This is a genomic window from Streptomyces sp. NPDC005761 (assembly GCF_040630635.1).
GTDB lineage: Bacteria > Actinomycetota > Actinomycetes > Streptomycetales > Streptomycetaceae > Streptomyces.
In genome coordinates this window covers 1-56,095 of the sequence record NZ_JBEXXX010000001.1, presented here as the reverse complement: position 1 = coordinate 56,095, position 56,095 = coordinate 1, and the positions used below count along the sequence as shown (strand labels likewise).

At 71.1% G+C, this 56,095-nt stretch carries 54 protein-coding genes, 2 rRNA genes and 1 pseudogene (1 of these 57 cut by a window edge); 18 read left to right on the top strand and 39 right to left on the bottom strand.

From position 1 onward, the window contains the following. From ABZ434_RS00285 to ABZ434_RS00225, 13 genes are all read right to left on the bottom strand, one after another. A protein-coding gene (locus tag ABZ434_RS00285; protein ID WP_359130944.1) for an anthranilate synthase component I family protein crosses the window boundary here: on the bottom strand, positions 1 to 633 show its 5' portion. It extends 861 nt beyond the left edge of the window; 633 of the gene's 1,494 nt are visible here — the first part of the coding sequence; the start codon lies at positions 631 to 633; its stop codon lies beyond the left edge, outside the window. A gap of 141 nt (positions 634 to 774) precedes the next feature. After that, positions 775 to 1,452 (bottom strand): phenylalanine--tRNA ligase beta subunit-related protein, encoded by a 678-nt coding sequence (locus tag ABZ434_RS00280; RefSeq protein ID WP_359130943.1) that lies wholly within the window; start codon positions 1,450 to 1,452, stop codon positions 775 to 777. After that, positions 1,449 to 2,762: a Gfo/Idh/MocA family oxidoreductase gene (locus tag ABZ434_RS00275; protein WP_359130942.1), complete on the bottom strand. Its 1,314-nt coding sequence runs from the start codon at positions 2,760 to 2,762 to the stop codon at positions 1,449 to 1,451. The genes ABZ434_RS00280 and ABZ434_RS00275 overlap by 4 nt, the downstream gene beginning before the upstream one ends. Before the next feature lie 66 nt (positions 2,763 to 2,828). After that, the gene (locus ABZ434_RS00270; protein ID WP_359130941.1) at positions 2,829 to 3,944 is read right to left on the bottom strand and encodes an Ldh family oxidoreductase; all 1,116 of its coding nucleotides are present in this window, start codon (positions 3,942 to 3,944) and stop codon (positions 2,829 to 2,831) included. A gap of 34 nt (positions 3,945 to 3,978) precedes the next feature. Continuing rightward, positions 3,979 to 5,295: a M20/M25/M40 family metallo-hydrolase gene (locus tag ABZ434_RS00265; RefSeq protein ID WP_359130939.1), complete on the bottom strand. Its 1,317-nt coding sequence runs from the start codon at positions 5,293 to 5,295 to the stop codon at positions 3,979 to 3,981. Then, entirely contained in the window at positions 5,288 to 6,190 is a 903-nt protein-coding gene (locus ABZ434_RS00260; protein ID WP_359130937.1) for a sugar phosphate isomerase/epimerase family protein, read from the bottom strand. The genes ABZ434_RS00265 and ABZ434_RS00260 overlap by 8 nt, the downstream gene beginning before the upstream one ends. 5 nt (positions 6,191 to 6,195) lie before the next feature. After that, complete coding sequence (locus tag ABZ434_RS00255) at positions 6,196 to 7,320, bottom strand: DegT/DnrJ/EryC1/StrS family aminotransferase (RefSeq protein WP_359130936.1); 1,125 nt, start codon at positions 7,318 to 7,320, stop codon at positions 6,196 to 6,198. Next, on the bottom strand, positions 7,317 to 8,477 hold the full coding sequence (locus tag ABZ434_RS00250; protein WP_359130934.1) for a DegT/DnrJ/EryC1/StrS family aminotransferase: 1,161 nt from the start codon (positions 8,475 to 8,477) through the stop codon (positions 7,317 to 7,319). Before ABZ434_RS00250 ends, ABZ434_RS00255 begins: the two co-directional genes overlap by 4 nt. Then, on the bottom strand, positions 8,474 to 9,271 hold the full coding sequence (trpA, locus tag ABZ434_RS00245) for a tryptophan synthase subunit alpha (RefSeq protein WP_359130933.1): 798 nt from the start codon (positions 9,269 to 9,271) through the stop codon (positions 8,474 to 8,476). Before trpA ends, ABZ434_RS00250 begins: the two co-directional genes overlap by 4 nt. Then, entirely contained in the window at positions 9,271 to 10,455 is a 1,185-nt protein-coding gene (gene trpB, locus ABZ434_RS00240) for a tryptophan synthase subunit beta (RefSeq protein ID WP_359130932.1), read from the bottom strand. The genes trpA and trpB overlap by 1 nt, the downstream gene beginning before the upstream one ends. Continuing rightward, a complete protein-coding gene (locus ABZ434_RS00235) occupies positions 10,452 to 11,249 on the bottom strand; it encodes an indole-3-glycerol phosphate synthase TrpC (RefSeq protein ID WP_359130931.1) in 798 nt (265 codons plus the stop codon). Before ABZ434_RS00235 ends, trpB begins: the two co-directional genes overlap by 4 nt. Continuing rightward, positions 11,249 to 12,295: an anthranilate phosphoribosyltransferase gene (trpD, locus tag ABZ434_RS00230; RefSeq protein WP_359130929.1), complete on the bottom strand. Its 1,047-nt coding sequence runs from the start codon at positions 12,293 to 12,295 to the stop codon at positions 11,249 to 11,251. The genes ABZ434_RS00235 and trpD overlap by 1 nt, the downstream gene beginning before the upstream one ends. Then, a complete protein-coding gene (locus ABZ434_RS00225; RefSeq protein WP_359130928.1) occupies positions 12,295 to 13,635 on the bottom strand; it encodes a nucleotide sugar dehydrogenase in 1,341 nt (446 codons plus the stop codon). The genes trpD and ABZ434_RS00225 overlap by 1 nt, the downstream gene beginning before the upstream one ends. A 107-nt stretch (positions 13,636 to 13,742) precedes the next feature. Here ABZ434_RS00225 and ABZ434_RS00220 point away from each other — a divergent pair, with 107 nt between their 5' ends. Beyond that, positions 13,743 to 15,143: a PLP-dependent aminotransferase family protein gene (locus tag ABZ434_RS00220; RefSeq protein WP_359130927.1), complete on the top strand. Its 1,401-nt coding sequence runs from the start codon at positions 13,743 to 13,745 to the stop codon at positions 15,141 to 15,143. 7 nt (positions 15,144 to 15,150) lie between these two features. Here ABZ434_RS00220 and ABZ434_RS00215 read toward each other — a convergent pair whose 3' ends face one another. The 3 genes from ABZ434_RS00215 to ABZ434_RS00205 form a co-directional block, all read right to left on the bottom strand. Next, positions 15,151 to 15,825 carry a response regulator transcription factor gene (locus ABZ434_RS00215; protein ID WP_359130926.1) on the bottom strand — a complete coding sequence of 225 codons (675 nt, stop codon included), beginning with the start codon at positions 15,823 to 15,825 and terminating at the stop codon, positions 15,151 to 15,153. Continuing rightward, a complete protein-coding gene (locus tag ABZ434_RS00210; RefSeq protein ID WP_359130925.1) occupies positions 15,809 to 16,915 on the bottom strand; it encodes a histidine kinase in 1,107 nt (368 codons plus the stop codon). Before ABZ434_RS00210 ends, ABZ434_RS00215 begins: the two co-directional genes overlap by 17 nt. Positions 16,916 to 16,977: 62 nt before the next feature. Then, positions 16,978 to 17,520, bottom strand: a complete 543-nt coding sequence (locus tag ABZ434_RS00205; RefSeq protein ID WP_359130924.1) for a hypothetical protein — start codon at positions 17,518 to 17,520, stop codon at positions 16,978 to 16,980. A gap of 586 nt (positions 17,521 to 18,106) precedes the next feature. On the opposite strand from ABZ434_RS00205, the gene ABZ434_RS00200 reads away from it, so the two are divergent. Together ABZ434_RS00200 and ABZ434_RS00195 are read left to right on the top strand one after the other, a co-directional pair. Continuing rightward, entirely contained in the window at positions 18,107 to 19,018 is a 912-nt protein-coding gene (locus tag ABZ434_RS00200) for a UbiA family prenyltransferase (protein ID WP_359130923.1), read from the top strand. 310 nt (positions 19,019 to 19,328) lie between these two features. Then, complete coding sequence (locus tag ABZ434_RS00195; protein WP_359130921.1) at positions 19,329 to 20,267, top strand: ACP S-malonyltransferase; 939 nt, start codon at positions 19,329 to 19,331, stop codon at positions 20,265 to 20,267. 247 nt (positions 20,268 to 20,514) lie between these two features. Here the strand turns inward: ABZ434_RS00195 and lysS are convergent, their stop codons facing one another. Next, positions 20,515 to 22,275 carry a lysine--tRNA ligase gene (gene lysS / locus ABZ434_RS00190; protein ID WP_359131401.1) on the bottom strand — a complete coding sequence of 587 codons (1,761 nt, stop codon included), beginning with the start codon at positions 22,273 to 22,275 and terminating at the stop codon, positions 20,515 to 20,517. A gap of 181 nt (positions 22,276 to 22,456) precedes the next feature. Between lysS and argS the strand changes: the two genes are divergently transcribed. After that, a complete protein-coding gene (gene argS / locus ABZ434_RS00185) occupies positions 22,457 to 24,232 on the top strand; it encodes an arginine--tRNA ligase (protein ID WP_359130919.1) in 1,776 nt (591 codons plus the stop codon). Between the two features lie 86 nt (positions 24,233 to 24,318). On the opposite strand, the gene ABZ434_RS00180 is transcribed toward argS, so the two are convergent. After that, complete coding sequence (locus tag ABZ434_RS00180) at positions 24,319 to 24,747, bottom strand: hypothetical protein (RefSeq protein ID WP_359130918.1); 429 nt, start codon at positions 24,745 to 24,747, stop codon at positions 24,319 to 24,321. A 218-nt stretch (positions 24,748 to 24,965) separates the two neighbouring features. Here ABZ434_RS00180 and ABZ434_RS00175 point away from each other — a divergent pair, with 218 nt between their 5' ends. From ABZ434_RS00175 to ABZ434_RS00160, 4 genes are all read left to right on the top strand, one after another. Further along, positions 24,966 to 25,382 carry an ATP-binding protein gene (locus ABZ434_RS00175; protein WP_359130917.1) on the top strand — a complete coding sequence of 139 codons (417 nt, stop codon included), beginning with the start codon at positions 24,966 to 24,968 and terminating at the stop codon, positions 25,380 to 25,382. Positions 25,383 to 25,556: 174 nt separating this feature from the next. Then, a complete protein-coding gene (locus ABZ434_RS00170) occupies positions 25,557 to 25,772 on the top strand; it encodes a DUF4190 domain-containing protein (protein ID WP_359130916.1) in 216 nt (71 codons plus the stop codon). 128 nt (positions 25,773 to 25,900) lie between these two features. Beyond that, complete coding sequence (locus ABZ434_RS00165) at positions 25,901 to 27,460, top strand: hypothetical protein (RefSeq protein WP_359130915.1); 1,560 nt, start codon at positions 25,901 to 25,903, stop codon at positions 27,458 to 27,460. 9 nt (positions 27,461 to 27,469) lie between these two features. Further along, on the top strand, positions 27,470 to 28,267 hold the full coding sequence (locus ABZ434_RS00160; RefSeq protein ID WP_359130914.1) for a DUF4253 domain-containing protein: 798 nt from the start codon (positions 27,470 to 27,472) through the stop codon (positions 28,265 to 28,267). A 15-nt stretch (positions 28,268 to 28,282) separates the two neighbouring features. Here ABZ434_RS00160 and ABZ434_RS00155 read toward each other — a convergent pair whose 3' ends face one another. Then, positions 28,283 to 29,230, bottom strand: a complete 948-nt coding sequence (locus tag ABZ434_RS00155) for a MarR family transcriptional regulator (RefSeq protein WP_359130913.1) — start codon at positions 29,228 to 29,230, stop codon at positions 28,283 to 28,285. A 373-nt stretch (positions 29,231 to 29,603) separates the two neighbouring features. Between ABZ434_RS00155 and ABZ434_RS00150 the strand changes: the two genes are divergently transcribed. After that, positions 29,604 to 29,747, top strand: a complete 144-nt coding sequence (locus ABZ434_RS00150) for an LAETG motif-containing sortase-dependent surface protein (RefSeq protein WP_359131399.1) — start codon at positions 29,604 to 29,606, stop codon at positions 29,745 to 29,747. 307 nt (positions 29,748 to 30,054) lie between these two features. Here the strand turns inward: ABZ434_RS00150 and ABZ434_RS00145 are convergent. Further along, a pseudogene (locus tag ABZ434_RS00145) lies at positions 30,055 to 30,372 on the bottom strand (TipAS antibiotic-recognition domain-containing protein); the annotation flags it as partial. A gap of 261 nt (positions 30,373 to 30,633) precedes the next feature. Next, the gene (locus tag ABZ434_RS00140; protein WP_359130912.1) at positions 30,634 to 32,058 is read right to left on the bottom strand and encodes a helix-turn-helix transcriptional regulator; all 1,425 of its coding nucleotides are present in this window, start codon (positions 32,056 to 32,058) and stop codon (positions 30,634 to 30,636) included. A 415-nt stretch (positions 32,059 to 32,473) separates the two neighbouring features. Here ABZ434_RS00140 and ABZ434_RS00135 point away from each other — a divergent pair, with 415 nt between their 5' ends. Further along, a complete protein-coding gene (locus tag ABZ434_RS00135) occupies positions 32,474 to 33,214 on the top strand; it encodes a DUF4232 domain-containing protein (protein ID WP_359130911.1) in 741 nt (246 codons plus the stop codon). A 52-nt stretch (positions 33,215 to 33,266) separates the two neighbouring features. After that, positions 33,267 to 34,001 (top strand): DUF4232 domain-containing protein, encoded by a 735-nt coding sequence (locus tag ABZ434_RS00130; protein ID WP_359130910.1) that lies wholly within the window; start codon positions 33,267 to 33,269, stop codon positions 33,999 to 34,001. Here ABZ434_RS00130 and ABZ434_RS00125 read toward each other — a convergent pair. Further along, positions 33,995 to 34,426, bottom strand: a complete 432-nt coding sequence (locus ABZ434_RS00125; RefSeq protein WP_328949187.1) for a DUF3224 domain-containing protein — start codon at positions 34,424 to 34,426, stop codon at positions 33,995 to 33,997. The genes ABZ434_RS00130 and ABZ434_RS00125 overlap by 7 nt on opposite strands. A 108-nt stretch (positions 34,427 to 34,534) precedes the next feature. Here ABZ434_RS00125 and ABZ434_RS00120 point away from each other — a divergent pair, with 108 nt between their 5' ends. After that, positions 34,535 to 35,329, top strand: coding sequence for a HEAT repeat domain-containing protein (locus ABZ434_RS00120; protein ID WP_359130908.1), 795 nt, complete (start codon positions 34,535 to 34,537; stop codon positions 35,327 to 35,329). Between the two features lie 12 nt (positions 35,330 to 35,341). On the opposite strand, the gene ABZ434_RS00115 is transcribed toward ABZ434_RS00120, so the two are convergent. Beyond that, positions 35,342 to 35,737, bottom strand: a complete 396-nt coding sequence (locus ABZ434_RS00115) for an ATP-binding protein (protein ID WP_359130907.1) — start codon at positions 35,735 to 35,737, stop codon at positions 35,342 to 35,344. Between the two features lie 152 nt (positions 35,738 to 35,889). On the opposite strand from ABZ434_RS00115, the gene ABZ434_RS00110 reads away from it, so the two are divergent. The 3 genes from ABZ434_RS00110 (at position 35,890) to ABZ434_RS00100 (ending at position 38,126) form a co-directional block, all read left to right on the top strand. Then, positions 35,890 to 36,675, top strand: a complete 786-nt coding sequence (locus tag ABZ434_RS00110) for a helix-turn-helix transcriptional regulator (RefSeq protein WP_359130906.1) — start codon at positions 35,890 to 35,892, stop codon at positions 36,673 to 36,675. Continuing rightward, positions 36,672 to 36,911, top strand: a complete 240-nt coding sequence (locus ABZ434_RS00105) for a DUF397 domain-containing protein (protein WP_359130905.1) — start codon at positions 36,672 to 36,674, stop codon at positions 36,909 to 36,911. Before ABZ434_RS00110 ends, ABZ434_RS00105 begins: the two co-directional genes overlap by 4 nt. 171 nt (positions 36,912 to 37,082) lie before the next feature. Further along, the gene (locus tag ABZ434_RS00100; protein WP_359130904.1) at positions 37,083 to 38,126 is read left to right on the top strand and encodes an SGNH/GDSL hydrolase family protein; all 1,044 of its coding nucleotides are present in this window, start codon (positions 37,083 to 37,085) and stop codon (positions 38,124 to 38,126) included. A 196-nt stretch (positions 38,127 to 38,322) separates the two neighbouring features. Here ABZ434_RS00100 and hemB read toward each other — a convergent pair whose 3' ends face one another. The 6 genes from hemB to ABZ434_RS00070 all read right to left on the bottom strand — a co-directional run bounded on the left by hemB (position 38,323) and on the right by ABZ434_RS00070 (position 44,910). After that, on the bottom strand, positions 38,323 to 39,321 hold the full coding sequence (gene hemB / locus ABZ434_RS00095; protein ID WP_359130903.1) for a porphobilinogen synthase: 999 nt from the start codon (positions 39,319 to 39,321) through the stop codon (positions 38,323 to 38,325). A 133-nt stretch (positions 39,322 to 39,454) separates the two neighbouring features. Next, positions 39,455 to 41,122 carry a bifunctional uroporphyrinogen-III C-methyltransferase/uroporphyrinogen-III synthase gene (locus tag ABZ434_RS00090; protein ID WP_359130902.1) on the bottom strand — a complete coding sequence of 556 codons (1,668 nt, stop codon included), beginning with the start codon at positions 41,120 to 41,122 and terminating at the stop codon, positions 39,455 to 39,457. Continuing rightward, entirely contained in the window at positions 41,119 to 42,105 is a 987-nt protein-coding gene (hemC, locus tag ABZ434_RS00085; protein WP_359130901.1) for a hydroxymethylbilane synthase, read from the bottom strand. Before hemC ends, ABZ434_RS00090 begins: the two co-directional genes overlap by 4 nt. Then, positions 42,102 to 43,598 carry a glutamyl-tRNA reductase gene (locus ABZ434_RS00080; RefSeq protein ID WP_359130898.1) on the bottom strand — a complete coding sequence of 499 codons (1,497 nt, stop codon included), beginning with the start codon at positions 43,596 to 43,598 and terminating at the stop codon, positions 42,102 to 42,104. Before ABZ434_RS00080 ends, hemC begins: the two co-directional genes overlap by 4 nt. Further along, complete coding sequence (locus ABZ434_RS00075) at positions 43,595 to 44,362, bottom strand: redox-sensing transcriptional repressor Rex (RefSeq protein WP_359130897.1); 768 nt, start codon at positions 44,360 to 44,362, stop codon at positions 43,595 to 43,597. Before ABZ434_RS00075 ends, ABZ434_RS00080 begins: the two co-directional genes overlap by 4 nt. A 272-nt stretch (positions 44,363 to 44,634) precedes the next feature. Continuing rightward, complete coding sequence (locus ABZ434_RS00070; protein WP_359130895.1) at positions 44,635 to 44,910, bottom strand: glutaredoxin family protein; 276 nt, start codon at positions 44,908 to 44,910, stop codon at positions 44,635 to 44,637. A gap of 314 nt (positions 44,911 to 45,224) precedes the next feature. Here ABZ434_RS00070 and ABZ434_RS00065 point away from each other — a divergent pair, with 314 nt between their 5' ends. The 3 genes from ABZ434_RS00065 to ABZ434_RS00055 all read left to right on the top strand — a co-directional run bounded on the left by ABZ434_RS00065 (position 45,225) and on the right by ABZ434_RS00055 (position 48,730). Beyond that, a complete protein-coding gene (locus ABZ434_RS00065) occupies positions 45,225 to 46,178 on the top strand; it encodes an HAD-IB family hydrolase (protein WP_359130893.1) in 954 nt (317 codons plus the stop codon). A 350-nt stretch (positions 46,179 to 46,528) separates the two neighbouring features. Further along, positions 46,529 to 47,305 (top strand): ECF subfamily RNA polymerase sigma factor, BldN family, encoded by a 777-nt coding sequence (locus ABZ434_RS00060; protein WP_359130891.1) that lies wholly within the window; start codon positions 46,529 to 46,531, stop codon positions 47,303 to 47,305. 228 nt (positions 47,306 to 47,533) lie between these two features. Next, positions 47,534 to 48,730 carry a DUF5667 domain-containing protein gene (locus ABZ434_RS00055; RefSeq protein WP_359130890.1) on the top strand — a complete coding sequence of 399 codons (1,197 nt, stop codon included), beginning with the start codon at positions 47,534 to 47,536 and terminating at the stop codon, positions 48,728 to 48,730. Between the two features lie 178 nt (positions 48,731 to 48,908). On the opposite strand, the gene ABZ434_RS00050 is transcribed toward ABZ434_RS00055, so the two are convergent. From ABZ434_RS00050 to ABZ434_RS00005, 10 genes are all read right to left on the bottom strand, one after another. After that, positions 48,909 to 49,934 carry a lysophospholipid acyltransferase family protein gene (locus ABZ434_RS00050; protein WP_359130888.1) on the bottom strand — a complete coding sequence of 342 codons (1,026 nt, stop codon included), beginning with the start codon at positions 49,932 to 49,934 and terminating at the stop codon, positions 48,909 to 48,911. Positions 49,935 to 49,949: 15 nt separating this feature from the next. Further along, positions 49,950 to 51,017, bottom strand: a complete 1,068-nt coding sequence (locus ABZ434_RS00045; protein ID WP_359130887.1) for an NAD-dependent epimerase/dehydratase family protein — start codon at positions 51,015 to 51,017, stop codon at positions 49,950 to 49,952. Positions 51,018 to 51,262: 245 nt separating this feature from the next. Beyond that, on the bottom strand, positions 51,263 to 51,361 hold the full coding sequence (locus tag ABZ434_RS00040) for an AURKAIP1/COX24 domain-containing protein (RefSeq protein WP_003948845.1): 99 nt from the start codon (positions 51,359 to 51,361) through the stop codon (positions 51,263 to 51,265). 110 nt (positions 51,362 to 51,471) lie between these two features. Then, positions 51,472 to 51,684 (bottom strand): helix-turn-helix domain-containing protein, encoded by a 213-nt coding sequence (locus ABZ434_RS00035; RefSeq protein ID WP_123460011.1) that lies wholly within the window; start codon positions 51,682 to 51,684, stop codon positions 51,472 to 51,474. Positions 51,685 to 51,812: 128 nt separating this feature from the next. Further along, positions 51,813 to 52,628, bottom strand: a complete 816-nt coding sequence (locus ABZ434_RS00030; protein ID WP_359130885.1) for a phosphatase — start codon at positions 52,626 to 52,628, stop codon at positions 51,813 to 51,815. Positions 52,629 to 52,722: 94 nt separating this feature from the next. After that, a complete protein-coding gene (locus ABZ434_RS00025; RefSeq protein ID WP_359130884.1) occupies positions 52,723 to 53,892 on the bottom strand; it encodes an acetoin utilization protein AcuC in 1,170 nt (389 codons plus the stop codon). Beyond that, positions 53,861 to 55,066: an MFS transporter gene (locus tag ABZ434_RS00020; protein WP_359130883.1), complete on the bottom strand. Its 1,206-nt coding sequence runs from the start codon at positions 55,064 to 55,066 to the stop codon at positions 53,861 to 53,863. Before ABZ434_RS00020 ends, ABZ434_RS00025 begins: the two co-directional genes overlap by 32 nt. 42 nt (positions 55,067 to 55,108) lie before the next feature. Further along, positions 55,109 to 55,753, bottom strand: coding sequence for an HAD family hydrolase (locus ABZ434_RS00015; RefSeq protein ID WP_359130882.1), 645 nt, complete (start codon positions 55,751 to 55,753; stop codon positions 55,109 to 55,111). Between the two features lie 73 nt (positions 55,754 to 55,826). Continuing rightward, positions 55,827 to 55,943 (bottom strand): 5S ribosomal RNA (gene rrf, locus ABZ434_RS00010). A 79-nt stretch (positions 55,944 to 56,022) separates the two neighbouring features. Beyond that, positions 56,023 to 56,095, bottom strand: a 23S ribosomal RNA gene (locus ABZ434_RS00005); the annotation flags it as partial.

The window sequence follows — 56,095 nt, the reverse complement described above, 5'->3', positions numbered from 1 at the left end:
CACGGGGGTCCCCGCCTCGTCCGGCAGGGCGCCTGCCAGCAGGGAGAGATCTGCGCCCAGCACGCCGTGCTCACCGAACTCGGGAGCGTGTGCGTGAAGTTGGTGGCTCTCGCCGGTCGCCAGGTTGTAGGTGACGACGTGCCGGAAGAGCGTGAGGGTGATCTCCGGGTCGTGGCCGGGGGTGCGCGGCGGCAGCTGTTCCAGGTGCCAGGCCGCCTCGTAGCCGAACACGGCCAGGAACCCGAAGGCGTAGCTGTCGAGCGGTACGTCGGTCTCCACGGCGAAGGCCCCGTTCACCGCGTCCAGCAGCTGCCGGACACCGCCGTGGGCGCGGTCGGTGAGCGGGCGCAGCCGGTCCACGAGCCCGGGCATCCCGTCCAGACCGATTCGCCCGTCGCGCACGGTGATCCGGGCCAGGGCCTCGGCGCCGACCGCGGCGACGCGGCAGTCCTCGTCGGGGCCGGCCAGGCTCTCGAAGAGGAACACCTGGTCGTCGCCGAGCAGCCGGCGCAGCTCGGCGCCCAGGGCGAGCGGGGCGTGCGGCGGCAGGGGGGTGCGCGTCACGGTCACCCGCAGGGGTGCGGCGACCGCCGGGGCTGGTGCTGCGGCGGGCTCGACGGCGGTCATGGTCATCGTGGGCGGTCTCTTTTCGGTACGGGGGTCGGTCAGCGACGTAGCTCCAGCCAACCAACAGCGCGTACCTGCCCGGCAGTCCACTGTCCCGGGCCGGCGGCGGACCACTTGACCGCCCTGCCCGGGGAACCCCGGTACCTCTTACCGCGACGTTCCGCCCAGGAGCCGGGCAGCCGCCAGCAGGGCGTCCCGGCAGGTGTCCTCGTCGACACCGGGGACCGAACAGGCCAGCAGCAGCACCCGGCGGGTCTGTGCGGTCACCGCCTGGTGCACGCCGTCCCGGTGGGCGAACTGCGACAGCACGCGCTTCTCGTCGGCGAGCACCAGCCCGCCCGCCTCCAGGATCACCGGTCCGTCCGCGCCGAGGGCGGTGAACTCCTCGGTGCCGTCGGTGAGTCGCAGCGCCACCTCCCCCTCCAGCATGTCCCGGTCGAACAGGCCGAGCGCGACGAGGTCGCGTACCGCCACCGCGTTGACCGCGTCGACAGCCAGGTTGATCTTCGGCCAGGACCCCAGCGGCTTGGCCCGCAGCCCCCGGTCGATCAGGGCCTGCACGGAGGGCGGTCGCTTGTCGGGGTGGCTGCCGATCAGACGGCTCAGCTCCCGGTAGGCGGCGACGTTCGGAGCGGCGCGCACCTCGGCGCGGCTGGCCCCGGTCCACTCGGCGTGCGCCGCGGCCCAGACCTCGTCGGCCGGCGCGGGGCCGTCGGCGGGGATCTGCGCCTCCAGGGTCAGCACCTGGACGCCGGGCACCAGTGCGCGGGCCTCGGGTGTCACGGCGACCTTGCGGAAGGTGGGGGTGCCCTGGGCGGTGGTCATCGGCTTCCTCCGGAGAAGGTGAAGGTGTCCAGCGTATGCAGGTCGAGGTCCTCGGCGGTGAGGACGCGTTCGGTGTCGATGAGGATGTTGTAGTGGTTCGGCGCGTGGCACTCGTCGAATCCGGCCACCCGTCCGATCGGTCCGCGCGGGCCCGAGACCACGTCGCCCCGGTCGATCACCGTGCCCGTGGGGAACTCGGCGAAGCCCAGGAACCCCACGTGGTCGACGCGGTCCCCGGTGGCGGAGGGCAGGTCGGTGGTGGTGACCAGCTCGTGCACGTCGCCGGCCCGCACACAACGCGACTGCCAGGGCGACAGCCGCATGCCGCGGTCCGTACGCCGGTGGAAGAGCAGCTTCACCAGATGGGCCGAAACCGGCTCCTTGGCGGACATCCGCAGCCGCTGCTCCTTGGTCCGGCCGATGCCGTAGGCCTCCTCGACCAGGTCGACGATGTGCGGGCCCCGGTCGGGCCCGGTCCGGCCGTCACGCACCACCCGGTGGAAGTCCGCCATGATGCCCGCGTACTCGTGGTCGAGGGAGGACTTGAAGGCCTCGAAGCCGTCCAGCATGTCGGCGTGCAGCTCGCGGCCGTCCTTGAGGTGCACGGTGATGTCCTTGCGCTCACCGGTCTCCAGGGCCCAGTCCAGGTCCACATGGACCGGGATGCCCTCGGCGGTGGCCAGGCTCAGTTCGGCGCAGAACTCGACACCGGCCCTGACCTCCCCGATGGTGGCGTCGGTCAGCGTGAGGGGGCCGAGGACCGTCTCCAGGGCGTCCAGGGCGTTGGGGCCGTTGTCGATGATGCAGCCGCCGCCGCAGCGGTCGAGGTCCTGGTACCAGCGGTCGGCGCCCGTGTGTTCCTCGATCTTCTCCTGGTAGCGGCTGGTGACGTGCGAGATGAGCGCGGGCTCCGGCAGCCGGTCCGCCAGGTCCTGCACATGGGTGTTGTAGCGGCGGTGGAAGGCGGTGAACAGGGTCGTGTCGTGCTCGTCGGCCAGCCGTATCAGGCGATGCGCGTCCGCGGCGTGGACGGTCAGCGGCTTCTCGCAGCAGACGTGGACGCCGGCCCGCAGGGCGTCGGCCACGACCGGGGCGTGGGCGTGGTTGGGCAGGGTGACGACGACACCGTCCACCAGCCCGGAGGCGAGGAGGTCACGGTGGTCGGTGAACATGACGGTCCCCGGGGGGAAGCCGGTCAGCTTCCCCCGGTCGAGGTCGCAGACGGCGGTCAGCCGCAGCTCCGGGTCGTCCTCGATGGCCTGCAGGAAGAAGGGCGCGATGACGCCCACTCCGATCACTCCGATACGCATGATGGTTCGGTCCTCTCCGTGTCCGTGGTGGTGTGGGGTGGCGGGGCGACGAGGCCCCTCGGCGCTTCAGGCGGCCGGCTGGAGACTGCGCCCGGTCAGCGCGGCGGGCGCCGGGACCGTCAGCTGCTCGGCGAGTGCGGCCAGGCCCGCGGCCACCGGTCCCGGCAGCTCGACGCCCTCGCGCTGCGACTGCGCGTACCGCTGTGCCTCGGGGGCCCCCGGATAGGTGACGCCACGGGTGGCGTACGCGGCAGCCGGGGAGTTCGCGACCGTGTCGAGCAGGATGCGGTTCTCGGCGGCGATCGCCCGGGCGGAGCCGAAGGCGGACGGGTCGATCACGATCGCGGTGTGGCCGACGTTGTCGTCGCCCGCCGGCTCGCCCTTCAGCACGCCGGGCCGGGGGCCGTACGCGGCGCCGGAGAGCGGGCCGCACAGCAGGTCCACCAGCAGGGCGAGGCCGAAGCCCTTGGCGCCACCGGTCGCGGCGGGCCCCCCGAGCCAGGCGACGTCCGCCTCCTCGGCCATGAAGTCGGCCGGGTCCGAGGTCGGGGTGCCGTCGTGGCGGACCAGCCACTCCTGCGGGACCTCCTGGCCCTCCCGGTGGGCGGCCTTGATCTTTCCGGTGGCGACCACCGTGGTGCTCATGTCGAGGACGAACGGCGCCCCCTCGGTCACCGGCACGGCCGCGCTGAGCGGGTTGGTGCCGAGCATCCGCACGGTGCCGCCGAGCGGCGGGGCGACGCCCTGGGCACCGCAGTTCGTCATGGCCAGGCCGATCATGCCGGCGGCGGCCGCCTTCTGCGTGTAGTAGCCGGCGCTGCCGAAGTGGGTGCTGTTGCGTACGGCGACCATGCCGATGCCGGTCTGCCTGGCCTTGGCCATGGCGATGTCCATGGCCAGGTCCATGGTGACCAGGCCGAGCCCGCGGTCCCCGTCGAGCAGGGCGGCACCGGCGGTCTCCTGCACGACGCGCGGTGCCGCACCGGCGTCGATCCGGCCGTCGAGCAGGCGGGGGGCGTAGATGTTCACCAGCCCGTTCGTTCCGTGGGTGGTAAAGCCGTTCGCGTCGGCGTACGTGATGACGTCGGCGGCGGTACGGGCCGATTCGGTGTCGAGGCCGCACTCCGTGAGGACGTTGCGGACGAAGGAGGTGAGCTCGGCGAGGGGAACACGGACGGTCATGGCGAATCCTCTGTCTGGTAAGTGAATTGGCTGTTCAGGCGGTGCGCGCGGCGAAGGCGTGCACCAGGTCCTTGATGCGCAGGGCGTACGTGTCCAGGTCGTCCAGGTTCACGAACTCGTCCGCGGTGTGGGCCCCGTTGGCATCGAGCCGGCCCGGTCCGCAGGCGACGACATAACGGCCCGGTCCGGGCGCCCAGATGGCGTCACAGGTGAACGCGGAGCCGTCGGCGAGGCCGTCATGACGCTCGAACCCGGCCTCGTTCAGCAGGAGTTCCGCTTCGGCGTCGCGGTTGTTCAGGGTGGGCAGCCCCTGCTTCAGCCAGTCGAGGCGCACGATCCGGCGCCAGTCCTTCACCGTGCGGCGGCTGAACGGGTCGTGTGCGTGCAGGTGGGCGAACTCGGTGCGGGCCTCCTCGATCAGCACCTCGAGGGAGGCGGCCAGCAGCTCGGCCTGCTCGGTCGCCGGATAGGCGATGTTGAGCAGCAACTGCCCGGATCCGTAAACCCGGTTGTGCGCGCTTCCGGTGTGCAGTCCCGAGACGCAGAGCTTGGCTCCCATGCCGTGAGCCAGCGGGCCGAGCCTGCGGGCGAGGAAGTCCGCGAGGAATCCCAGCAGCACGGTGGCGTTGTGACCGTCCGCGGGGTGGTCGTCGGTCGAGTCCTGGCCCGCCACCGTGATCCGCGGAGTCATCGCGGCGGTGCAGCCGTCCATGAAGGTGTTGCCCGTCGGCTCGGCGAACACCATCAGCCGCCCGGTGTATCCCGCGTCGATCAGCGCACGCGTGCCGTACGTGCCCATCGCGCCGCCCTCCTCGCCGGGCACGGAGGCGATCTGTACCTCGATCCGACCGTCCAGCCCCGGATCCTCGGCGAACGCGGCCGCGACCCCGGCCGCGGCGGCGACCCCCGGCCCCTTGTCGTCGACGGCGCCCCGGCCGTGCAGGATCCGCCCCTCCAGGCGCGGCGGGACGTGCGGGCCGACCGTGTCCACGTGGAAGTTGACGACCAGCCGGCGCTCCTGCGGCTGCGGGGCCCCGTAGGCCACCACCACGGAGGGCTGTCCGGCCAGGAACGCGGCAAGGTCCCGGCCGGCGGCCTCCCGTACCGTGGCCGGCACCTCGGGGCGCTCCAGCAGTTCGGGGGCGGGCGCGCGGTGCAGTACGGTGCGGAAGCCGCGCTCGACGGCGCCGTCCAGGAAGACCCGCTGCGCGCGGGCCGCCCCGTCCAGGGGACCGCCTTCCAGGGGTGAGACCGAATCGACGGCCATCAGCTCGGTCAGCCACTCCAGGTCCGCGGCCGCGAGGCCTCCCTCGGTCCGGGTCGTGCGGGTCGTGCGGGCCGTCTCAGCCATGGTGGCTCTCCTCCCAGTACGTACGGCTGTCCCTGATGTCGATGCCGAGCAGCCCGGCGCACCGCCGGGTGTACTCGCGGTAGCCGTCGGCGAGCGCGGCCGGATCGCCCGACAGCCCGAGGTGCGGGATGTGGGCCAGATGGGGTTCCAGGCTGTAGAAGCCGCCGTAGCCGTGCTCCTCCAGCAGCCGCACGCACTGGGCGACGCGAGCCGTTCCCTCGCCGGGCATCGTGAACTCGGCCCTGCCGCCGGAGCGGATCCCGTCCTTGATGTGTACGTGTTCCACCCACGGCAGCACCCGCCGCAGGAAGTCGAGGGACTCGTAGCCGTAGGCGAGCCCGTTGCCCGTGTCGAACAGCAGCCGCAGGCGGGAGCTCGCGACCTCCTCCAGCATGCGCACGGTGTGCGCGGCACTCTGCCCGGCCCAGCCCTGGCAGTTCTCGTGCAGCAGGGTCACGCCCAGGTTCTCGGCCTCACGGGCCAGCGTCCGCATCCGGCGCAGCGACTCGGTGCGCCACTCGCGCTCCGGGCGGCCGTCGTTGGGGTACGACATGACCCGCAGCCGGTCGCAGCCGAGCAGCGCCGCCGCCTTGGCGGAGCGCTCCAGGGCGGCGAGCTCGCTGTCCATGCTCGTGGCCACGGTGGTGGACCAGGAGCCCACCGGGGTGTCCACCACCGGCACCCGCAGGCCGGCGACGATGGTCCGCCGGGCCAGGTCGGCGACGTCACCGACGGGCAGCTCGTGCAGGCCGAGGCCGTCGACGGTCCGCAACTCGATGGCGTCCATGCCCAGTTCGTGGTGGATGGCCAGCTGGCCGGCCAGATCGGGGGCGGCCTCGTCCCCGATCCCGCACAGCCGGTCCGCGGTGACGCCCAGGATGTTCGGCACAGACACCACGCTCACCTCCCCGCTGCGTAGAAACGGTTGACGGCGGCCACGACGCGTTCGGCCGCCCCCGGCGCCATGTCCGGGTGCAGGGGCAGTGCGAGGGCCTCCCGGGAGAGCTGCTCGGAGACGGGGAAGTCACCGGGCCGGTGGCCGAGGTGGGCGAAGGCGGGCTGCAGGTGGAGGGGGCGCGGATAGTAGACGGCCGTCTCGATGCCCTGGCCGGCCAGATAGCCGCGGAGCTCCTCGCGCTGCTGGGCGCGCACCACGTACGTGTAGACGGAGCGCCCTTCGAACCCGGCCGGCGGCGGCAGCAGCGCCGGGGCCAGCGGGCGCAGCCCCTCCTCGTAGACGGCGGCGATCTCGCGGCGCCGCTCCAGGAGCGTGTCCAGGTGGGGCAGCTTGCGCAGCAGGAAGCCCGCGGTCAGCTCGTCCATCCGGCAGTTGAATCCGAGCAGCTCGTGGTAGAAGCGCTTGCCGACGGGCTGGCCGTGGTTGCGCAGCATCCGGGCGATGCGGGCGAGCTCGGGGTCGTCCGTGACGATCATCCCGGCGTCACCGATGCCGCCCGCGGGCTTCGCCGGGAAGAAGGAGTAGACCCCGGCGTGCCCGTGCCGGCCGGCGGGCTTGCCGTCCACCTCGGCGCCCAGGGCGATCGCGCTGTCCTCGACCAGGTGCAGGGAGTGCCGGGCGGCGATCTCCGCGAAGGCGCCCATCTTCGGGGAGCCGCTGAAGAGGTAGGCCGGCAGCAGCGCCCGGGTGCGTTCGGTGACGGCGGCCTCGGCGGCGGCCGGGTCGAGCAGGCCCGTCTCGTACTCGACGTCCGCGAAGACGGGGCGGGCCCCGCGCAGGGCGACGGTGGAGGCGGTGGAGACGAAGGAGAAGGCGGGGGTGACGACCTCGTCCCCGTCACCGAGGCCGAGCGCGGCCAGGACCACGGTCAGCGCTCCGGTGCCGCTCGCCACGGCGACGGCGTGCGCCGCGCCGGTGCGGCCGGCGATCTCCGCCTCCAGGCGCTCCACCCGGGACTTGAGGATGAACTCGTCGCTCTCGGCGACCTCCTGGAAGACCTCCACGAGGTCGTCGGCCCAGTCGGCCGAGCGGGCGGGCCAGTCGAAGTACGGGATGACGGTGGTCACGATGCGGCTCCGTAGAAGGCGTGGACCAGAGCGGCGACGCGGTCGGCCTGCTGGTCGGTGAGATCCGGGTAGAGGGGCAGCGCCAGGGCCCGCTGCGCGGCGGCGTCGGACACCGGGACGGGGTGGCGGGAGCCGGGCAGCGGAGCGAGCAGCGGCTGGTCGGTCAGCGGGCGCGGGTAGTACGCCTCGGTGCCGACCCCGTGGGCCTCCAGATACGCGGCCAGCTCGTCCCGGCGGTCGCACTCGATCAGGTAGACGTAGTAGACCTGGTTGCTCGGCGACTTGGCGGGCGCCATCCAGGGCGTGGCCACGGTCCCGGCGAGCGGGGCGAGCAGCCGGTCGTAGCGGGCGGCCAGCTCGGCGCGCCGCCCGATCTCCTCACTGAGCCGCTCCAGGCGGTGCAGCAGGAAGGCCGAGTGCAGTTCGTCGCAGCGGCTGTTGTAGCCGAGCTCCTGGTAGACGTACGCACCGTCGGTGTCGTACGCGCCGTCCGTGCCCTGGCCGTGCAGGCGCAGCCGCCTCGCGCGGGCGGCGATCTCGTCGTCGTCCGTGAGCAGCATGCCGGCGTCGCCGAGCGAGCCGAGGGTCTTGGTGGGGAAGAAGGAGAGCACCCCGCCGCTGCCCCAGAGGCCGGCGTGCACCCCGCCCGCCCGCATGTCGATGCCCTCGGCGCTGTCCTCCAGCAGGATGAGCCCGTGCCGGTCGGCCAGGTCCTTCAGCACCTCCATGTCGGCCATCTGCGAGAACAGGTGCACCGGCATGATCGCCTTGGTGCGCTCGGTGATCGCGGCCTCGGCGCGCTTCGGGTCCATCGCGTAGCTGCCGGGAAGCACGTCCACCAGCACCGGCTCGGCGCCCACGTGCAGGACGGACGACGCGGTGGCGAAGAAGGTGTACGCCGGCACGATCACCTCGTCGCCGGGGCCGATGCCGGCCGCCCGGAGGAGGATCACGAGGGCGTCGGTCCCGTTGGCGACGGCCACCGCGTGCCGGGCGCCGGTGCGTTCGGCGATCGCGGCCTCCAGTTCGGCGGTGACCGGGCCCGAGGTGAACCGCCCGGAGGCGGCCACCTGGCGGACCATGGCCTCCAGCCGGGTACGGTCCCGGCGGGCGGAGGCGGCCCCGCTGAAGAACGGGATGGCGGTGGCGTCACTCATCGCGTGGCCGCCTTGAGGGAGGAGACCAGCCCGGCGACGGCCCGGCGGCGGTCCGCCGCGTCCCGGGCGGCGCCGATGGCCTGCAGGAGGGCGCTGCCCACGATCACGCCGTCCGTCTTGCCGTGCAGCGACGCCACGTGCTCCGGGCGGGAGATCCCGAAGCCGACGGCCATCGGGGTGTCGCCGGCCGCGCGCACCCGCTCCAGATAGGAGTCGAGGCCCGGGTCGAGATCCTTGCGGACTCCGGTGACACCGTTCGCCGCGAGGACGTACAGGAAGCCCCGGGAGGCGGCGGCGGAGGCCGCGATGCGCTCGGCCGAGCTGCCGGGCGCGGTGAAGAACGTCTGGCCCAGCTCGTTGGCCTCGGCGTGCGCCAGCCACTCGGCGCCCTCGCTGACCGGCAGGTCGGGGACGACGAACCCGTCGACCCCGGCCGACCTGGCGTCGTCGTACAGCTGGGTGAGGCCGTAGCGCAGGAACGGGTTGCAGTACCCCATCAGCACGATCGGCGCCTCGACCCCCGCGGCGCGCGCCTCGGCGACGACGTCGAGGGTGGCGGCGGCGGTGGTGCCGGTGTCCAGGGCGGCCTGGCCGGTCGCCTGGATGACCGGGCCGTCGCCCAGCGGGTCGGAGAACGGGACGCCGAGCTCGATCACATCGGCGCCGGCCTCCACCGCGGCGGAGATCAGGCCGACGGTCTCGCCGAGCAGCGGGTAGCCGGAGGTGATGTAGGCGACCAGGGTGGTCTCGTCCTTGGTCCGGTTGTCGGTGAAGGTCTGTTCGATGCGCTTCATCAGGAGGTCTCCTCACGCTGCTTCAGGGCGGCCATGGCGGAGGTGAGGTCCTTGTCGCCGCGGCCGGAGAGATTGACGAGGACGGTGCTGCCGGGCGCGCACTGGCGGGCGACCTTCAGGGCGCCGGCCACCGCGTGCGCGGACTCCAGGGCGGGGAGGATGCCCTCCTGGGAGCTGAGTGCGACGAACGCGTCCAGGGCCTCGTTGTCGGAGGCGGAGATGTACTCGACCTTTCCGGTGTCCTTGTAGTGCGAGTGCTCGGGGCCGACGCCCGCGTAGTCCAGGCCCGGGGCGATGGAGTGGGTGAGCTGGATCTGGCCGTCGTCGTCCTGCAGCAGATAGGTGCGGGTGCCCTGGAGCACGCCCGGGTCCCCGTAGAGCAGCGGGGCCGCGTGCCCGCCCTGGCCGCCCTTGCCCTCACCGGCGGCCTGTACGCCCACGAGCCGGACCGGGTCGTCGAGGAAGGCGCTGAACATCCCGGCCGCGTTGGAACCGCCGCCGACACAGGCGACGACCGCGTCGGGCAGCCGGTCGTTCGCCTCCAGGAACTGGGCGCGGGCCTCGCGGCCGATGACCGACTGGAAGTTGCGCACGATGGTCGGGAAGGGGTGCGGGCCGACGACCGAACCGAGCAGGTAGTGCGTGGTGTCGGGGCGCGCGATCCACTCGCGGATCGCGGCGTTGATGGCGTCCTTCAGCGTCGCCGTGCCCAGGTCGACCAGCTCGACGCGGGCGCCGAGCAGCTCCATCCGCTGCACGTTGGGGGCCTGCCGCTCGGCGTCGACCCGCCCCATGTAGACGGTGGCCTCCAGGCCGAGGTAGGCACAGGCCGCGGCCACGGCCACGCCGTGCTGGCCGGCGCCGGTCTCGGCGATGATCTGCTTCTTGCCGAGGCGGCGGGCGAGCAGCGCCTGCCCGATCGAGTTGTTGATCTTGTGGGCGCCGGTGTGGGTGAGGTCCTCGCGCTTGAGCCAGAGCTTGACGCCGTTCTCCGTGGCGCCGAGCCGGTGCAGTTCGGTGATCGGCGTGGGCCGGCCGACGAACATCTTGAGCAGCTTGTCGAGCTCCGCGTTGAACTCCGGGTCGAGGAGCGCCTTCTGGTACTCCTCCTCCAGTTCCAGCAGCGGGCCCACCAGGGTCTCCGCGACGAACTGTCCGCCGTACTCGCCGAATCGGCCGTTCACGAGGCCACCTCCAGAATGGGGACCCCGGTGTAGGACCGCAGCTGGGCGGCGGGGTCGGGGCTGCTGAGCAGGGACTCACCGATCAGCGCGGCGTCGAAGCCGTGCGCGGCGATGCGTTCGATGTCGGGGCGGCCGGACAGGCCGCTCTCGCTGACGGTCAGGACGCCGCGCGGGATGTCGCGGCGCAGCCTGGCCGAGTTGTCCAGATCCACCGAGAAGGTCTGGAGATCACGGTTGTTGATGCCGACGATGCGGGCTCCGGCGGTCAGCGCCCGGTCCACCTCGTCCTGGGTGAAGGTCTCCACCAGCGCGTCGAGGCCGAGGCCGTGCGCGGTCCGCACCAGGTCGGTCAGCATCGCGTCGTCGACGGCGCGGGCGATGATCAGGACGCCGTCGGCGCCGCTGTCGTGGGCGAGCGTCACCTGGCGGATGTCGACCATGAAGTCCTTGAACAGGACGGGGACGGTGACGTCGGGGTGCTCCGCCACGGTGCGGACCAGCTCGGGTGAGCCGCCGAAGTAGGGCGTGTCGCCGAGGACGGAGATGGCCGAGGCGCCGCCCGCGATGTAGCTCCTGGCGGTGGGCACGGCCTGTGCGGGGTCGAGCAGCTGTCCCTTGGACGGGGACTTGGGCTTGATCTCGGCGATGATCGAGACCTCGTCCCCGCCGAGAGCGGCGGCCAGCCGGCCGGGGACGGCGGCCGTCCTGCGGCCGCGGGCCGCGGCGTCGGCGGCTGCCGGGCCGCTCCAGGCGGCACGTTTGGCGGCGACGATGTCGTCGAGGTGCGTGGCCATCAGGTGTTCTCCGGGGTGATCGGGGCCGGGGCGAGCCGGGCGGCGAGGGCGGCCGGGGCTCCCTGCCGTACGGCATTCCGGGCGAGGGTGATCGCGGACTCCATGTCTGCTGCGAGACCGGCCAGTTGGAGTACGGCCGCCGCGTTGAGCAGCACCGTGTCGAGCAGCGGGGCAGCGGCGGTCCCGTCGAGGACCTGGCGGGCGAGCACCGCGTTGCGTGCCGCGTCACCGCCCGCCAGCTCGGCGCGGCCCGCCGGGTGCAAGGGCAGCCCGGCCGGGTCGACGGTGAACTCGGTGAGTTCGCCGCCGTCCACCTGGAGGACCCGCGCGGGGCCCCCGGTGGTCAGTTCGTCCATCCCGTCGAAGCCCTGGATCACCCAGGTCCGCCGGTGGCCGAGCCGGAGCGCGGCCTGCGCCAGGACGTCCTGGTCCTGCCGGGTCGCGGTGCCGATGAGCCGGCCGGTCAGCGGGACCGGGTTGGCGAGCGGGCCCGACAGGTTGAACAGGGTGCGGAAGCCGAGCCTGCGGCGTACCGGGGCCAGCCTGCGCAGCGCCGGATGGAGCGCGGGGGCGAACAGGAACGCGAACCGGTGCTCGGCCAGCAGGTCCGTGATGCGCTCCCCGGGGTCGATGTCGATCCCCAGTGCCTCCAGCAGGTCGGCGCTCCCGCACTGCGAGGTCGCCGCCCGGTTGCCGGCCTTGGCCACGGTCGCGCCGGCCGAGGCCGCGACCAGACCCGCGAGCGTGGAGATGTTGACCGAGCCGCTGCCGTCACCGCCGGTGCCGACCACATCGACCGCCGGACCCGTCCAGCCGACCGGCCTGGCCACCGCCAGCACCGCCTCCACCGCGGCCGCCACCAGGACCGGTGTCGCCCCGCCCACCGCGACGGCGGTCAGGAAGGCAGCGGCGTCCACCTCGTCCGTGGCCTCGTCCAGCAGCTCCGCCACCGCCGCCCTGGCCGCCTCGGACGACACCGTACGACCCGCTACCGCGTCCCGGGTGACGGTGGGGAGCGCACGGCCTGCGAGCAGGGTGGCCGCCATCACAGCACCGCCACATTGCTGGCCGCCGTGAGCTTGTTGTGGGTGTCGAGGACGACCGGCGGGATGCCCCACAGCAGGTCCTGCTCCAGGCCGGGCACGGGGGTGACCATCACCGCCGCGTCCAGCTGCGCCAGCTCCACCACCGCCCAGTCGGCCGCGGTGACCGGCTCCCCGTCCACGACGAGGCCCGGGACCAGCGGATCGTGGTACGAGACGACGGCCCCGGCGGCGCGCAGGCCGCGGATGACGTCCAGGGCGGGTGCGTTGCGCAGGTCGGCGACGCCGGACTTGTAACTGACCCCGACGACCAGCACCTTGGCGCCGCGCAGTGAGGAGCCGCGTGCCTCGACGAGCTGGGCGAGCCGCTCCACGACCTGCCAGGGCCGCCGCTCCACCCGCTCGAACGCCGCGCCCACAAGCTTCATCTCGGTGCCGGCCCGGTCCGCGGCCTCCCGCAGGAACAGCGGATCGACCGGGATGCACTCGCCGCCCACTCCGGGCCCCGGGTAGTGCGGGAGGAAGCCGTAGGGCTTGGTGGAGGCGGCGTCGATCACCTCGCGGACCGGTATGTCCAACTCCCGGCACAGGTCGGACAGTTCCAGCGTGAGGCTGATGTTGACCAGGCGGAAGGTGTTCTCGAAGACCTTGGAGAGCTCGGCGACCTCCGTCCGCGAGACCGGGACCACCGTCTCGCAGACCAGCCCGAACAGGGCCGCCGCGCGGCGGGTGCACTCCGCGGTGAGGCCGCCCACCACCTTCGGGGTGTTCGCCAGGTTCCAGCCGTTGGTGTTGGCGGGGTCGACCCGCTCGGGGGCCATCGCCACGTGGAAGTCGGTGCCGGGCTCCAGGCCCGTGGCGCGGGCCAGGGCGGCCGCCGCGGCGGCCGTGGTGCCCGGCGGGACGGTGGACTGCAGGATCAGCAGCGTCCCGCGGCGCAGCAGCGGCGCCACCGAGTCCATCGCCGCCTGCACGTAGTCCAGGTTGGCCTGCTGGTCACCGGTGACCGGGGTCGGTACGCAGACGATCAGGACGTCCGAGCCGGCCAGCTCGCCGGACTCGGTGGTCGCCTTCAACCGTGCTGCCACTGCACCGAGTTCGGCGTCGCTCACATCCGGCAGATAGGAACTTCCGCGTGCCACCCGGTCGACCCGCTCGGCGTCGGTGTCCATCCCGAGCACCGGAAGACCGGCCGTGGCGAAACCGAGACCGAGGGGCAGACCGGTGTATCCGAGGCCGACGATTCCCACCCGCAGGGTGCGGCGTTCGATCTTCTCGTCGAAGACGCTCGCGCCGTCCCGCCCATGGATCACGGGAGCGAGTACGCCAGTCATTTCAGCCATGGGGTTCTCCCTCTGAGTGCTATAAATAAAGGCCGTTGGCGTGATCAAGTAGGCCAGTGGGCGAGGGGGACCACCCAGACCACTGCGGGGGATACGGAGCAGACCAGATGGCCTGGCATCTGTCGGTCCAAGTGGACCGGGACTCGGCGGTACCACTCACCGCGCAGCTCCAGAACGCCATCAAGACCAGGGTCGAGGACCGGGTTCTGCACCCTGGGTCACGACTGCCGTCGAGCCGCCAACTCGCCCTGGACCTGGGACTTTCCCGCAGTGTGGTGGTCGAGGCGTACGAGCAGCTGATCGCCGAGGGCTATCTGGACGCGGTCCGCGGATCAGGCACCCACGTCGCCCGGAAGATGCCCGAGAGCGTCGGTGACACGTCCCTGCTGGACTCCCGCCCGGCGACGAGTGCCCGCTGGGATCTGCGGGTCGGCATAGCGAACCTGTCGAACTTCCCCCGCCAGGAGTGGCTCAACTCCTATACGAAGGTGCTGCAGAACGTCGGCCGCGAGGGCATGGACTACCCCCCGGTCGCCGGCATCGCCGAGCTGCGCAACGAACTCTCCGGCTATCTGGGCCGGGTGCGCTCGGTGCACACCGAACCCGGGCAGGTGATGGTCACGGCGGGATTCGCGCAGGGGCTGGCACTGCTCTCCGACTCCCTCCAGCGCCTCGGCATCCATGAACTGGCCATCGAGGAGCCGGGGCACAGCGGCCAGCGCCGCTTCATCCTGGACACCGGGCTGACCCCCCTGCCGGTGCCCGTCGACGAGGAGGGCCTGGTCGTCGAGGCCCTGGAACGCTCGGGGGCCCGCGCGGTCCTGGTCACCCCCGCGCACCAGTTCCCGACCGGGGTCATGATGTCGCCGGAGCGCCGGAAGCAGCTCCTGGCCTGGGCGCGGGCCCGGGACGGCTGGATCATCGAGGACGACTACGACGGCGAGTTCTGGTTCGACCGCGGCATCAGGCCCACCGCCCTGCAGGAGGGCGACCCGGAGCGGGTGGTGTACGCGGGCACCACGAGCAAGGTCCTGGTCCCCGGCCTCCGGCTCGGCTGGCTGGCGATACCCCCGAAGCTGTACCCCCTGATGGAACGGGTCCGCTCCCGCCAGGACCAGGGCTCCGACACCCTGACCCAGCTGGCCTTCGCCGAGCTGATGCGCAGCGGCCTGCTGGACCGGCATCTGCGCCGGGTCCGCTCCCGCTACCGCTCCCGCCGCGAGGCCCTGGCCGCGGCCGTCCACGAGTCCCTGCCGGAGGCCCGGATCATCGGCTGCGCGGCGGGCCTGCACAGCTACGCCGTGCTGCCCCCCGGCACCGACGAGGCAGCCGTGGTGCACGGCGCCCTGCGCCGCTCCGTCCTGGTCCGCAGCGGCGGGGCTTTCCGGTTCGGCGGGCCGCCCGGCGAGCCGGGCCTGCTCCTGGGGTACGGCTCGCTGCCCCTCACGGGCATCGCGGACGCCGTTGCGGCGATCGGGGCGGCGTACGAGGAAGCACGCCGGGGCTGAGAGCGCCTCAGCGCATCGAGCGGCCCCTGGGAGCGGCGATCAGCTTCTGGGCCAGCGCCTTGTTCACCGCGTCGATGCGCGACACCGCGTCCAACTTGTCGAAGATGTTGCGCAGATGGCGCTTGACGGTGCCTTCGGTGATGCCGAGCCTGGCCGCGATCTGCCGATTGCTCATGGCCTCCGCGACACACGTCAGCACCTCGCGCTCGCGCGGCGAGACCGGCCCGGCCTCCTGGTCGTGCGCCTGGTCGCCGCCCGACGTGTAGCCGGAGCGCGGCACCAGGATGGTGATCTGGTCGTCCTCCCGCGCGGCGTTGCGCACAGCGCTCAGCAGCGCCGCCCGGGAGACGCTCTTGTGCAGATAGCCCCGGGCGCCCAGCTGCAGCAGCTCGTGGACGAGCGGCTGGTCGTCGTACATGGTGAGGATGATGATCCGCAGGGCGGGGAATCGTTCCAGCAGCCCGCGTACCGCCGCCCGGGGGTGGTGGTCCGGCATCTCCACGTCGAGCAGCAGCACGTGCGGCTGGTGCCGCTCCACGAGCTCTGCGAGCGCCCGCCCGCTGCTCGCCTGGGCCACGACCTGCAGGTCGTCCTCGGCGTTGAGCAGTTCGGCCAGTGCGGTGCGCAGCAGCGTGTGGTCGTCGGCCGCCACGATGCGGATGAGTTCAGGTCGCGCGTTCAACGGAATCACCTGGAAGGTCCATCAGGGGGATCGTGATCGTGACCCGGGTGCCGCCGGCCTCGGTGGAGCTGCTGAACAGGATGGTGCCACCGAGCAGTTCGACCCGCTCGGTCGCCGACGCGATCCCGTTGGCCCGGCCCGCCGTGGCGACCGCCGAGACGTCGAAACCGCGTCCGTCGTCCTCGATCAGCGCCTGCAGTTTGTACGGGGCGATGTCCACGGCCGCGAGCACGTGCTCGGCCTCGGCATGGGCCAGGGAGTTGCGCAGGCACTCCCGCACCACGAGGAACACCTCGTCGAGCACGTCCTGAGGGGCCCATTCCTCACTGCCGTTGACCTGGATCCGCACCTTGGAGGGGGTGATCTCCATCGATTCCAGGAAGGCGGTGAACGCCGACTCCAACGTGCCTTCGCGATCGGCCCGGCGCAGTTGGGTGACCAGGTCGCGGATGATGCCGAGGGCCTCGGTGAGGGTGTCCTTGACGGCACCGATCCGCGCGGCGACCTCGTGAGGGCTGGATTCCCAGGTCAGTTCGTGCAGCTCGATGCGCCGGAGGGCGAGGCTGACGTGATTGCCGAGGTGGTCGTGTATCTCGCGGGCGAGCTGCCGCTGACTGGCGGCGTTGACCTCCCGCACCGTGTTCAGCAGGTAGGTGTCGTGCCCGATCGCGCCGGCCTCCAGCCGCATGCCGATCCCCCGCTGCAGCGTACGCACCCCGGCCTGGAAGCCGTCGAAGGCGGCGGGCGAGTCCACCATCGCCTTCCCGAGCGCGTCGAAGACGATGTCGAAGAGAATCATCCCGGCACGGATGGAATGCACGGCGTCGATGCCTTGGGTCGCCCGCTCCACGCCCAGGCCCTCGACCTGCTGAATCAGCCGGTCCCGCACGTCGGCACGGCCGTTCCGCAGGCTGTCGGCGCAGTCCCGGACGATCCGCTCCGCCTGTAGGGCACAGGTATGCCAGGTCTCTTCGCTGGAGACCAAGGGACTTTTGATCATTTCGAGCCGACTCCGGTAGTCGGACAGTAATTCGTCAGTCCGGGCCAGGAGTTGTTCAGCTGTGTCGGATTCAATAAAACCTGATTGCATCGAAGAGCCCCCACCCTCAACAGAAACCGACTCTCGGATCATCATCGTACGGTTACAGAATGTCAACACGACTCCACCCGTCCCACGTTCTGAGACAAGCCGTTCGACGGCCATGAGAAAACGCTTACCGCGGCCTCCGGCATCGCCGTGGCAACGCAACCGACATATCCGTCGGGGCAGTCCACATCGTGAACGTACCAGTCGGCCGAATCGCCTGACCGGTGCGCGCGCCGCAGCCCGCCCGTTTCCGGCGCACCGACCGAGACGGGTGTGCGCAGTCCGGTTCCGGCCGCTTTGCCCACCGCCTCGATCGCGGTCCAGGTGCGGAACCCGGCGATCCGGTCCTGTGCCCCCACCGCGGGCACCCGGCTCCAGTCGAAGGACGCGCGCAGCCGCTCGATGTCCACGCCGACCGCGCCCGGCTCCCCGGCCACCCCCACCAGGGCGGCCGCACCGGAATGCGACAGGCTGAAGCCGAGATCCGGCCACGGCCCGTCGACGAGCACGGGCCGACCACGGCCGCAGTCGCCGCACATCTCCGGCTCGGGGCACCGGCGGGTGAAGCGGGGCAGGCCGGGAGCGACGCCGAGGTACTCGCCGAGCACCGCGCGCAGGGCGAGGTGGGCACAGCGGTAGCGCCACCGGGCGAGGGGGTGACGGATCCGCGCCGCACGCGCCCGTTCGCCGGGATCGAGGACCGCGTCCGCACCCCCGGGCGGGACACGGTCCAGAGGGACGGACCAGACATGGACCTCCCCGGGCGCGAGGACCGGGGGATTCGGGGCGCTCGGCGCGCTCGGCGCACTCGGCGCACGCAGGGCACTCGGGGCAGCGGAAGGGTAGGGGTACGGGTACGGGGACAGCTGGGTACGCATGATGGCTTCCCGGGGTCGGAAACGGACCAGGGCTGCCAACGGCCCATGACGGGAAGCGGGGTGCCGGAAACGACGGCGCCCGCCTGCTCACCAGCGAAGCGCGGGCGGCAGACGGGCGGGGGGTCCACTTCGGCGGTGGTCCGGCGTACCAGAGCGGAAGGCGAACGGCTCCGGTGCCGGGCGAAATTCGGAATCCGACCCGCCGGTATTCCATGCCTCTTTAGTGGTAGGCATGGCTCATTTGCAGAACAGTCAGGTCGGCCTGCTGATGCCTAGGCTCCTGGTCATGCCTATGGCGACGATACGGCCACTGCCTGTGACTGCACCCAGTGGTCCGAAGTACCGGATTGCAAGCATTCCGCGGCTCTGCATCGAAGAATCCCGCCCCGCCGTTCTGATGGCCTTCCAGCTCCGCTATTTCGCCGGCATCGCGCTGGCGCTCGCGGCGGATCCGACCATCGGCACACACTCGGTACTTCGGGCTGTGTTCGGCTCCCTCGCATGGTTCGGCGCCATCTTCTACACCTACCTCTACAACGGCTGCATGGATTACCACGAGGACCAGGTCAACGGCTCGGCCCGCCCGATAGCGAGCGGGCGGCTGCCCCGGCAGTCCGCGCTCCTCGTCGCACGCGGGGCGGCCGTCGCCTCGCTGGTGTCCGCGGCGTGCGCCGGGCTCGGCCCCCTGCTCCTGTGCGCGGCCATGCTGCTGCTCGGGCACGCCTACTCCGCGCCCCGCACCGTGTGGAAGAACAGCACGCCCGCCGCCATGGGCGTGGTCTTCCTGTCCGGGCTCCTCACCTACGCCGCCGGCCCTCTCGCCCTCGGTGTCTCCCCCAGCTCACCCGCACTGTTCCTTACGGCCCTTGCCATGTCCCTGTGGATGGCACTCGTCGGGGCGGTCGCCAAGGACTTCTCCGACATCGAGGGCGACGCCGCCGCCGGCCGCCGGACCTGGGCCGTCACCCTGGGCGAACGGCGTACCCGCATCCTCGTCGCCGTGGGCGCGTGCGCCGTGGGCACCTCGTTCGCCGCCGGAGCGCTGCGCTGGGCCCCGGAGCAACTGCCCACCGCCTGCGTGGTCCTGGTGGGCGGGCTGGCGCTGGCCGCCGTGACCCTCGCGGGCCACGCCACCGACGACCGTCATCTCCGCCGGCGCCCATACCGCTTCTTCATGGTCACGCAGCACTGCGCACATCTGGCGCTGCTCGGCCAGGCCGTCGCCTGAAATTCGGCTCAACAAGCCCAGCCGCCCCAGGAATCACTGCGGACCGGCCCGGGAAACACAAAGGAACACCCCCCCTTCCAAAGGCGCATTCAGCCACCACTCAAGTGCAACGCACGGGTCTGACAGGGCGGTTGAAGTGGTTACATCACCGGAGAAAGCAACGGATCGCAAAAATGCGATCCGGACCGCGGCATCCGGGAATGGGAAAGTCACTCACGCCAGTGGCGGGGAACGCGTGTCAGTGGCGGGAACGCCTTCCCCACCGCGCAGTGACACATCGCCCCCGGCCGCAGGGAGGAGACGGAAGACGATGACGAGCACCCGACTGGCACTCATGTTCCCCGGCCAGGGAGCCCAGCGTCCGGGCATGGGCCTGCCCTGGCACCGCACCGCCGGCTGGTCCGTGGTGGCAGAGGTCTCCGAGGCCGCCGGCCGGGACATGGAGGCCCTGCTGCTGGACGCCGGCACGGAGACGCTGCGGCGCACCGACAACGCCCAGTTGACCACCTTCACCCTGGCCATGGTGGCGCTGACCGAGCTGCGCCGTCAGCACCCGCTGGCCGCCTTCCCCGGTGCGTGCGCCGGACACAGCCTGGGTGAGTACTCCGCCCTCGTCGCCGCCGGAATCCTCGACCCGCAGGACGCGGTCCGCCTGATCGTGGCGCGCGGCGCGGCCATGCAGACGGCCTGCGAACGGGCGGAAGGGGCGATGGCCGCGGTCCTCGGCCTGGACACGGCACGGGCACAGGACGTGGTCGACGAGATCCACGCGGACGGCGGCCAGGTGTGGGTGGCGAACCTCAACTCCCCGCAGCAGACCGTGATCGCGGGCCGGGCCGCCGACGTGGAGCGCTGCTCCCGGGCGGCGGAGCGGGCCGGAGCGGCGAAAGTGGTGGCCCTGACGGTCGGCGGCGCCTTCCACACCCCGCTGATGGCCGGGGCGGTCGAACCCTTCGCGGCAGCCCTCGCCACGGCACGGTTCATGCCGGGCCACTCGGCGGTCGTCTCCAACGTGGACGCCCGCGCCCACCGCGGCGGGCCGCACTGGGCGGAGCTGCTCCGCCTCCAGCTGACGGCACCGGTCCGCTGGTCGGACACGCTGGACACGCTCACCACGGAACTGGCCTGCGACCGCCTCATGGAGATCGGGCCCGGCAGGACCCTGACGGGCCTCGCCAAGGCGACCGTTCCCCGCATCCCGCGCGACACGTTCTCCGACCCGCAGGCATCCCTGGCCCCCGCGTCCTGAACCCGGCGGCGGCGAAAGGGCCGCCACCCCGTGCCCCCCACCCACGTTGTGCCTCAACCCCCGTGAGGCACAACCCCCGTTGTGCCTCTACCCCCCCGTGAGGCACGACCCGCGCGCCTCAACCCCCCGTGAGGCGCGCCGCCCGCGGGACCCCCGCGGGCGACAGCGAAGGGCCGCCACCCGGATCACCGGGTGACGGCCGTTCGCCGTACACACGGCCGTACGCCTGCGCGGACGGCCGGACGCGCTACGCGCCGAGCAGCCTGCGCACCCGGTCCGCCCCCACCGCGAGGAGCAGCGTGGGCAGGCGCGGGCCCGTGTCACGGCTGACCAGCAGCCGGTACAGCAGCGCGAAGAAGGACCGCTGCGCCGCCTTCAGCTCGGGCGTCGGCTTGGCGTCGGCCTCCAGACCGGCCAGCGTCTTCGGCACGCCGTAGACGAGCGTGGTCAGCCCGTCCAGCGACCAGTGCGAGTCCAGCCCTTCCAGGAGCAGCCGCAGCGACTCGCTCCCCTGCTCGTCCAGCGAACCGAGCAGTTCCTTGTCCGGCTCGTCGCGGACGATGGTGCGGGCCTCGGCCGGGACCTGGGTGGTGATCCAGTTCTCGGCCCGGTCGAGACGCGGCCTGACCTCGTCCAGCGAGGTCAGCGGGGTCGAGGGGTCCAGCTCGCTGAGAATGCGCAGCGTCTGGTCCTCGGCCCCGGCCGTGATGTCCGCGACCGAGGCGAGCGTCCGGTACGGCAGCGGGCGCGGCGTGCTCGGCAGCTCGCCGGCGGCCGTGCCGATCGCCCGGGCGTACGCGGCGGCGTCCGCCGGCAGCACGGAACCGTCGGCGACCTTGCGGCCCAGCGAGTCCCACTCGTCGTAGAGCCGCTGGATCTCCTGGTCGAAGGCGATCTTGAAGGACTGGTTGGGCCTGCGGCGCGCGTACAGCCAGCGCAGCAGCGGCGCCTCCATGATCTTCAGCGCGTCGGCCGGGGTCGGCACGCCGCCCTTGGAGGAGGACATCTTCGCCATCCCGGAGATGCCGACGAACGCGTACATCGGTCCGATCGGCTGCACGCCGTCGAAGATCTCGCGGACGATCTGGCCGCCCACGACGAACGACGACCCGGGCGAGGAGTGGTCCACCCCGCTCGGCTCGAAGATCACGCCCTCGAACGCCCAGCGCATCGGCCAGTCGACCTTCCAGACGAGCTTGCCGCGGTTGAACTCCTTCAGCCGGACCGTCTCCGCGAAGCCGCAGGCCGTGCAGGTGTAGTTCAGCTCGGTGCTCTCGTCGTCGTACGACGTGACCGTCGTCAGGTCCTTCTCGCAGTTACCGCAGTAGGGCTTGTACGGGAAGTAGCCGGCCGAGCCGCCGCTGCCGTCGTCCTCGCCGGCCGCGCCGGAACCCGCCTCGGCCTCCAGCTCGGCCTCGTCGACCTTCTTCTGCTGCGGCTTCTTGCCGCCCTTGGCGCCTGCCGCCGGGTCCTTCTTGGTCCGGTAGCGATCCAGGACGGCGTCGATGTCCGCGCGGTGGCGCATCGCGTGCAGGATCTGCTCGCGGTACGTCCCCGCCAGGTACTGCTCCGTCTGGCTGATCCCGTCGTACTCGACACCCAGCTCGTCCAGGGACGCCGTCATGGCGGCCTTGAAGTGCTCGGCCCAGTTCGGATGCGCGGAACCGGCCGGGGCGGGCACCGAGGTCAGCGGCTTGCCGATGTGCTCGGCCCAGGACGCGTCGACGCCCTCCACACCGTTCGGCACCTTGCGGTAGCGGTCGTAGTCGTCCCACGAGATCAGGTGCCGGACGGTGTACCCGCGGCGGCGGATCTCGTCGGCGACCAGGTGCGGGGTCATGACCTCACGCAGGTTGCCCAGGTGGATCGGGCCCGACGGAGAGAGACCGGACGCGACGACGACCGGTTTGCCAGGCGCACGACGCTCCGATTCGGCGATGACCTCGTCCGCGAAGCGGGAGACCCAGTCGGTCTCGGTGCTGCTCTGACTCTGAGCCACGGTCGGCACGTCCTTCTCTCTTGTAGGACTCATAGGGGCACCGGCCATTCTCCCAGGTACCGCCCGCAGCGCGAAAACGGCTTTACGGGGGCGCGCGGCCGGGCTTGTCAAGCGAGGCTCGTAAACCGCTTTACGCCCGTGGGATACTTGGCGGCATCCCCTGTACCCCTACGGAAACGGCAGCCAGCTGATGGCCTCGGTCAATTCCCTCGCTTCCACGCTCCAGCAGCAGCTGGCGGACGCCCTGACGGCAGCTCTGCCGGATGCCGGTACCGCGGACCCGCTGCTGCGCCGAAGCGACCGGGCCGACTTCCAGGCCAACGGCATCCTGGCGCTCGCCAAGAAGCTCAAGGGCAACCCGCGCGAGCTGGCCGCCCAGGTCACCGCCGCCCTTCCGGCGACGGACCTGATCAAGGACATCGAGGTCTCCGGCCCCGGCTTCCTGAACATCACGCTCTCCGACAAGTCGATCATCGAGACCCTCGCCGCCCGTGCCGCGGACGACGAGGGCCGGCTCGGCGTGCCGTACAACGCCTCCGCCGGCACCACGGTCATCGACTACGCCCAGCCGAACGTGGCCAAGGAGATGCACGTCGGCCACCTGCGGTCCGCCGTGATCGGCGACGCGATGGTGCAGATCCTGGAGTTCACCGGGGAGACCGTCGTGCCCCGGCACCACATCGGCGACTGGGGCACCCAGTTCGGCATGCTCATCCAGTACCTGATCGAGCACCCCGACGAGCTGAACCACGAGGACGACGCGAAGGCCGACGGCGAAGCCGCCATGTCGTCCCTGAACCGGCTCTACAAGGCGTCGAGGGCCCTCTTCGACTCCGACGAGGAGTTCAAGGACCGCTCGCGGAACCGGGTCGTCGCCCTCCAGGCGGGCGAGCCGGAGACGCTCGCCCTGTGGCAGCGGTTCGTCGACGAGTCGAAGATCTACTTCTACTCGGTCTTCGACAAGCTCGACATGAAGATCAACGACCCCGACATCGTCGGCGAGTCCGGTTACAACGACATGCTGGACGAGACCTGCCGGATCCTGGAGGAGACGGGCGTCGCCGTCCGCTCCGAGGGTGCGCTGTGCGTCTTCTTCGACGACGTGAAGGGCCCGGACGGGAACCCCACCCCCCTGATCGTCAAGAAGACGAACGGCGGCTACGGCTACGCGGCCACCGACCTCTCCGCGGTCCGGGACCGGGTGCAGAACCTCAAGGCGACCACCCTGCTCTACGTGGTGGACGTACGGCAGTCCCTGCACTTCCGGATGGTCTTCGAGACGGCCCGGCGGGCCGGCTGGCTGAACGACGGCGTCACGACGCACCAGCTGGCCTTCGGCACCGTGCTCGGCAAGGACGGCAAGCCGTTCAAGACCCGTGAGGGCGTCACGGTCCGGCTGGAGGACCTCCTCGACGAGGCGGTCGAGCGCGCGACGGCCGTCGTCCGGGAGAAGGCCGAGAAGATCGGCCTGACCGAGGAGGAGATCGTCGAGAACGGCCGGTACGTCGGCATCGGCGCCGTGAAGTACGCGGACCTGTCGACCTCCGCCGTACGGGACTACAAGTTCGACCTGGACCAGATGGTGTCGCTGCACGGCGACACGTCCGTCTACCTCCAGTACGCCTACGCCCGGATCCGCTCGATCCTGCGCAAGGCCGGCGACGCGAAGCCGGCCGCGCACCCGGAGCTGGAGCTGGCCCCGGCCGAGCGGGCGCTGGGCCTGCACCTGGACCAGTTCGGCGAGGTGCTGTCCGAGGTGGCTGCGGGCTACGAGCCGCACAAGCTGGCCGCGTACCTCTACCAGCTCGCCTCGCACCTCACCACGTTCTACGACCAGTGCCAGGTCCTGAGCGACGACAACCCGGCCGAGGTCGTCGAGAACCGGCTCTTCCTCGTCGAGCTCACCGCCCGCACCCTGCACCAGGGCATGGCGCTGCTCGGCATCAGGACCCCCGAGCGGCTCTGAGCATCCTCCGCACGGAGACAGACAGGGGCGGGGTCCGGCACACCGAGGTGTGCCGGACCCCGCCCCTCGTCGTGCGCGGGACGCCGCTACTCGGGCCGGCCCAGGGCCCAGCCGGACACGTCCGACAGCCGCCCGCGCCACAGCGGCAGACGCAGCGAGGCCCCGCCGCCGAGGACCAGCGTGGCGTCGCGGAGGTGGATCCACCGGGGCAGCCGCCGGGCGTCCTCGTCGGCGTGCAGCTCCTTGATCCCCTGGTCCACCGTCTCGGGGTACTCCGCGATGAGGTTGGCCCCCTCGCCTTCGACCTGACGCAGGCTCCTGGCCCAGTCCGCCTTCCACGCCTCGTGCCCGATCACGTCACCGTGCAGCACTCCGGCCGGGACCGTCAGGGTGAGCGGAAGGCCGGAACGCATCTCGCGGTCCAGCAGCTGGAGCAGCAACTGGAGCTGGAGATCGGGCACGGGCTCGGTGACCACGGCGATCGAATCCGGTGCGAGTTCGACGGGCTCGTTCATGGGCTGTTCCCTTCGCAGCGGCGGACCTTGTCGGGGGCGCCCCGGCCGACCCGGACGTCCTCTGCCACGCCTGCCCCGCGCGGACACACTCACGCCTTCGCGTTCGCGGACGTCCCCGGACCGGTGAACGCGCCGCCATGAATCGGATAGGTGGCGAACCGCGGGGTAGACGCAGAATTCAGACCGTCCGACGAGAAAATTCGCGGGGGCGAATTCACATGACCGAACAGTGCACCGACCCTTTCCCCTCCACCCAGACATCCGTCACCGGCAGCGTGAGCTCTCCCCGTAAGGCGGCGGAGGGCCGTGAGGCAGCTGCCGCGTTCCTGACGGAACTGAACCCGCCACCGTCCCCTTCCGCCGTCCAGAGCCTCCTGCTGCTCTCCTCGGAACTGGTGACCAACGCCATCCGGCACGCCGGAGCCGTGACCTCGCTGTCGTTCCGGGCGGACAGGAGTTCGCTGCACGTGCAGGTCGCCGACCCGAGTCCTGCCCGTCCGCAGGCCCGCACCCCCGACATGACGGGACGCTCCGGCGGATTCGGCTGGCCGATGGTCCTCCGACTGGCCGACCGGGTGACCATCCGTACGCTCGGCAACGACGGAAAGATCATTCTTGCCGCATTGCCGCGCTGAAGGCGCCGGAATTGCCGCGCGCATCCCTTTCCGTGCTCGCGTCGACCCATCCGGGGCACAAGAGAATTCCAGCACCGAACCGACCATTGAACGGAAGAGTGCAATGACGCACGGCCACAATGCGTACTCCGCGCCCGCCGCCCGGTCGGAACGAATGGCTTCGCGGTAGCCGGCTTGATCTGCGGCATCATCGGCCTGCTCTTCTTCGGCATCGTCCTCGGACCGGTGGCCATCGTGCTCGGAGCCGTGGGCCTGCGCCGGCTGTCCGCGAAGGGCGGCGCGGGCATGGCCAAGGCCGGCCCGGTGCTCGGTGCCATCGACCTTCCGATCGTCGTCGTGAGGGTGATCGCGGCCGCCTCCGGCGGGTTCAGCTGGTACGTCGGCGGCTGACGTCGCAGGCCCGCACCCTGCCCGACCTGCGAACGCTCCGCCCGGCAGTCATTGACCGGCATTCCCCCGGCGGGCGATAGTGACGCGGCCGACCGCACGTCGGCCGCGTCATCAGGGGTGGGGATCTCATGCGGGACACCGGACACGACACATCGCCCGAAGAGGCACCGGAAGCAGCCGAGGCCGAGGAGGCCGCGGCCACCGCGGAAGCGATCCGGGCCGCCCTCAGCGGCCGGAGGCACGCCGACGCCCGCGCGCAGGCGACCGCCGCACTGGAACGGTACGGCCCCGACGCCCTCCTTTACACGCTGCTGGGCCGCGCCCACGTCGCCGAGAACGAGGACGACCACGACGACGCGGCCGAACGCGCCTACCGCCGGGGCCTGGACGCCTTCCCCGACGACCTCGGCCTGCTCACGGCGTACGCCGAACTCTGCCTGGAATCCGACGCGCTCGACCGCCCCGGCCGCCACGCCCGCGGCCCCGCCCTCGTCGCCCGCGTCGGCGAACTGGCTCCCGGCTCACCGCACACGCTCCGCCTGGACCGGATCAGCAAGGGCATCGGCGGCATCATGGCGGCGACGGGCGGCGGCCGGCCCTCCCTCGCCACGCCCATCCCGCTCTCCGCCGCGCACACACAACGCCACGACGTCCGCGCCTCCCTGGCCACTGCCCCCGACCTCGCCGAGGCCACCCGCCTCGCCGAGGAAGAGGCCCAGCACTTCCCGTACGACCTGCGCCGCCTGATCCGCGCCGAAACCCTGGCCGCTCTCGGCCGCCCGGGCCGCCGGCTGCTCACGGCACTGGTGCGGGTGCCGCTCCTGAGCGTGCTCCTGGGCCTCGCGCTGGGGGCCTTGGCCATGATCCCCGGATCCGCGTCTCCCCTGTCCCTGTGGGCCGCTGCCGCCGCCCTGCTCGTCCTCGTCCAGAACCGGCTGCTCGGTGCTCTGGAAAGCCGTGCCCGCACCCGCGCCGCGTCCCGTCTGCAACCGCCCCCGGCCGACAGGGACCCGTCGTACACCCAGCTGCCGCCGCCCCCCGCACCCGGTGCACGCGACGCCGTCGTGCTCGTGGCGGCCGTCACCCTCGGGCTCTTCGCGCTGATCTCGCCCACGTGGCTCGCGACCTCCCCGGACGCCGACCAACCGCACACCACGGCACCGGCACCGGCCTCGTTCCGTGGCCGGCCGCTGCTCTCCGCGCAACCGGCCGTCGACGGCGTCGACCCGGACATGGCCGGGTTGTGGACCGTGGCCTACGACACCTCGTTCGCCTACCTCTACGGGACCATGGAAGAGCTGGCGTCCGACGGTTCCCAGCCGGCCGTCTACGTCTTCGGCTCGACCGGTGACGCCCTCGACGCACCGCCCGACGTGGCCAAGGGCACCCGGCTCGGTCCCACCGAGTCGGACGCGTTCATCGACGCCACCTGGGACGCGGGCCCCGGCATCGCAGACGGCCGGCTGCGCTGCTCCTCGTACGCGACCGCCCTGGAGGAGAAGGGCGCGCACACCGCCTGCTCGTGGACCGACAGCCGCGGCTACGGCACTCTCGTCCTCAACGAACCGGGCCTGGACCACGAGACCGCCGCCGCGGCCGCACGCGACATGTGGGACGCGATCCTTCGGCAGGGCACCGTGAGTGATACGCAGGCCCTGGGCGGTCCGGATGTCGGAGGCGACGCCTAGGGTTTCGACATGGCGACGCTTCCGAACCCACTCCGCTCCCCGGCCGCCGCAGGACTGCACCTGCCGCCCGGCACCTTCGTGGACGCCACGATCGACGAGGTGTGGCACGAACCCCTGCTCTGGTACGCGGACGCGCCCGCGTCCCCCGGCAGTTGGGCCGCGCTGCGCACCTCCGGACGACCCGTCGGCCTGCTGCCCGTACTGATCGACGGCGGCATGCGCGACGCTTGGCCCGAGGCATGGGATCTCGGCCCGGCCAGGACCTCCTACCCCGGCGACCACGACGCGGAAGAGGTCCTGAGCGAGGCCTGGGAGTCGTACGCCCCCGAGGAGCTCGGCCTCGACGACTCCTCGGCCGACTGGCCGGGCCTCGCCCCGGTACCGGCCGAGGCGGCGGCCGAGGACCCCGACACGTCGGCGGCGGGCCTCGCGGACTTCCTGACCGACGCGAGCAGCCCGATGACCGGGCTGCGGGCGGCCCTCGTGCCCGCGCGCCGCAGCGCGGACATAGCGGCGGCGATCGGTTGGTCGGGCCCGCTCAACCACGAGAACGACGTGGCGCGGCTCTGCGCGGTACTGCGTTCCTGGGAGGACCGGTTCGGGGCGCGGGTCGTGGTGCTCGGCTTCGACACGATGGCCGTCTCGGTGAGCCGCCCGCCGGCCACCATCGCCGAGTCGGAGGCCCTGGCCGCCGAGCACTTCGCGTTCTGCCCGGACAACTTCCAGCAGTCCACGCTGAACAGCCTGGACATGTACGCGGAGAAGGCCGTGCTCAACCAGCGGACCTGGACCTTCTGGTGGGACTGAGCCCCCGGCACGCCGTCACGGCGCTTTGAGGAGATCGCGGAGCCCGGCGACGAGTGCGGTGACGTCCCGCTCGACGGGCGGCTCGGGCGCGGGCCCTGCGGGGGCGGCCTGCCGGCGGCAGGCGCGGCAGAGGCCGTCGGGGAGGGCCGCGGCGGGGCCGGGAGCGCCGCAGTCGGTGCATTCCATCATCACGCGCGGGGCGGGAGACCCCGCCGTGGGGGCGGTGGGCGGGGCGGGCGGGAGCTTGTCCAGAAGGCGGCGGCGGACGAAGCCGACGGGCGAGCCGACCTCGGCGGGCAGCCCGGCGGTGAGCGCGCCGGTGAGGTAGTCGGCGTTCACTCCGCGTGCGAACCACCGCTCGGCCAGTTCCTCCAGGGCTGCGCAGTCGTCGGCGGAGAGCGGCAGCCGTTTGTCGATGCGCCCGAGCCCCGCGAGAGCCAGGTACGCGGGCGAGGAAGACGCCGGCACAGGCACAGGCACGGGCGCCGTGCGCTGCGGAGGCACCGCAGCCGGTGCCGACTCGGCCACGGCTGCGGCTACGGCCGCGGGCACCTGCACCGGCACTCCCGGCGTGAGGCGGCTCGCCCACCACTCGCTGTCGCGGGCGGTGCGGGACCAGAAGGTGCGGAACACCCACCGCACCTCGTCACCGGCGCCGATCGCGCACCGCACGCGCCGCAGGTGCCCGGCCACGGACAGGGCGGTCAGCGCGGAGGCGATGGCCTGCTGCCCGTACAGCGGGATCTGCTTGGCCAGGCACTTCACGCTCATCGACGCGCCCTCGGGAAGGTGCTCGATGAACCCGGCGATGTACCGCTCGCGCAAGGGCAGCAGGGCGAAGTCATCAGGACGGGCGGGGAGTTGGTCCGGCGCGGAACGCTTGCCGTAACCGGGCTGGGCCATCGGGTACGGGGCCGACACTGCGGGCGCGGGCAGGGCGGGACTAAGGTTCTGAGCAGCCATGAGATCGGGTTCCTTTGGTCGATCTTGCGGTCAGACCCCGGCTCGGTGCGAATACACCGGTCGGGGTCGATACGTTCTCGCACCGTAGACACTCGCGACGCTCCGTAGCAAGCCGTCACCATTAGTCATACTTGCTCGCCGTTACGGGTCAGGGAGGCAGGGGCGGTTTTACCAACCCCCCTGTATTCAGTGGCCGGTCAAAAGAAGGCGCTCGCATCTCGCGGCTCGCATCTCGACGCTCGCGTCTCGGGTCTCAAGCTCCGGGCCGAGCCCGCCCCGCCGCCCCTCGAACGAGTGAATCGACCGCCTCGAAGCTCGAAGCCCGGGTCCCGAGCCTCGGGCTTCGAGCCCCGAGCGTCGAGCGTAATCAAGCATTGGTCTTGACCAATTCCACGACGGCGGCGATCTGGCCTCGACCGGCAGTAACGGCACGATCCCGATCGTCATCGGCGGCGCGGCGGTACTCGCCGCAGGCACCGCGCTCGTCGTGGTGGCCCGCCGCCGCAAGCAGGCCTGACGCAACGGAACCGGGCGATGGAGAGCCGGTTCGACAAACCGGCGGCCCGTTTCGAGGCAACCACCCTCATCGCAGCTATCAACGAATGGCTGTGACCTGACGTAAGTTCTATCGCCGCGTGGTTCTGTTCGCGAGTTCCAGCAGCGATCACTTCGCTCGTCGGGAGGTACTCACTCGACCTGGTTCGATGGTGACGATGACGGGCAGCACCTCGCTCGGCAACTGATAGGCCGGGCGAGGTGCGCCTGTTGGTGCGACGAACCAACTGCTCTCCGGGCTGGTCTCGCGGGACAGCCCCGGAAAGCAGTCAGCTGAGCCGGGTCGTGGCATAAACCTCGATGGCGTCGCGCTGGTACGCGGCCAGGCCCGGTGCGATCGCCTCGTACGCAGCGCGCCAGGCGCTGTTGTCCACGCAGGAGCGTCCGACGGCGCGGTACTCCTCGGCGGAGACGGGCCGCAGTTCGGTCATGGCCTGGTACTGGGAGTCGATCTGGGCCTGCACGGGCACGGCGTCGGCCGGGTGGCCGGCGGCCATCAGGTCGGCCAGCAGGATCATCTGTGTCGTGCGCTCGCGCTGCCCGGCCTCGATGTCCTGCGGGGTCATCGAGGCGACCGTGCGGGCGACCTCCGCGATAGGCCAGTCCATCGCCCTCTCCCTCACAATCCCGTCACCAGACCGGTTTCTCCGGCCCTGTCAAAGACGGTAGAAGCTGCCGCAGCGGCAACCGCAAGCCCGCACCCCCACGATCTGGATGGCGGCCCGCGACCTTTCCCGACGGCCCACCCAGCACACCGGCACCTTTCAAAACACGTCCCAAGGCGCGGCCGCACCGTCCGCGCGACGGGGAACCCCGGCCCGGCCCGCTCGCCGAGGACGACCCGGTGGTCAGTTGCCCTGCCCCTCCAACGACTCCGAGATGTCCTGCCACTCGGCCGTGTCCGACCGGTACTCGTACACAGGCCGGTTCCTCATACCGGCCGTACGGAACGGCTTGCCGTTGTCGTCGATGCGCACCATCCCGCTCCGGTCCCCGCTGGACCACTCCAGTTCCAGGTACCAGGTCACATCGTGATCCTCGGTGTGCGCGTCGAGGTGGAACACCTCCACGTCGGTGGAGCTCACCCGGTAGGGGAAGTTCTTCGCCGGCACGGCCTTGCCCGCGTCCTCACCCGCGACCGGCCGCGATACGGGCTGGCCGTCGTCCAGGTCGATGTCGAACGTCTGCGGCACGATGCCGCTCCCGCAGCCCTCCCCCATCGAGTACGCGGGCCAGTCGGTCGCGGCCTCCTGCTTCACCACCCGGACATGGAGCCCCTTCAGGACGACCGCCTGCTGCGACGCTCCCTGCAGGGTGAGCTCGATCAGCATCTTCCCCGCGTCCACCCCGCCCAGCTGCGCCGCCCAGTTGCGCCTGGCCCTGTCCGCGGCGTCGGGCACCGGCGGCATGCCCTTGGGGTCACGGTCGAGCAGGAAGTACTGGCTGCATGGCCAGTCCCAGTTGTACGCGCTGAGAGTGGCGGTCACCGGCACCGCCCGGGACCCGCCTCCCTTCGCCTCCTTCCCGTCCGCACCCTGGGGCGCGGTGGACTTCGCGGCCGTGGCGGAGGGTGAAGCCGAGCCGGTGGTCGCTGACGGCGAGGGCTTCGAAGGACTCGGCGACGGAGACGTGCTGCCGCTCCGGCTCGGCGTGACCGGGGCGCTGCTGCGGGGCGTGTCCATGCCCTCCTCGCGGGTGCGGTCGCCCGAGTAGTGGTTGATCGCCAGGGCGGTGGGCACCGTGAGCGCCACGACCGCGGCGGTCGCGAGCAGGACCCGTAGCCGCTTGTTGGACAACCGGCCCGGGACCGGCGCGGCACCGGCGTTCCGCGCATCCGGGGTCACGTCGTCGGCCACCGTCGCGTCGGCAGCCACCTCCGGCTCCGCTTCCGCTTGTGCGTCCGGCCCCGGTTCTCCTTCCGGCCCCGGTCCCGGCTCATCCCGGTTCACCGGCGCCGGGGCCGAGAGCTCCGACGTCACCAACGACGGCTCGAACGTCCCGACCGCCTCGGTCTTCCGGGCGCCCCGCCGCTTCGCCTCGTCGGCGAGGATCCACTGCCGGTGCAGCGCCACCAACTCGTCCGGCGTCGCACGGCACACGCGCGCGAAGCGCTCGACCGGCGCGTAGTCGTACGGGACCGCCTCGCCGTTGCAGTACCGGTGAATCGTGGAGGTGCTCATGTGCAGCTTCTGGGCCAGCGCTCCGTAACTCAGCCCCGAGCGCTCCTTCAGCCCCCTGAGCAATGCCGCGAAGTCCTGGATCTCCGTGCCCACCCTGACCGTTCCCCTCTCCTACCCTCCCGGAACGGCGTCCCAGGCAGGTGATGTCATCGCAGGTCAGAGGCCATATTTCCGTTCCAGCGTCCCGTACCGGCCGGGATCCGTTGCCACCGGATTCGCGGACCGGACACGATGGTGGAACACACCGCAGCGGCACCCCGGCAAGGGCGAGCAGCGCGACTCGTGCACCCACCAACTCGCCCGCCACCGGGAGCTGCCGTGCGTACTCGTCCTCAACTCAGCATGACCGACGCAGTGGCCACAGGAGTTCTGATCGCCTCGGTCACAACCGTCATCGCACTCCTGTGGCACCTCTGACCACACGTCATTGTCCAGTACATCGGTCAGGCCCCGGCGCGCCAAAGCGGCGCCCCACACTCCGCACCACTCAACGAACGGAATGCATCTCATGCGTACTCCCAACTTCCGCCGCACCGCCCGCACCTCCGCCCTCGGCGCCGTCGCGCTGATCGCCTCCCTGTCCCTGACGGCCTGCCAGAGCGACGACCCGGAGCCGTACGACGCCCTCGCCTCCGCTTCGGCCGGCTCCGCTTCGAAGACCCCGGCGGAGAGCGCAGGCTCCTCCGGCGACAAGAGCACGGCGGCCCCGGACGCCGACCAGGGCAAGGACGCCACCGGTTCGGGCTCCGGTGGCGGCACCTCCACGACGAAGCCGAAGGACAACGGCGGCAACGACACCGGCGACGACAGCGGCGACGCGGTCACGGTGACCTGCACCGGGGCGAACACCAAGCTGTCGATGACCGAGGTGAGCCGCCCCGTCAACCACATGCTGCTCACGATGACCAACACCGGCTCGAAGGCCTGCAACGCCTACTCCTACCCGTACCTGAAGTTCGGCGAGGCCCAGTCCGTGCCGAACACCTTCGAGGACAGCAAGCCGCAGGCCGTGGTGACCATCAACCCGGGTGAGTCCGCCTACGCCGGGGCCATGACCTCGTCCGCCGACGGCAGCGGCTCGAACGGTTACAGCACCAAGGACCTGGAGGTCAGCTTCCAAAACCGCGACGGCAACTCCGACAACACCGGCTCGTCGGTCAGCGTGCCGCTCTCCAAGAGCGTCCACGTGGACAGCAGCCTGTCCGTCACCTACTGGCAGATGAGCATGGACGACGCCCTCGCCTACTGACCCGCCACAGACCACCACCGCCGCACTTCACGACATCACGGGGAGCACCACCATGCGCAGCAACCTCATCCGCACCACCACCCTCGCCGCCACCGCCCTCCTGGCCGCCTTCTCCCTCACCGCCTGCGGCAGTGAGACCGGCAGCAGCGAAAGCGCCAAGGCGGGAGCGGCCGCTCCGGCCGCCCACCAGGCCGTCAAGCAGTCCCCGCCCCCGGCGGCGACCGCCGCTCCGGAGGAGAAGACCACCGACACGGGCGGCACCTCGAAGGACACCGCCGCTCCCCCCGCCAGGAGCGACGGGAAGAACACCCCCGACGCCACGAAGCGAACAGGCAGCGGCAGCGCCACCAAGCCCGACCGCACTCCCGTCACGTGCGACGGCGGGAACACCCGGACCGCCGTCACCACGGTGAGCCGCCCCCTCAACCACCTGCTGCTGACCCTGACCAACACCGGCGACCGCCCCTGCTACGCGTACTACGCGCCGGCGCTCCGCTTCGACGACGCGCAGGCCGCCTTCCCGGTCCTGGACGACAGCAAGCCGCAGGCCGTCGTGACGCTTGACCCGGGCCACTCCGCGTACGCCGCCATCGGCCTGACCGGCGAGCCCGGCGCCGGCCCGTCCCCGCGCGAGGCCACGCGCCTTCAGGTGCACTTCTCCGCCAGGAGCGGCGAAGGCTCGACGGGCACCCCGGTCAGCCTGACGCTCCCCTCCGACACCTACTGGGACGACAACGGCTTCGTCACCTACTGGCAGACCGAGATGGCGGACGCGCTCACCTACTGAGCGTCTGCTGCGGGGCCGGCGTCGAAGTCGAAGTCGAACCAGATCCGGTGGGTGCCGTCCTCGTCGACGACCAGCCCGCCGCCCCCGCGGATCCCGGCCAGCGCGCCGGTTCCGCTGGACGGCGCGATCGCGAAGAACTCGTTGCTGCGGTCGTCGCCGCTCGTCGAGGCCGAGTGCACGAAGTTGAACGTGCCCTCGCGGCCGTCGACCGCCCCTTCGAAGGACTCCATCGCCACGTAGGTGCCGGCGCCGGCGGCCTGGTCGAAGGCGGCGGTGAACAGAGTCGTCGAACGCCCCGTGATCTCGCCCTCGAAGCTCTTCACGATGGTCGCGACGCCGACGGGGAGTGCGGTGGTCACCTCGGGGTCGGGCTTCAGATCGGCCGGGACGAACGAGGTGACGGTGAAGGTTCCAGAAGCTCTCATGCCGTCGATCGTAAGGACAAGGCCGGTGTACGCGGCAGAGAACCCGCAGACGCGGGCCGTGCCCGCCACCGGCGGCACGATCCGGCCGGTCGCTCTACCATCGGCGCCATGGCCATGTTCGTCCACCTGACACCCGCAGCCCACGCGGCCCGTATCCGCAAGTCCGGGATACGGGCCGTCAGTCATGGCCGGGACGACGACAAGGGACTGTTCTGCTTCCCGGTCCTGCCCTCCTACACACTGACCCACCAGTGGTTGCGCGAACTCGCCCGCCACGGCGGCCCACGCGGCCTCGTCGCCGTCCACCTGCGACTGCCGGACGACGAACCCGTCACGGTCGGCCACTACAGCAACCGCCCCGCCCCCACCGCCACCACGGCAAGCGAAGCCGTCCGCCGACTGGCCGCCCTGGAGGACCCCCGCGGCTGGGAGGTCTTCCTCCCCAGGGCCGCGACCCGGGCCGAGATCCACCGCGTACGCGCCGTCCGCCAGGTGACCGGCTGGCGCTACTTCCCCGGCTCCAACGGCACGGCGCCCTGCACCTGTTACGGCTGCCGGGTACGCGGTGAGTACGGTTCCCAGCGCCTTCGCCGCCGCAGGCCGCATCCGCTGGACGGGCCCGCACCCGCGCCGTCCGTCCTGCTCGCCCGGATCACCGAAGCAGACGACGCCGCCCAGCTGTGCGCGACCCTGTACTGGTTCGGCTTCCGCCGACGTGGTCCGATCGACCAACTCGCCCACCTCGCCGACCATCCCGACGCGGACGTCCGCGTGGCCCTGGTCGAGGCCGTGGCCCGCTGGCGGACCCCAGGAGTCGACGCGCTGCTCCAACGACTGGCAGAGGACCCGGACGAGGACGTACGCGAGGCGGTCGAGTTCACCGACCGGCTGCCCCCGGCCTGACCGCGCACAACCTCACCCGAACTCGCACCACACGACCTTCCCGGGCACCCGCTCGCCCACCCCCCACCGGTCCGCCAGCGCCTCCACGATCACCAGCCCCCGCCCCGACTCCCCGTCGGGCTCCCGCACCCCGGGCTCCCCGTCGCCGCTGTCGTGCACCTCGACCCGGACCTGTCCCCCGTCCCGCAGCCACAGCATCACCTTGTACCCACGCCCGGGTGGCACCCCGTGCACCAGCGCGTTGGTGGCCAGTTCGCTCACACACACCAGCACCTCGTCCGCCCGCGCCTCACCGAACCCCCAGTCGGCCAGCACGCTCCGTACGAACTCCCGGGCGGCCGGGACCGACCGGCGCTCACGCCGGAAGAACCGCTCGCACAGCAGCGGGAGTTGCATCGTCTCGTTCATGGAGCGAGCGTCACACTCGGTGACTAGGCTGTCGCAGTGCGCGCGCCCGTACAGATTTCTTGTACGGGCCCTGCGCGCGTGAAGCACGAATGCGGGTGGGAAGTGGGGACCGTATGCAACCCAGGAATCGGCAGCGTAAGAACGCGTCGGCGATGAGGCTGGTGGGCGCGTTGGTTGCCCAGTTCCGCACCGCGGCCGGGCTGACCCAGCGCCAACTGGCCGAACGGACCTGCATCCAGCCGGAGACCGTCGCCTCCATCGAACAGGGCAGACGCGCCCTCCAACTGCCGCTGGCGCGCCGCATGGACACCCTGCTGGAGACGAAGGGGGCGCTGGCGACGGCGGTGGAGAACATGCCGGAGGTGGACCTGATCCCGGCATGGGCGGAGGAGTACATGGACCTGGAGCGGGAGGCACTCGCCCTGTCCTGGTACGACAACCAGGTCGTTCCCGGGCTCCTCCAGACGCAGGCGTACGCGCGTGCGGTGTTCCGCAACAGGGTTCCGGTCTTCAGCGAGGAGAAGATCGGGGACCAGACCGCAGGGCGCCTGGGACGGCAGGAGATCCTGCGGCGCGCCCAGCCTCCGACCGTCAGCTTCGTGATCTGGGAGCCGGTCGTGAGACTGCAACTCGTCGACGACGAGGAGCATGCGGAGCAGCTGCGGCACCTGCGCGCATGCGCCGCGCTTCCCGGCATCTGCCTCCAGGTACTCCCCCTGAACCACCGCACACACGCCGGGCTCGACGGGCCCTTCACCCTGCTGGAGACACCGGACTACCAGCACGTCGCCTACTCGGAAACACAGCGCGGCAGCCTGCTCGTCTCCGACCCCGACGAGGTCAGCATCCTGTCCCAGAAATATGCGATGCTGCGAGCTCAGGCCCTCAACCCCGAAGACACCGTGGGCCTGTTGGACAGCCTGCTGGGAGAGCAATGAGCACCACATACACGTGGTTCAAGTCCAGCTACAGCGGCAGCGAGGGTGGCGCCTGCCTCGAAGTCGCCTACGACTGGCAGAAGTCGAGCTACAGCGGCAGCGAAGGCGGGCAGTGCGTAGAGATCGCCGCGCACCCCGCCGCCGTCCACGTCCGCGACTCCAAGAACCCCGAGGGCCCCACGCTCACCCTCGCCCCCACCGCCTGGACGGCCTTCGCCGCGCACATCGGCTCCTGAACGACGACCGGCCGACACCCGCGCGGCGGTCCGCCTCATCGGGGTGACGGTCACCTCCGGCGCGTCGAGCATGATCCACAAGCACTGGAATATCACGCTCCGTATGTGTATGAATACGGAGCGTGATTTTCTGCTTGCTCACCTTGTGGGTCACTGCGAAAGGGCACAGGCATGTCTTCAGCCATGCGTAAGACGCCGACCACTCCACGGGCACGACGGCTGGCCGCCGCGGTCGCCGCACTGGGCAGCTGCCTGGCACTCGCCGTCCCGGCGGGAACCGCCGACGCGGCCCCCGCCGACCCGGTACCGACCGTCTTCTTCGGCGACTCCTACACCGCCAACTTCGGCATCTCTCCCGTGAACAACATGGACAACGAGAGGGGCTGGTGCTTCCAGGCCACGGAGAACTATCCCGCCGTCGCCACCCGGCGCCTGGCGGACAAGAGCATCACGCTCAACGTCCAGTCGGACGTCTCCTGCGGAGGCGCGCTCGTCGAGAACTTCTGGCGTCAGCAGCCGCTGCCCTTCGGCGCCGGGACGGTGCCGGCGCAGCGGGACGCGCTCAAGGACGACACGAGGCTGATCGTGGGCGGCGTGGGCGGCAACACGTTCGGCTTCACCAGCATCCTCAAGCAGTGCTCCGCCAAGCTCCGGGGTGACGAGGGAAGCGCCCTGCCCGGATCTCCGGTGGACCCGGACAGCGCGGCCGGCGAGTGCGCGGACTTCTTCACGTCCGGCGACGGAAAGGCCTGGCTGGACTACAAGGTCGAGCAGACCGAAGCCGAGCTGGTGGACATGCTCGACGGCATGGGCGCCATCTCCCCGTACGCCGATCGGGTCCTGGTCGGCTACCCCCGGCTCGTGCCCCAGGACCCGGCCAAGTGCGCGACCGCGGCTCCCGGCCAGACGGAACTGCCGTTCGCCGACGTCCCCAATGACGCGCTGCCCGTCCTGGACCAGGCCCAGAAGCGGCTGGACGACGCCATGAAGAAGGCCGCCGACGACACCGGCGCCGACTTCGTCGACCTCTACGCCCACACCGGCAGGAACACGGCGTGCGACGGCGCCGACCGGGGCATCGGCGGCCTGCTGGAGGGCTCCAAGCTCGACTTCTTCGGCTCCCCGATCCCCTGGTACGCGCACCCCAACGAGAAGGGCCGTGACATCCAGGCCGAGCGCGTGGCCACCAAGATCGAGGAAGTGCTCAACCGCTGACGGGGCCGCACAGCCCCGGACCCGGACGATCCCCGTCCCCAGGTGCGCCACACGCCACTGAACAAGGCCCCCGGGCCCACAGCCCGGGGGCCTCACCACAGGCGCGGCCGGCAGACGGCCGGACCGTTCACGAGCCGTCGCCGCCCCCGCGGACCGGCTGCGCTGTGCCCGCCCCGGCCACCGCCTCAGCAGCCGCTCAGGCGCGCCGCAGCTTCTGCGCGACCTCCGTCGCCCAGTACGTCAGGATCATCTGCGCGCCCGCCCGCCGGATCCCGGTCAGGCTCTCCATGATCGCCGCATCGCGGTCGATCCAGCCCTTCTCGGCGGCCGCCTCGATCATCGCGTACTCACCGCTGATCTGGTACGCGGCGACCGGCACGTCCACCGAATCGGCGACCTTCGCCAGGACGTCGAGGTACGGACCGGCCGGCTTCACCATGACCATGTCCGCGCCCTCGGCGAGATCGAGCGCCAGCTCGCGCATCGACTCGCGGAGGTTGGCCGGGTCCTGCTGGTACGTCTTGCGGTCGCCCTTGAGCGAGGAGCCGACAGCCTCGCGGAAGGGGCCGTAGAAGGCGGAGGAGTACTTCGCCGTGTACGCGAGGATCGACACGTCCTCGTACCCGGTCTGGTCCAGGGCGTCGCGGATCACGCCGACCTGGCCGTCCATCATGCCGCTGGGGCCGACCACATGGGCGCCCGCGTCGGCCTGGACCTGGGCCATCTCCGCGTACCGCTCCAGCGTCGCGTCGTTGTCGACCCGCCCGTCCTCGGTCAGCACACCGCAGTGGCCGTGGTCCGTGGTCTCGTCCAGGCAGAGGTCCGACATGACGACGAGATCGTCACCGACCTCCTCGCGCACCGCACGCAGACCGAGCTGGAGGATGCCGTCCGGGTCGGTTCCCGCCGTGCCGCGGGCGTCCTTCTTCTCGTCCAGCGGCACACCGAACAGCATGATCCCCGAGACGCCCGCCGAGACCGCGTCGACCGCGGCCTTCCGCAGGGTGTCCAGGGTGTGCTGCTGCACGCCGGGCATGGCCGAGATGGCGACGGGGGCGTCGATGCCCTCGCGCACGAACGCGGGCAGGATCAGATTCGCCGGGTCGAGCCGTGTCTCGGCGACCATCCGCCGCATCACGGGGGTCGTCCGCAGCCGTCGGGGGCGAGAGCCGGGGAAGTTTCCGTACACAGTCATCCTTCGAGACTAGACCCGCACACATCACGCTCTTACCGACACCTCCGCCGGGAAAGCCCGGCAGGAAACGGCCGGGGCCCGGCCGCTTCACGAAGAAGCGGCCGGGCCCCGGATCCGATGGGACGGCGACGGATCAGGTCGTCGTGCGACGCCGCCGCGCACCCGGACGGCGCTCGCTCGGCCGCGTCACCGGGTCCCCGGCCTCCTTCGCCGCGTCACGGCGCTGCGCGCCGAACTCTGCAAGGGCCTCCGCCAGCTTGTGCACCGAGGGCTCCGGCGCGAGGACGTCCACGCGCAGCCCGTGTTCCTCGGCGGTCTTCGCCGTGGCCGGGCCGATGCACGCGATGATCGTCACGTTGTGCGGCTTGCCGGCGATGCCGACCAGGTTGCGCACGGTCGAGGACGAGGTGAAGAGCACCGCGTCGAAACCGCCGCCCTTGATCGCCTCACGCGTGTCGGCGGGCGGCGGCGAGGCGCGCACCGTGCGGTACGCGGTGACGTCGTCGACCTCCCAGCCCAGCTCGATGAGCCCGGCCACCAGCGTCTCGGTGGCGATGTCGGCACGCGGCAGGAAGACGCGGTCGATCGGGTCGAAGACCGGGTCGTACGGCGGCCAGTCCTCCAGCAGACCCGCGGCCGACTGCTCGCCCGAGGGCACCAGGTCCGGCTTCACACCGAAGTCGACGAGCGCGGCGGCGGTCTGCTCGCCGACGGCCGCGACCTTGATCCCGGCGAAGGCACGGGCGTCGAGCCCGTACTCCTCGAACTTCTCCCGGACGGCCTTCACGGCGTTCACCGAGGTGAACGCGATCCACTCGTAGCGGCCCGTGACCAGGCCCTTGACCGCCCGCTCCATCTGCTGCGGAGTACGCGGCGGCTCGACGGCGATCGTCGGGACCTCGTGCGGCACGGCGCCGTAGGAACGAAGCTGGTCGGAGAGAGAGGCCGCCTGCTCCTTCGTCCGCGGCACGAGGACCTTCCAGCCGAACATCGGCTTGGACTCGAACCACGCGAGCTGGTCGCGCTGGGCGGCGGAGCTGCGCTCCCCGACCACGGCTATGACGGGCTGGTGCCCGTCCGGCGACGGCAGGATCTTGCCCTGCTTGAAGACCTGCGCGATCGTGCCGAGCGTCGCCGTCCAGGTGCGCTGGCGCGTCGTCGTACCGGCGACCGTCACGGTCAGCGGGGTGTCGGGCTTGCGGCCCGCCGAGACCAGCTCACCGGCAGCCGCGGCCACCGCGTCGAGCGACGTCGAGATCACGCACGTGGAGTCGCTGGCGCCGACCTCGCTCCAGCAACGGTCCGAGGCGGTGCGGGCGTCGATGAACCGGACGTCCGCGCCCTGCGCGTCGCGCAGCGGCACCCCGGCGTACGCGGGCACGCCCACGGCGTTGGCGACACCCGGCACGACCTCGAAGGGAATACCCGCGGCGGCGCAGGCCAGCATCTCGCCGCCCGCGCTGCCGTCGAGACCGGGATCGCCGGCGACGGCACGGACGACCCGCCTGCCGCCCTTGGCGGCCTCCATGACAAGATTGACCGCATCCCTGAGAACGGGAACACCGGCGGCTGTTGACTGCGCGTCAACAACCGTCAGTTCAGGCGTGCTTACGCCTGCCCGCGCATGGCTGCGGACGACGCCGAGAACGTCCGGCTCGGCGACAAGAACGTCCGCGCTCGCAAGCGCCTCGACGGCGCGCAGAGTCAGCAGTCCCGGGTCGCCGGGACCGGCGCCGAGGAAGGTGACGTGCCCTGCGGACAGGACCGGGTATTCGGATGCGGCGTGGCCGGTGGGGCTCAAAGTGCTCGCTCCCCCATAAGACCGGCCGCACCCTTGGCGAGCATCTCGGCCGCGAGTTCGCGACCGAGGGCCGCCGCGTCGTCGTGCGACGTGGGGACGGGACCGGTGGTGGACATCTGTACCAGCGAGGAACCGTCGATGGAACCGACGACACCGCGCAGGCGCAGTTCGTTGACAGCCTGGCCGTCGGCCAGGAGGTCGGCCAGCGCACCCACAGGTGCGGAGCAGCCGGCCTCCAGGGCGGCGAGCAGGGATCGCTCGGCGGTCACGGCGACCCGGGTGTACGGGTCGTCGAGCTCGGCGAGCGCGGCGGCGAGGTCGGCGCTGCTCGCAGCGCACTCGATCGCCAGTGCTCCCTGGCCGGGAGCGGGCAGAACGGTGTCGACCGACAGGAAATCGGTCACCTCACCGCTCCGTCCGAGGCGGCTGAGCCCGGCCGCGGCGAGTACCACCGCGTCGAGTTCACCGCTTCGCACAAATCCGATACGCGTATCGACGTTGCCGCGGATCGGCACGGTCTCTATGTCGAGGCCGTGACTGCGGGCGTACGCGTTGAGCTGCGCCATGCGGCGCGGCGAGCCGGTGCCGACGCGGGCGCCGGACGGAAGCTGCTCGAAGGTCAGCCCGTCGCGCGCCACCAGCGCGTCGCGCGGGTCCTCACGGACCGGCACTGCGGCCAGCACGAGGTCCTCGGGCTGCGCGGTCGGCAGGTCCTTGAGCGAGTGGACGGCGAAGTCCACCTCGCCGCGCAGCAGCGCCTCGCGCAGTGCGGCGACGAAGACACCGGTCCCGCCGATCTGCGCGAGGTGCTCGCGCGAGGTGTCCCCGTACGTGGTGATCTCGACGAGTTCGACGGCGCGCCCGGTCACCTCGCTGACCGCGTCGGCCACGAGGCCCGACTGCGCCATGGCGAGCTTGCTGCGCCGGGTCCCCAGCCTCAGCGGCCGGTTGGCCCCCGCGCCCAGGGGTGAGTTGTCGGTCATGACCGCCCTCGATTCGGGTCGTTCAGGTCTGCCCGGGAGACGGCTGCGACCGTCTGCGGGTCGAGGTCGAAGAGTTCCCGCAGCGCATCGGCGTACCCGGCGCCGCCGGGCTCGCTGGCGAGCTGCTTGACCCGCACGGTGGGCGCGTGCAGGAGCTTGTCGACGACGCGGCGCACGGTCTGCGAGATCTCGGCGCGCTGCTTCTCGTCCAGGTCGGGGAGGCGGCCGTCCAGCCGGGCGATCTCGCCCGCGACCACTCCGGCTGCCATCGTGCGCAGGGCGACGACGGTGGGAGTGATGTGGGCGGCGCGCTGGGCGGCACCGAAGGCGGCGACCTCGTCGGCGACGATGGTGCGCACCTGGTCCACATCGGCGGCCATCGGGGCGTCCGCGGACGCCTCCGCGAGCGACTCGATGTCGACGAGGCGCACACCGTCGAGGCGGGCCGCGCCGCCGTCGATGTCGCGCGGCATGGCGAGGTCCAGCAGGGCGAGCCGGACGGGGCCGGTGGACTGCGCGGGGATCCGGCGGACGGCCTGGGCCTGTGCGGTCGTGGTGGCGGAACCGTTCTCCACCCACGCCGCGTGCTGCGCGTCCGGCTCGGCGAGCGGCGCCGGCACGGGCAGGACGGGCACCTCGTGCGCGGGGTCGAAGTCCAGCCCGAGCGCACCGGCGACGGCCTCGGCGCTCAGGACGAGCCCGGTGGCTCCGGTGCAGGAGACGACGACGTCGGCACGTGTCAGTTCGTCGGAGACGGCGGCCATCTCCACGGCGTGGGCGGCCACGCCGGTACCGCCGGCCTGGTTGAGGATCTCGACCAGACGGTCTGCGCGGGCGCGGGTGCGGTTGGCGACGACGATCTCGGCGACACCGGTACGGGCCAGGGTCGCGGCGGCCAGCGAGGACATCGAGCCCGCGCCGATCACCAGGGCACGCTTGCCCGTGGCCCAGGCCACGGGGTCGCGCCCGTCGGCGAGCTGCTCCAGACCGAAGGTGACGAGCGACTGCCCGGCCCGGTCGATCCCGGTCTCGCTGTGAGCGCGCTTGCCGACCCGCAGGGCCTGCTGGAAGAGGTCGTTCAGCAGCCGTCCTGCGGTGTGGAGCTCCTGCCCCAGGGCCAGCGCGTCCTTGATCTGGCCGAGGATCTGGCCCTCGCCCACGACCATCGAGTCCAGCCCACAGGCCACCGAGAAGAGGTGGTGGACGGCCCGGTCCTCGTAGTGCACATAGAGATACGGAGTGAGCTCGTCCAGACCGACGCCGCTGTGCTGGGCGAGGAGGGTGGACAGCTCGGCGACGCCCGCGTGGAACTTGTCCACGTCGGCGTACAGCTCGATGCGGTTGCAGGTGGCAAGGACGGCGGCCTCGGCCGCGGGTTCCGCGGCAAGGGTGTCCTGCAGCAGCTTGGCCTGGCTGTCGGCGGACAGCGAGGCCCGCTCCAGCACGGAGACGGGGGCGCTGCGGTGACTCAGTCCTACGACGAGGAGACTCATGCCGGCATCACGGCGGGCATGTCCCCGTCGGGTCCCTTCCGGCTGCTGGTCGTGGCGCGCACGGGCGGCGCGGCAGGGTCGGGGCCGCTGTCGGCGGCCTCCTCGCCGGCCTTGCGCTGCTCGTGGAAGGCGAGGATCTGCAGCTCGATGGAGAGGTCGACCTTGCGGACGTCGACGCCGTCGGGCACCGAGAGCACGGTCGGAGCGAAGTTCAGGATGGAGGTGACGCCCGCGGCGACCAGCCGGTCGCAGACCTGCTGGGCAGCGCCGGGCGGCGTGGTGATCACGCCGATCGAGACGCCGTTCTCGCTGATGATGCGGTCCATGTCGTCGGCGTGCTGGACGGGGATCCCGGCGACCGGCGTTCCGGCCATCGCGGGATCGGCGTCGATCAGTGCGGCGACCCGGAACCCGCGGGAGGCGAAACCGCCGTAGTTGGCGAGGGCCGCGCCGAGGTTACCGATGCCGACGATGGCGACCGGCCAGTCCTGCGTGAGGCCGAGCTCGCGGGAGATCTGGTAGACGAGGTACTCGACGTCGTAGCCGACGCCGCGCGTACCGTACGAACCGAGATAGCTGAAGTCCTTGCGCAGCTTCGCGGAGTTGACCCCCGCCGCCGCGGCGAGCTCCTCGGAGGAGACCGTGGGGACCGAACGCTCGGAGAGCGCGGTCAGCGCGCGGAGATACAGCGGAAGTCGGGCGACGGTGGCCTCGGGAATTCCTCGGCTACGGGTCGCCGGTCGGTGATTTCGGCCAGTTGCCACGGTGCTCCTGCGGGATGAGCGGGGCTGCAGGCGGCCGTATGTCCCAAGACCGCCCCGTCGAATGCAGGCTATGTCTTTGTGAACGCGTGCACAAAGATAGTGTCCGTTTTGTCCGGTCAAAGTGACCGGGGTCACGCGCATCCGTCGCGCGATCCAGGAACCACGGATCGCATCAGCCCGTTGCAGGCCCGAAGGGGGCAAAGCGGAACACACTCCTCACAGCCACGCCCCCGAGACCACTCAAAACGCCCACGATGGTAACCAGGTTTCACTCAGGAAAGCAGCGCGCTGCGCAGTCTTGCCGGGTCCACCCGCCAGAACGTGTGCTGTTCGTTATCTACGAGGACCACGGGGATCTGCTCCCAGTACTCCTTGTACAACTCCTCGTCCCGGGTGATGTCCTTCTCCTCCCAGGACGCGCCGGTCTCCTCGCAGACCGACCGCACCACCTCCCTGGCGTCGTCACAGAGGTGACACCCCGGCTTACCGACCAGGGTCACCACACGGTCGGCGGGCTTCTTCTTCGTACGACGCAGCAGCGCACTCATACCTTTCATTCTGCGCCGCCCCCGGGCCTGCACCCGCCCACGGACTGCCCCGCACTTCCTGATGGATCAGCGCGCGACGTGGGATGCGGTGCATCGCAAGGCGGAGAGCGGCCCGCATGCTGGACACATCGGGGCGTTTCGACAAGGCGGCGAGGTGCCGTAGCTGTCGTCGTGCGCCCGCCAGGAATTGCGGGACAGCCCTTGCTCCCGGATACGCCCCCGGGTCGCCCGCGCAACACGCCGGTCCCCGAGTGTTCACGCCACCGCATCACGGCAGGTCGGGAAGGGGCGGGGCGACTGGCTATGCTCACGGCATGGCCGCTCTTGGATGGCTCACACCGCGTAGGCGTTCCGCGACAGCACGGAGCGTGCTGGCAGGCGAAGCAGCGGCGGAGGCAGCACGGAAGTCCTCGCTCGCCGCCGAGCAGCCCGCCGGCGCCGGCCCCGGCACGCAGTCCGCCGTACGGGACGGGGAGCCCGAATTCCCCGTCGTCGGCGACGACCGCGCCGCCGCCTTCTTCGACCTCGACAACACCGTCATGCAGGGCGCCGCGATCTTCCACTTCGGCCGCGGGCTGTACAAGCGGAAGTTCTTCGAGCGCCGTGAGCTCACCCGGTTCGCCTGGCAGCAGGCCTGGTTCAGGCTGGCCGGCGTCGAGGACCCCGAACACATGCAGGACGCCCGCGACAGCGCCCTGTCCATCGTCAAGGGCCACCGCGTCTCCGAGCTGATGTCGATCGGCGAGGAGATCTACGACGAGTACATGGCCGACCGCATCTGGCCCGGTACCCGCGCACTCGCCCAGGCCCACCTCGACGCCGGCCAGAAGGTCTGGCTGGTGACCGCCGCCCCGGTGGAGACCGCCACGATCATCGCCCGCCGGCTCGGCCTGACCGGAGCGCTGGGCACCGTCGCCGAATCGGTCGACGGCGTCTACACCGGGCGCCTGGTCGGCGAACCGCTGCACGGCCCCGCGAAGGCCGAGGCGGTACGCGCCCTGGCCGCGGCCGAGGGTCTGGACCTGGCCCGCTGCGCGGCGTACAGCGACTCGCACAACGACATCCCGATGCTGTCCCTGGTCGGGCACCCGTACGCGATCAACCCGGACACCAAGCTCCGCAGGCACGCGCGCGCCCTGGACTGGCGGCTGCGCGACTACCGGACCGGCCGCAAGGCGGCCAAGGTCGGCATCCCGGCCGCGGCCGGGGTGGGCGCTCTCGCCGGCGGCACCGCGGCAGCCGTCGCCCTGCGCCGCCGCCGCCACTGACCCGCTCCCCCGGCGGCCCGCCGGGGCCGGGCCACGCCCGGCCCCTGCCGCCAATCGGGACCCCATACCCACCGACCGCTCCGGCCAGTCGGGTTACCCGCACTCGACCACAACCTGTCGCGGCGCATGACAGATCGCGAAGTAATCCGATCAATAAACGGTCACGATGTGCTACTTGATGCGTCGCATAGTCGCTACAGAAGCGACGTAATCGATGATTTGAGCAACTGGGTGTAGCACTGCCTGTACGAAGCGTTATTCTCCTCAGACGCATTCCGGAACCCACCACTCACTACGACGAGTGACGGTTTCGCACTGCACGTGATGGAAGCTCTGCCTCTGGGAGTCCCGTGTACCCACACGTCGGGGTTGACGCCTCGGGCCTGGCTACGCTGCGCGCAACGGTCGCCGACCGCTTGCGCGGCTTCGTCCCCACCGCGTACGCCGTACCCGCCTTTGCCACCCCTGCACCTGCCGGCCCCTGCTACGCCCTGGCTGAACGCAGCGCGGCGGTCGGAAGACGCAGCAACCGCGGCGCAACGACCACGTCCACCGTTCGTCGGCCGACGGCCGACAGCGACAGCGCGCGCATGATGGATCTCGTCGAGCGCGCACAGGCCGGCGAGGCCGACGCCTTCGGCCGCCTCTACGATCAGTACAGCGACACCGTGTACCGCTACATCTACTACCGGGTGGGCGGCAAGGCGACGGCGGAGGACCTCACGAGTGAGACCTTCCTGCGCGCCCTGCGGCGCATCTCCACCTTCACCTGGCAGGGCCGCGACTTCGGCGCCTGGCTGGTCACCATCGCTCGAAATCTGGTCGCCGACCACTTCAAATCCAGTCGCTTCCGACTGGAAGTGACCACCGGCGAGATGCTCGACGCCAACGAGGTCGAGCGCAGCCCCGAGGACTCCGTCCTGGAGTCCCTGTCCAATGCCGCACTGCTCGAAGCCGTGCGCCGACTCAACCCCCAGCAGCAGGAGTGCGTGACCCTGCGCTTCCTGCAGGGCCTCTCGGTCGCCGAGACCGCCCGGGTGATGGGCAAGAACGAGGGCGCGATCAAGACCCTGCAGTACCGCGCCGTCCGTACCCTCGCCCGGCTCCTTCCGGACGATGCCCGCTGACCCCACCACCCCCGGCCGAGTCACCCTCGGCGACGTGTTCATCACACACTGGTCCGATCATCTTTCGTGCGTAACCCAAGTGCCGCGCCACTCGTTGTGCCGGTTGCAGGCTCCCTGTCGTCACGCCATGTCCGCAGACACTCACTCAATCGTGTGGAAGCGCTCAAGGTGTGCAACCTTCCGGACCCACAGGGGAGTCGACCGTCATGACGAGAGGAGGTGCCGCCAGTGATCGCAAACGTTTCGGCACACCGGCGGGCGAACGCCTTCGCCCAGGCCCTGGAGGAGCAGTCGCTCCGCGGTGCGGCGGCCGTACAGCCCGAGGACCCGGCCGAACAGGCCGACCCCGGACCGCTGTTGGCCCTGGCGAACGGCCTCGGTGAGCTACCGAAGCCGGAGTTGGATCCCGAGGTCAAAGTGGTGCAGCGAGCGCAGCTCGTCGCCGCCATGGAGGCCATGTTCGCCGAGGGCGGCGTGTCCGCGGACCCTACGGTGCCCGAACAACGGGGCAAGGGGGCCCACCGGGCCTCGCCACTCCGGAAACTGCGCCCAAGATCCCGCTGGACGAAGGGCCTCGCGGCCGGCGGCCTCACCGTCGGTGTGGCCGCGGGAGCCTTCGGCGGAGTGGCCGCTGCCAGTTCCGACGCCCTGCCGGGTGACTCCCTCTACGGGCTGAAGCGCGGCATGGAGGACATCCACCTCGGCCTGGCCGACGGCGACACGGGCCGCGGCGAGGCCTATCTGGACCAGGCCTCCACCCGGCTCAGCGAGGCCCGCAGGCTGATGGAGCGCGCCCGCTCCGGGGACCTCGACCACGAGCAGCTCGGCGAGGTCAGACGCACGCTCAACGGCATGACCCACGACGCCACCGAGGGCCACCGCCTGCTCCACGCCGCGTACGAACGCGACGGCGCGATCGGCCCCATCCAGACCCTCGACTCCTTCTCCCGCTCCCACCGAGACAGCTGGAGCAGCCTCCGCGACCGCCTCCCCGTACAGCTGACCGACGTCGGCGACCAGGTGAGTTCGGTCTTCGCGGCCATAGACGAAGAGGTCGAACCGCTGCAGTCGCTGCTCCCCCGCCCCCCGGAGACGGACAGCGCATCCAGGGAGGCCGGCACCACCGGCACCGGCTCGGCACCGTCCTCCCGTTCGCACACCCCGTCGCCCTCGTCCCCCGCGGGCACACCCGACAGCAGTACGGGCACCAGCTCCTCGCCCCTGCCGTCGGACTCGGGCAGCACCCCCGCGGACGGCCTGATCGGCGGAGGCGGGGACGGGCTCCTCGACCCGCCGTCGCCCGGCACCACCGCACCGTCGCAGGAGACACCGAGCACGACCCCGTCGCCGGACGTCACCCTGCCGCCGCTGATCCCCGGGCTGATCGGCGGCCTCGGGATCGACGCCCAGGACGACAGGGACTGACGCGATCGCCGGACGGGCCCCACGAGGCCCGTCCGGCACGATCAAGCACGCCCCGGCGACAATCGAGCGCGTCAGGCGGTCGAGGACAGGACGCCCGCCCCGGTACAGCCAGGGCCGGCACCTCCCGGCCCGTCCGGCGATCGAGGACAGGACGCCACGCCCGGGCGCCCCCGCACGCTCAGAAGAACACCGACCGCCGCTGCACCAGCAACTTGTACAGCGTGTGCTGAATCTGCTCCCGCACCTGATCCGTCAGGTTGAACATCAGCATCGGATCCTCCGCCGCCTCCAGCGGATACCCGTCCGTGGCGATCGGCTCACCGAACTGGATCGTCCACTTCGTCGGCAACGGCAGCGCCCCCAACGGCCCCAGCCAGGGGAACGTCGGCGTGATCGGGAAGTACGGGAAGCCCAGCAGCCGCGCCAGCGTCTTCGCGTTGCCGATCATCGGGTAGATCTCCTCCGCCCCCACGATCGAGCACGGCACGATCGGCACCCCGGCCCGCAGCGCCGTGGACACGAAGCCGCCCCGCCCGAAGCGCTGCAGCTTGTACCGCTCGCCGAACGGCTTGCCGATGCCTTTGAACCCCTCGGGCATCACCCCGACGACCTCACCCTGCCGCAACAGCCGCTCCGCGTCCTCCGCGCAGGCCAGCGTGTGCCCGGCCTTGCGGGCCAGCTCGTTCACGACCGGCAGCATGAAGACCAGGTCCGCAGCGAGCAGCCGCAGATGCCGCCCCGCCGGATGGTTGTCGTGCACCGCGACCTGGAGCATCAGCCCGTCCAGCGGCAGCGTCCCCGAGTGGTTGGACACGATGAGCGCCCCGCCGTCCGACGGGATGTTCTCGATGCCCTTCACCTCGACCCGGAAGTACTTCTCGTACACCGGCCGCAGCATCGACATCAGGACCTGGTCGGTGAGCTCCTCGTCGTAACCGAACTCGTCGACGTCGTACTCGCCCGTGACCCGCCGCCGCAGGAACGCGAGCCCGCCGGCGATCCGCCGGTCCCAGCCCCCGCCCGCGCCCTCAGGGGCCACCACGGCCTCCTCGGGCCGCTCCGGCGGCACGGAGGCCGCCGGCTGCCCGGGCAGGGCGCTGACGGACCCTGTGCCGCGTCCCGAGGACCGCCGGCGCGCGGCGCGCGGCACGGCCCCCGACCGCGAACGGTCGTCGTCGAACGGAATGACCTTGGCATCCGCCATCGTCGGTGCGCTCCTCTACCTGGCGCTCGGAGTCGGGTGTGTGTCGCCGCCGCCCCCGGCGAACGGCATCGCGGCCAGTTTGTCGACGGCCCGGCCCACCGCCGCGGGCGGCAGCAGTCCCGGCCCCCGGCTGCGCGCGAAGTCGGCGAAGGTCTCCGCCGTGGAGAACCTCGGCCTGAAGCCCAGGGTCTCGCGCATCTGGACCGTGGAGACCACCCTGCCATGGGTGAGCAACCGGATCTGTTCCGGAGCGAAGTCCGTCATGCCGACGGTACGCAACGCCTGCCCGACCCATGTGACCGCGGGCAGCAGCAGCGGCACCGTCGGCCGCCCCAGCCGCCGCGAGCACTGCGAGAGCAGCAGCACCCCGTCCCCCGCGATGTTGAACGTGCCGCTGTTCAGCGTCCCGCGCCGCGGCTCGCCCGAGGCGATGCCGAGGACGTCCATGACATCGTCCTCGTGGACGAACTGGAGCCTCGGGTCGTACCCGAAGACCGTCGGCAGCACCGGCAGCGAAAGATAGTCGGCGAGCGGCGAGTCCGGGTCCGGGCCCAGGATGTTGGCGAACCTCAGCACGCACACGGCCACGTCGGGCCTGCGGCGCGCGAAGCCCCGTACGTACCCCTCGACCTCCACCGCGTCCTTCGCGAAGCCCCCGCTGGGCAGCGACTTGGCCGGGGTGGTCTCGTGGAACACCGCCGGGTCGCGGGGCGCGGAGCCGTACACACTCGTACTGGACTTGACCACCAGCCGCCGGACGGACGGCGACTTCTGACACGCACCGAGCAGCTGCATCGTGCCGATGACGTTGGTCTCCTTGACCGCGGTGCGCCCCTGGGCCCCGAGCGCCTTGCCGCTGACGTCCAGGTGCACGACGGTGTCGACCGTGTGCTCGGCGAGGACTCTGGCGATGGCGGGCTGGCGGATGTCCGCACGGACGAAGACGGCGTCGCCCAGTTGGTGCCCGGGCGCGACCGCGTCGACCGCGATCACCCGGTCCACGTCCGGATCCCGCTGGATGCGCCGAACGAACCGGCCGCCCAGCTGGCGGGCCGCTCCCGTGACGAGCACGACCTTCCCCAAGATCAGCGCCTTCCGTCGGTATCCCGTGAAGTGGGTCGAAGGAGCGCCCGTTGAAAAGGCACTCCCCCGGTCGTCACCGTAGCGGGTGGATGTTGCCCTGTGACGTCTGCGCGGCGGCCTTGTCCCGCGTCTTGGCCCGAATGTTCGCACCTGCCGCACGAACCGCCGCGTACCGGGCCCGCACAGCACCGCAGCCCTCCCGCCTCATCGGCGAAAGGGCTGCGGATTTCACGAACTGCGTTCGCTTACTTCTTGTTGCGACGCTGAACGCGCGTGCGCTTGAGCAGCTTGCGGTGCTTCTTCTTGGCCATCCGCTTACGCCGCTTCTTGATAACAGAGCCCACGACTACCCTCGCTCACTTCTTCTTCACTGGTGCGGGGCGTCTGGGCCCACACGACCTACGTCGGCCTAGCCTACCCGCCACCGCGTGAGGTACGTAATCCGAGGGGAATGTCAGGCCGTCCCCACCCCCACGAAGGACTCGCGGAGATACTCGTGAACCGCTTGCTCCGGCACCCGGAAGGACCTTCCCACCCGGATCGCCGGCAGATGACCACTGTGCACCAAGCGGTACACGGTCATCTTCGACACTCGCATGACCGAGGCGACTTCCGCCACGGTCAGAAACTTGACCTCGTTGAGAGGCCTCTCGCTGTCAGCAGCCATGACCCACCTGTACCTTCCGCACGAGACGCGCACCGGCTTCCCCTCCGGTGACTCTTCGTCGTTGTGCGCTCACTCCCCAGATTAGGGGCGGGTGATGCGAGTGGGGAAGAGGAGAGACGATCGGCCGCCTACTGTGACAGACACGCCCGATTGAGTACATAGCGCGTCAGAGGCAGGTAGTACGCGGACCGCACGGCGTCGTCGAGCGGAACGGCAACCGCCACCCGGCCCTCCGCCTCTCCGACGAACAGCGCCGGATCGTCCGTATCGGCCAGACCGATGGCCTCGATGCCCAGCTGACCTGCTCCGCAGACCCAGCCGTGGTCCCCCACGACAAGTTCCGGCAGCGGTCCGCGGCCGTCCGCGGCAGCCTCCAGGGCCACCCTCAGCGGCAGCGGCGAGTGGGTGTGTGCGCCGGTGCCACCGCCGGGCACCCGCGCGCCGGGTTCGCGCACCAGCGCGACTCCCCGTACGTAGTCGAGGTTGTACGTGCGTACGCCGAACCGGGTCGTTATGTCGATACGTCGCCCCTGCGCGGGGGTGAGCACGGGACACCCCACCGCCGACAAGGCGTCTGCCAGCGCTGCGTAGAAACCGAGCAGCCGGTGCGGATGTCCCGTCCCGAACAGCACCGGCGCCCGCCGGACCGCGGCATCCGACAACCGCTCGGCAAACGCGTCCAGCCCCGCCATCGTCCGCTCCGGATCGATCACATCGGGCCCCGAGACATGCGCGGGATCATCCGAGACCCCGCACTTGTCGGCCATGAGCCGCAGCAGGTCCAACTCCCCCCAGCCCCCGCCGGGATCGAGCCCGAGCGTCACCCGCGGATCCCTGGCCGCGAACAGCCGATAACTGCGCAGGCTCGTCTCCCGCGAGGTGGCCACGGGCCCGGCAAGCCGGGCCGCCAGCAGATGCGCACGCAGCGCTCCGGTGCTCAACACCCTGCCGATGCTCCCTCACCGACAGCGCCCCCGGGCCAAAACCCGCATCGGGCCCCACAGTTGGCGTAACCGGCACCGCCGAGCCGGCCCGGTATCAGGTCAGGAGCCCCCGCAGCGGAAACGCCGCACGCCGGGTCGCGAGCACTGCCTGGTCCAGCCGGTCGGCGGGGTCGTAACCGTCCTCCCACGCCTTCCACGACGGGGTACGCCCGTCCGTCATCCGCGCCGGCCCCAACTGCCGGGTACGGGCGTAGACCTCGTCGCGCCAGGACGACGGGATCACCGACTCCGGCTCCACCGGCGCGTGCGCGGCGATGCCCACCAGATGCGTCCAGGACCGCGGCACCACGTCCACCACGGCATAACCGCCCCCGCCGAGCGCCACCCAGCGCCCCTCCGCGTGCTCATGGGCCAGGTCGTGACAGGCCGCCATCACGGCCCGCTGCGCGTCGAGCGACACCGCAAGGTGGGCCAGCGGGTCCTCGAAGTGCGTATCGGCCCCGTGCTGCGTCACGAGGACCTGCGGCCGGAAGTCCGCGAGCAGTTCAGGAACCACCGCGTGGAACGCCCGCAGCCACCCCGCGTCCCCCGTACCGGCAGGCAGCGCCACATTGACCGCACCGCCCTCGCCCGCCCCGGCCCCGGTCTCCTCCGGCCAGCCGGTCTGCGGGAAAAGGGTGCGCGGGTGCTCGTGCAGCGAGACCGTCAGAACCCTCGGGTCCTCCCAGAACGCCGCCTGCACCCCGTCCCCGTGATGCACGTCCACATCGACGTACGCGACCCGCTCCGCCCCCAGTTCCAGCAGCCGCGCGATGGCGAGCGCCGGATCGTTGTAGATGCAGAAACCCGCCGCCCCGCCGGGCATGGCGTGATGGAGCCCGCCGGTGAAGTTCACGGCGTGAGCGGTCTCGCCCCGCCACACGGCCTCGGCCGCGGCCACCGACTGACCGGCGATCAGCGCGGACACCTCGTGCATGCCGGCGAACGCGGGATCGTCCGTCGTCCCGATCCCGTAGCTCTGGTCCGCTGCCCGTGGATCGGCGGAGGCCGCCCGCACGGCCGCCACGTAGTCCGGCCGGTGCACCAGCCGCAGCGTCGAGTCACCGGCAGCCTTGGCCGACACCACGTCCACCGCCCGGTCCAGCCCGAACGCCCGCACCAGCCCCATCGTCAGGGCGAGCCTGACCGGGTCCATGGGATGACTGTCCCCGAAGTCGTATCCCGTTACTGCGTCATCCCACATCAACTGTGCGCGGCCGCTCATGCCCGCCACCGTATCGGGCGGGCTCCGCGCCGAACGACTTGGCGTACACCAGCGTCGCGAGCACCAGCACCATCGGCACGAGCATCGCGCCCCGGTAGCTCCACGCATCCCCGAGCGCCCCCACCAGGGGCGAGCCCACGAGGAACCCCACGTAGTTGAAGATGTTCAGCCGGGCGATGGCGGTATCGCTCGCCCCCGGGAACATCCGCCCGGCGGCCGCGAACGTCTGCGGCACGATCACACAGAGCCCGAGCCCCAGCATGGTGAACCCGAGCATCCCCACCCAGGCCCCGCCCGCGACGGCCACCACCCCGAACCCCGCCGCGGCCAGCACACTCCCCGACCGCACCACGGCCACCGCACCGAACCGCCGCACCCCGAAGTCCCCGACGGCCCGCCCGAGCAGCGTCGTCACCATGTAGACGTTGTACGGGACGGTCGAGAGCTGCTCAGAACTCCCCAGCACGTCCTGGAGGTACTTCGCGCTCCAGTTGGAGACCGTCGAATCCCCGATGTACGCGAAGCACATCACCAGACAGAGCGGCATCAGCAGCTTGAAGGAGACCGAACCGGCCTTCCCTCGTTCCGCGCCCTGGGGCAGCTCCTCGTCCTGCTTCCCCTCGACGTACCACCGGCTCCCGATGAACGCGACGGGCAGCAGCACCACGACCGCCGGAAGGTAGGAGACCAGCAGCGACAGGTCCCAGTGCGCCCCGGCCCACGCCATGGACGCCCCGGCGATCCCGCCCAGGCTGTACGCGGCGTGGAAGCCGAGCATGATGGAGCGCCCGTACGCCCGCTGGAGGCTGACCCCCATCATGTTCATGGAGGCGTCCAGCGCGCCGACGGCCAGACCGAACACACCGAGCGCAAGGGCCGCTTGCCATACCTCGCTGCCCGCCCCGACGCCGAGCAGCGCGAGCAGCACGAGCGGCTGCGCCCACCGCAGGACCACCCTCGGCCGTACCCGCGCCACCACCTTCTCGGTGAGCACGCTGCCCACACCGGCCAGGATCGGCACAGCGGCGAGGAACACGGGCAGCAGGCCGTCGGATATCCCGTACCGGTCCTGAATGGCGGGTATCCGCGTCACGAGGAGAGCGAAGGTGACGCCCTGCACGAAGAAGCTCAACGCGAGGGAGGCTCTGCCGTGCCGCAAACGTGCATCTGTCATGGGCGCGAGCGTAGGGCCAGTCTCTACCCATGGGTAGAGACGTCAGGCAAGCAATTCCCGCAGCTGTCCCATGTCGGAGAAATGCCCGGTCACCCCGGCCAGGCGGTCCGCCGGCATCATGGACGTGAAGCCGTACACATCCATGCCCGCGGCCCTGGCCGCTTCCACCCCGAGCGGGCTGTCCTCGATGACGACGCAGCGTTCGGGAGCGACACCCATCCGCTCGGCGGCGAGGAGGAACAGATCGGGCGCCGGCTTCCCCCGGCCCACGTCCTCGGCCGAGAAGATCCACTCCTCCTCGAACCACTGGTCGAGCCCTGTCTTGCGGTGGCTGACGCGGATCCGCTCGTGACTGCTGGAGGAGGCGACGCAGTACGGGATCCCGTCGGCGACGAGCTCCCCCAGCACCTCCTCCACGCCGGGAACGGGCACGAGCTCCCGCTCGAAGGCGGCGAAGATCCGGGCGTGGAGCGTGTCGTCGAAGTCCGCGGGCAGCTTCTCCCCGCCCCGCTCCTCGACGAGGTCGTGCACCCGGTGCACGGCGGACCCCATGTAGTCGCGGAGGGACTCCTCGTACGAGGTGGGGTGCCCGAGCTCAGTGAGGTAGCCGGCCAGGATGGTGTTGGAGATCGGCTCGCTGTCCACGAGCACACCGTCGTTGTCGAAGATGACCAGTTCGTAGCGCATGTCACGACCTTAAACGGTCGGAACGCAGAAAAGCCCCGTGCCACAAGGGCACGGGGCTTAACTATCAAAAGGAGTTCGGCGGCGTCCTACTCTCCCACAGGGTCCCCCCTGCAGTACCATCGGCGCTGAAAGGCTTAGCTTCCGGGTTCGGAATGTAACCGGGCGTTTCCCTAACGCAATGACCACCGAAACACTATGAAATTAACCAACACCGGATGAAAACACGGCCGTTCGTTATTTCAGAACTAACACAGTGGACGCGAGCAACTGAGGACAAGCCCTCGGCCTATTAGTACCAGTCAGCTCCACCCGTTACCGGGCTTCCACATCTGGCCTATCAAC

Coding starts and splice junctions, on each gene's coding strand:
- ABZ434_RS00280 (WP_359130943.1), bottom strand. CDS start 1,452: ATGACCACCGCCCAGGGCACCCCCACCTTCCGCAAGGTCGCCGTGACA.
- ABZ434_RS00275 (WP_359130942.1), bottom strand. CDS start 2,762: ATGCGTATCGGAGTGATCGGAGTGGGCGTCATCGCGCCCTTCTTCCTG.
- ABZ434_RS00270 (WP_359130941.1), bottom strand. CDS start 3,944: ATGACCGTCCGTGTTCCCCTCGCCGAGCTCACCTCCTTCGTCCGCAAC.
- ABZ434_RS00265 (WP_359130939.1), bottom strand. CDS start 5,295: ATGGCTGAGACGGCCCGCACGACCCGCACGACCCGGACCGAGGGAGGC.
- ABZ434_RS00250 (WP_359130934.1), bottom strand. CDS start 8,477: ATGAGTGACGCCACCGCCATCCCGTTCTTCAGCGGGGCCGCCTCCGCC.
- trpA (WP_359130933.1), bottom strand. CDS start 9,271: ATGAAGCGCATCGAACAGACCTTCACCGACAACCGGACCAAGGACGAG.
- ABZ434_RS00235 (WP_359130931.1), bottom strand. CDS start 11,249: ATGGCCACGCACCTCGACGACATCGTCGCCGCCAAACGTGCCGCCTGG.
- trpD (WP_359130929.1), bottom strand. CDS start 12,295: ATGGCGGCCACCCTGCTCGCAGGCCGTGCGCTCCCCACCGTCACCCGG.
- ABZ434_RS00225 (WP_359130928.1), bottom strand. CDS start 13,635: ATGGCTGAAATGACTGGCGTACTCGCTCCCGTGATCCATGGGCGGGAC.
- ABZ434_RS00220 (WP_359130927.1), top strand. CDS start 13,743: ATGGCCTGGCATCTGTCGGTCCAAGTGGACCGGGACTCGGCGGTACCA.
- ABZ434_RS00210 (WP_359130925.1), bottom strand. CDS start 16,915: ATGCAATCAGGTTTTATTGAATCCGACACAGCTGAACAACTCCTGGCC.
- ABZ434_RS00195 (WP_359130921.1), top strand. CDS start 19,329: ATGACGAGCACCCGACTGGCACTCATGTTCCCCGGCCAGGGAGCCCAG.
- argS (WP_359130919.1), top strand. CDS start 22,457: ATGGCCTCGGTCAATTCCCTCGCTTCCACGCTCCAGCAGCAGCTGGCG.
- ABZ434_RS00180 (WP_359130918.1), bottom strand. CDS start 24,747: ATGAACGAGCCCGTCGAACTCGCACCGGATTCGATCGCCGTGGTCACC.
- ABZ434_RS00175 (WP_359130917.1), top strand. CDS start 24,966: ATGACCGAACAGTGCACCGACCCTTTCCCCTCCACCCAGACATCCGTC.
- ABZ434_RS00165 (WP_359130915.1), top strand. CDS start 25,901: ATGCGGGACACCGGACACGACACATCGCCCGAAGAGGCACCGGAAGCA.
- ABZ434_RS00160 (WP_359130914.1), top strand. CDS start 27,470: ATGGCGACGCTTCCGAACCCACTCCGCTCCCCGGCCGCCGCAGGACTG.
- ABZ434_RS00155 (WP_359130913.1), bottom strand. CDS start 29,230: ATGGCTGCTCAGAACCTTAGTCCCGCCCTGCCCGCGCCCGCAGTGTCG.
- ABZ434_RS00135 (WP_359130911.1), top strand. CDS start 32,474: ATGCGTACTCCCAACTTCCGCCGCACCGCCCGCACCTCCGCCCTCGGC.
- ABZ434_RS00130 (WP_359130910.1), top strand. CDS start 33,267: ATGCGCAGCAACCTCATCCGCACCACCACCCTCGCCGCCACCGCCCTC.
- ABZ434_RS00125 (WP_328949187.1), bottom strand. CDS start 34,426: ATGAGAGCTTCTGGAACCTTCACCGTCACCTCGTTCGTCCCGGCCGAT.
- ABZ434_RS00120 (WP_359130908.1), top strand. CDS start 34,535: ATGGCCATGTTCGTCCACCTGACACCCGCAGCCCACGCGGCCCGTATC.
- ABZ434_RS00115 (WP_359130907.1), bottom strand. CDS start 35,737: ATGAACGAGACGATGCAACTCCCGCTGCTGTGCGAGCGGTTCTTCCGG.
- ABZ434_RS00110 (WP_359130906.1), top strand. CDS start 35,890: ATGAGGCTGGTGGGCGCGTTGGTTGCCCAGTTCCGCACCGCGGCCGGG.
- ABZ434_RS00105 (WP_359130905.1), top strand. CDS start 36,672: ATGAGCACCACATACACGTGGTTCAAGTCCAGCTACAGCGGCAGCGAG.
- ABZ434_RS00100 (WP_359130904.1), top strand. CDS start 37,083: ATGTCTTCAGCCATGCGTAAGACGCCGACCACTCCACGGGCACGACGG.
- hemB (WP_359130903.1), bottom strand. CDS start 39,321: ATGACTGTGTACGGAAACTTCCCCGGCTCTCGCCCCCGACGGCTGCGG.
- hemC (WP_359130901.1), bottom strand. CDS start 42,105: ATGACCGACAACTCACCCCTGGGCGCGGGGGCCAACCGGCCGCTGAGG.
- ABZ434_RS00080 (WP_359130898.1), bottom strand. CDS start 43,598: ATGAGTCTCCTCGTCGTAGGACTGAGTCACCGCAGCGCCCCCGTCTCC.
- ABZ434_RS00070 (WP_359130895.1), bottom strand. CDS start 44,910: ATGAGTGCGCTGCTGCGTCGTACGAAGAAGAAGCCCGCCGACCGTGTG.
- ABZ434_RS00065 (WP_359130893.1), top strand. CDS start 45,225: ATGGCCGCTCTTGGATGGCTCACACCGCGTAGGCGTTCCGCGACAGCA.
- ABZ434_RS00050 (WP_359130888.1), bottom strand. CDS start 49,934: ATGGCGGATGCCAAGGTCATTCCGTTCGACGACGACCGTTCGCGGTCG.
- ABZ434_RS00035 (WP_123460011.1), bottom strand. CDS start 51,684: ATGGCTGCTGACAGCGAGAGGCCTCTCAACGAGGTCAAGTTTCTGACC.
- ABZ434_RS00025 (WP_359130884.1), bottom strand. CDS start 53,892: ATGAGCGGCCGCGCACAGTTGATGTGGGATGACGCAGTAACGGGATAC.
- ABZ434_RS00020 (WP_359130883.1), bottom strand. CDS start 55,066: ATGACAGATGCACGTTTGCGGCACGGCAGAGCCTCCCTCGCGTTGAGC.
- ABZ434_RS00015 (WP_359130882.1), bottom strand. CDS start 55,753: ATGCGCTACGAACTGGTCATCTTCGACAACGACGGTGTGCTCGTGGAC.